This window comes from Halonotius roseus, from assembly GCF_006861655.1.
GTDB lineage: Archaea > Halobacteriota > Halobacteria > Halobacteriales > Haloferacaceae > Halonotius > Halonotius roseus.
The window spans coordinates 632155-688417 of sequence record NZ_SESI01000002.1 but is presented as its reverse complement, the minus strand read 5'-3'; the positions used below and the strand labels follow the sequence as shown (position 1 = coordinate 688417).

Here is a 56263-nt window from a genome sequence, read left to right as displayed (position 1 = left end):
CGAGACAGCCGATCTGAATCCGCCGGCCGGCGAGGTGCTCCCGCAGCCAGCCCATATGCTGCTATACAATATCAACATCCACCCTGACGGCACGGTCGGCCACCAACACATCGACCACATCTACTTTGCGGCTGTCGAGAGCCGCGAGATCGACCCCACTGAGGGTGAAGCCCCGGCCGATCGCTGGGCGTGGTACACACCCGCGGAACTCCGCGACAGCGATCTTGACGCTGACACCGTCGCCATCGGCTGTGAGGCCATTGAGACCGTCGGCGACCACGCCGAGTAGCGATGACCGATCTCGTCTTCGTTTACGGCACACTCACCGATGACGCGCAGGTCGCCGCGCTGCTCGACAGTTACCGCTTCGTCGGCGACGCTGTCTGTGTCGGATTCAAGCGTGTCGACGGCCGGTATCCGACACTTGTTCCGGGTGAATCAGTCACGGGCCGGCTGCTCGAAACCGACGAGATCGACCGGCTTGACCGGTATGAGGGCGTCGACCGCGGGCTCTACCACCGGGTGTCGGTATCGCTTACATCGTCGCTTACATCGTCGCTTGCATCGTCGTCGGCGTCGTTGTCGGCGACAACAGCCGAGGTCTATCTCGCCGCGCCGACCGCCATCGGGCTCGGATCGCTTGACGAGTATTGGCCCGGCGAGGGTTCGTTTCTCGATCGGGTCGACCGCCAGCTCCCAGCGACCCACATCGAACGTGTCAGTTGAAAATAATAGGCTGGAACGACGACCGACAGCCGTCTGACGGGCGTCGTCGGTCGCCGCAGTCTTGCGGTTTTCACTTTCACTGCGCATGCCCGATGTTTATATACCTCCGGGTCAAACGCTCAACTGCGCGTCACACGCGTGCATTCCCCATTTCCGTTTTCAGTTCGCTGAGTGACGACCACAGCCACCCCGGTGAGACACCGAAACCGATTACCGGCCGCTCCCGCGAAGGGAACCCATGCTTTCGCTTTCGGCGATCCAGGACGCCCGCGAGCGGATCGCCGACGCCGTGCGCCTGACGCCGATGGAGTACTCCTACACCTTTTCGGAACGGACGGGTGCGGCCGTCCACCTCAAGCTCGAAAACTTCCAGCGGACGGGCGCGTTCAAGCTCCGCGGCGCGCTCAACCGGATCACGACCCTTTCGGCTGCCGAACAGGACGCCGGCGTCGTCACCGCCAGCGCGGGCAACCATGCACAGGGCGTCGCGCTCGCGGCGACGCGAGCCGGCGTCGACGCAACCATCGTCATGCCGGAACACGCGCCGATCTCGAAGGTCAAAGCGACCCGGCGGTACGGCGGTCGGGTCGTCCTCGATGGCGTCGACTACGAGGAGGCCCAAGCCCGCGCTCACGAGATTGAGGAGAAAGAAGACCGCACCTACGTCCACGCCTTCGACGACGAGATGGTGATGGCCGGCCAGGGGACGATCGGCCTCGAAATCTTAGAGCAACAGCCCGACGTGGAAACCGTCATCGTCCCGATCGGCGGCGGCGGGCTCATCTCGGGGATTGCGACGGCGATCAAAGCCCAGCAGCCGGACGTGCGGATCATCGGCGTTCAAGCCGAGGGAGCCTCCAGCGTCATCGACTCGCTGGCGGCCGGCGAGATCAGATCGCGGGACAGCGTCGACACCGTTGCCGACGGGATCGCCACCCGCTCAGTTGGCGAGCAGCCCTTCGAGATCATTCAGGAGCGCGTCGACGAGGTGGTGACGGTCTCCGACGAGGAGATCGCACTCGCGCTGACGTTGCTGCTCGAACGCAGCAAAACCCTCGTCGAGGGCGCGGGTGCGGTCGCGCTGTCGGCCCTGCTGGAAGATCGATTCGAATACGATGACGACGAGGTGATCGTCCCCGTGCTCTGCGGCGGCAACATCGACATGAACGTGTTGACGACCGTCATTCTGCGCGGGATGATCCAACTGGGCCGCTATCTCAAGATCCGCACCGTGCTCCCGGATCAGCCCGGCGCGCTGGAGGGGCTGATCGAGATCATCGCCGACAAGGGCGCGAATATCTACGAGATCCACCACGAACGCGCCTCCCGGGAGATCGGGATGAGCGACACTTCCGTCGAACTCGAACTCGAAACCCACGGCCCCGAACACGCCGCCGACCTGCTGGCGACGTTGCGGGATGCCGGCTACACGGTTGACGTCCTGGAGTGAGGGGTCGGATTTATTCGGCTCGCCCGCCCACGCCGAGTCATGAAACGCACCATCAGCACCGACGACGCGCCCGAAGCCGTGGGCGCCTACAGCCAAGCGACGACCGACGGCTCGACGCTGTACACGGCGGGGCAGATCCCGCTCACGCCCGGGGGCGACCTCCACGCCGACGCCGACATCGCCACCCAAACCGAACTCGCACTCGACAACGTGATGGCGATCCTCGCCGCCGAAGACCTCGCGGCCGAAGACATCCTCAAAACGACGGTCTTTCTCGCCGACATCGACGATTTCGGGGCGATGAACGCGACGTATGAGACCTACTTCGCCGCCCAGCCGCCGGCCCGCAGCGCGGTCGAGGCGGGCGCGCTGCCGAAGGGTGTCGGCGTCGAAATCGAGGCCGTGGCGACGTACCCCGAGGCGTGAGGCCGCGCCGCAAATCGAGCCTGCTGTGGGGGCTCACCGGCGCGCTGCTGTTTCTCGTCCTCGCGCTGGGGTATCGCCTCGCTGGCGGCTCGCTGCCGGTCGGCGTCGGCGGCCTTGCCGGGATCGCTCTCGTCGTCGGTGTCGTCGTCACCGCGACTGCGCCCGCGATCGAGGCGCGATTGCCGCGTTAGTCGAGGGTCTCAACGACGCGGGACAGACAGCCCTCCTCAGGTTCGAAATACGAGTAGTGGTCGGCGACGAGCTCGGTCACATCGATATCTTGGTAGCCGTCAGGGGCGGCTGCCGGGTCGTCGATACCGCCGCTGCCGACCGCAGTGGTGCGATCCGAGAACCGGTAGACCCAGCCGAGCACGCGATCGCGGCGGCTGTAGAAGTTGGTCACAGGTGCGTCGAGTGCAGCGATAGCATCCCCATACTCCCCGTCGCGTTCGACGCTGTCGCTTGGGATCGCGCCGCCAAGTAGCGACACCGACGCGAGCGGATCGGCGCGCTCGCTCGTCTCCAGTTCAGCCAGCGCGGCACAAACGACACGAGCCCCCAGCGAGTAGCCGATCAGGTGGATGGGGCGGCCGTCCTCGGCGGCCCACTGCCCGAGCCAGCCGGCGAGCGGCTCGGCGTTCGCGTCGGCGACAGCCTTGGCGTCGGCCCACTCGCCATCGGACACCCAACTGTAGCCGGCGACCGGCAACGAGCGGTATTCGTTGAGGCCGACATCAAGCGTATAGGTCTGATCGCGGGCGGCCTGCGGGCCCGTATCGAAGCCGTGGACGAACAGGACGAGTTCGTCGGCGTCGGCGAACGACCACTCGCCCTCGGTGGCGACTGTCGGTGTGTTGCTGTCGTCGTTGCTACCGTCGTCACCGCCGTTCGCAGCATCGCCCCCGAGTCGGCCGCGGGTGGTGAGCATCGGTTGGGTTTCCGGCGCGGTGTAGTCGGCGTGTTCGCCGTCCAGTTCGCTGAGGACGTAGGCTGCACCACCGGCCAGCGCGGCGACTGTACCGCCGGCACCGAGCAGGAGGTTTCGTTTCGTGAGGTGCGATCGGATCGAGGAAGTCGAGTCGCTGATGGCGATGTTATGGGCTCAGGGCGAAAGTAAGTGCTGGCAGGCAGCGGGTGGCTCGGAACAGCCGACCAACACGTTTAAAATCGGCAGCGGGGTAGAAGGAGACGAGCCAGGATGGCCGAGTGGTAAGGCGCACGCCTGGAAAGCGTGTTCCCTTTGGGATCCGGGGTTCAAATCCCTGTCCTGGCGTTTTGCGACGAACAATACTTCCGAGCACCGCGTAGCGTGTGCGAGGCTCCTCGTGAGTCGTCAACGGCACACGACAGGATTTGAGCAGGGAGTGAAGCGAACGAAGTGAGCGAAACGACTGAGTTCAAATCCCTGTCCTGGCGTTTTGCGACGAACAACACCGCCGAGCACTGCGAGCGTGGCACGACGCACCACGGTAAGCGAACGGCGTCGCCGTGGGCGTAGCGTGTGCGAGCCACCTCGTGAGTCGCAAAAAGAATCCGCTCAGACCGCCTCAGGATCGCCTCCTAAAACGGTAGTCGAGCACCGCGGTCAGTCATCGCTTGGCGTCGCCGACGGCCCCTCTTGGGCGTCGCCAACGAAGCCGGCCGTGTTGGCGACCTTCGAGATCTCCGGCTGGAACACCCACGCAGCCAGCAGGACGATGGGGATCATCGACGCGGCGGTCACCGAGTAGCCGATGTGGAAGTTCGCCAGCCACGGCGCGGAGTAGACCAGCGGGTAGACGATCCCGCCGACCGTGCCGACGCCGCCGACGATCCCGGCAACCGACCCGGAGCTGTTGGGGAACATCGCCGGCACCTGCGCGAAGATCGCCCCCTCGGCCCACGCACAGCCGGTGCCGACGAGGAAGCCGACGATAACGGCGTTCATCACAACCCCTGAGAGGCCAGCCAGCGTCATGCCGAACATCGACACCACGATGAAGCATAGCCCGAGGAACGTCCACTGTTCGCGGTACTGGCCCTTGAAGAACGGCAGGATGTTCATCTCCTTGCGGGCCAACAGATCGCTGCCGTAGCCGCCGAAGGGACGCAACAGGCCGGCGGCAACCGAGAACGTCGCCGCGAACGTACTCGCCAACACGAGGTTGTTCGTATCGAACGCCTCACGGTAGTAGGTGGCGAGCCAGCCGTTCATCGACAGCTCAAGGCCGAACGACATGATGTAGGCTGCCGCGAGCACGACCGTCCCGTAGCGGGTGGCGGTGTAGAACCAGCCCTTCGCGGTCGCGTTCTCCTTGGTCGCCTGGCGTTTTTCCTCGCTTTTGGCGGCCTCGCCGAAGACGAAGTAGACGACCGCAAGCACGATCGAGACACAGCCGGTGTAGAAGAAGGCTGCCCGCCAGTTGGTCGCAAACAGCGGTCCGCTCCAGCCGGTGCCGAAGACTCGCGGGAGGATGAGCGCGCCGCCGGCTGCACCCGCGTTCCCGATCCCGGCGTAGATCCCCTCGGCCAGCCCGAGGTTCTCCTCTTCCCACCACTCGGCGACGTGCTGGATGCCGATCACGAACGTGATACCCGCCGTCGCCACGATCAGCCGGGCGACGAAGAACACCGAGTAATCCTGGGCGAACGCGCTGCCGATCGAGAAGACGCCAACGTACGCAAGCACGATGGCGAAGATGACCGGCGCGCCGAACTTATCAGAGAGCCAGCCGGTGAGGATGCGACCGAACGGAGCCATCCAGATGGCTGAACTCGCCAGAATCCCGATCTCGGCCGTCGAGAGGCCGAACTCCTCGGCCATCCCGCCGGTGAACGGCGCGAAGGAAAACCAGATCAGAAACGAGAAATTGAAGCCGATCGTCGCCAACAGTAGCGTCCGGTATTTCGTCATCCTGATCGGACTCTTCATACGTCGACACCTCCGGTGGTCGCGCTATCGAAGGGGTCGTCATCGAACGGGGTGTCGGATTCGGCGCGAGCGGCCGCGCCGACGGCAACCGCAGTCAGGTAGTGGCGATCCGCGTCCCCACTGCGGTGGTTCGGTGGGCGTTTCTCCGTTTTCGCTTCGTCGAATCGTTCAAACATGTGTTCTAACGCAGTTAGACATCACATACGGGTGCTTAATAATATCTACGGTGAACAAAGCTGAAAATAAGGATGGCTGAGGTTGATGTTCGCCTGTTTGTGGATTTGATGTAATACGTTTCACACTGTGTACTGTGAAATTAAAACCCTGATGCGAAACCGTGTGAAAGCTACTGATTTGAACTGCGTTTCGAGAAAAAAGATAGTGATCGTTATATACAAATCCGCCTCACGGCCTGTACCGATGGATACCCCGCTGTTCGCGTTCTTTACAAACGAAACCTCGAAGTTTTGTATTTCACACTGTATTCGATAGAAGAACATTTGTTACATCCTTATACTGATTAAAGTGCTTCATCATCAACCTATGTCGAAAAATACGGTAAAGTCAAAAATGAAATTGCCACCGCTGCTTGGGGAGAACAACCCTTTGCCCTGGCCGTGAGGGCGGTGAGGATAGTTATGAAACCGCTGGCGTGCCAGGCTGCTGGTCGACGGTTCGGTAGAGCCGACTCGCCAGAATCATCCCACCGACGCCGAGGACGAGATAGGTGACGAACCCTGTTGCGTAGCCGTCGATCCCGTAGATGTCGACGAACAAGCCCAGCAGCGGCGGGACAGCGAACCCGCCGAACGCGCCGAGGCCACCGACCAGTCCCGAGGCACCACCGACCGCTTCGGGGACGTATTTCGGGACGAGCTGGAAGACTGCGGCGTTGGCAACACCCATCCCCACCGCCAGCAGGAACGTTGCGGCCATCGCGGTTCCCAGATCACGCGTCCAGACGAGCAGGATCGAGCCACAGCCAATCGCGCCGAAGCTGACGATAGCGGTCGGCTCGCCGCCGACAGTGTCGCTGATCCAGCCGCCTGGCACCCGGATCAGTGCGGCGGCGAGTACGAACGTAATCGCGGTGACCACGCCCGCCGACCGGATGTTGAGGCCGTGGAGTTCGATCCAGTAGGACGGCAGCCAGACCGACAGCGCGAGAAAGCCGCCGAAGGAGACGAAAAACATCGCCACCAGTGCCCAGACACGTCGAATCCGGGCCGCGTTGCGGATCGATTCCATTGCGTTCCCGGAGGGGAACAGTTCCTGACCTTCCGTTTCGGCGCGCTGTTTGGCTGTCTCCGCGTCGACTCCCTGCTTGCGAAGTTGGAAGTAGTAGGGGTCGACGGCGTAGTAGGCGAAGACGAGCGTGCCGACGACAAGCAGGCCGAGCCACAGCAGATAGGTTTGGGTAATTCCGAGTGCCGTGATGACGACCGGAACGATCAGTGTCGCAACGCCAGGCGAACTGTTCCCGAGACCGGCGTAGATGGCGAGTGCGGTACCCTGTCTGTCGGTCGGATACCAGTAGGATGTCTGGGCACTGCCGATAGAGAAGACAGCGATGCCGCAGCCGCTCAGACAGCCGAAGAGAAAGACGAGCGGGAACTGCTGGTACGTCAGCCCGTCGGGATACAGCCACAGTAAAATCACTGCTAACCCGCTCATCCCGATAATCGAGAGGACAAGCAGAATCAGGAACGGGAGCTTCGCCCCCACATCGTCGGTCCACGCGCCGAACGGAATCCGGAGGAGCGAGCCACTCAACTGCGGTGCGGCGACGAGTAGCCCCAACAGCACCCCCGACAGGCCCATCGCGTCGCCGAACTGCGGAGCAATTGGTCCGTACAACACGACACCGGCAAACCCGATAAAGAAGCCGAAGGTCGCCGTCACGAGTCCCTGCTGTGGCGATCCCCGAAGATCGACATCATCCATACAACGTGTGAACACAATACTGATTCAATTAATAAGATGTGTGATTAACAAACAGTAGAATTTTATAGTTGTAAATTTGGGTCTTTTGGTTGCTTGAGCGATGAAGTATGTTTCAACTATATTTAGTTGAAAATAAAAACACAAGCAGTTATTCGGGCAAAATCACGCATATCGACGCTGGTTTCACCCTCTCCTCGATGAGCAGTCACCATACTCAGGCCTTGCGGGCTCTATCGCAGTGTCTCGCCTGGATTCGTTGTTGACAAACGAAACCATCGTCGTGGTGCTGTCCCGACGACAGCACGGGCGACCACTTCAACAGCGGCGTCACGCTGTGGGCAGCAGATCCAAATATCCGGTCAGTCGCTGTCAACAGGCACCGACGGCCCGTCGGCGGTCGTTCTGTCGGGGCGGCTCGGTGCCGTGAGACACACCGCACACTGTTTGAGGTTTGGCTCGTCGGATTCCGGATCAACCTCCGGCAGCGTCAGCTTGTTTGCCGCGGGGTTGTGGATCGGCACCCAGACCATCCCCGGCGGGATGCTCTCGTCGGCCTCCACGGTGACGGTGACGCTATCCCGCCGAGATTCGATCACGGTCTGGCCGCGGTCGAAGGCACCAAGACACTTCCCGATGGTCTCGGGGTGAACCCGTGCGTTTGCCACCTCGACATCGGGAGCGCGGCTTCTGATCCCCGTGTTGTAGACGCCGGTACAGCGACCGGTGGTCAACACCAACGGGTAGTCTGCATCGAGCGGCTCCGGAACACCGCTGTGTGTGGCTGTCGAAAACTGTGCTCGCCCTGACTCCGTTTCGAACGACCACGACCCTTCGTTGTGGTACCGGTAGCCGCCCTCGGTCTCGCCGTCGGGAGCCGGCCACCGAACAGCCAGCTCCTCGTCCAGCCGGTCGTAGGAGATCCCTGCCAGATCGGCTTTTGTGCCGGCGGTGAGCTCGCTCAGTTCCGCAAAGACCGCCGCCGGCTCCAACGGCGGCTCCGGAAACAGCCCCGTTTCGATCCGGTTGCCGATGGCGGCGATGATATCAAGATCCTGTCGTGCCGAGCCGGGCGGCTCAACCCCCGCTCTGACCCGCGAGACCCGGCGTTCCATGTTGGTCGTGGTGCCCTCAGTTTCACCCCAGGTCGCCGCCGGCAACACCACATCCGCACACTCCACGGTGTCGGAGTAAAACGCATCCTGTGCCACAAGGAACGACTCTCTGAGCACGTTTTTGACCTGCCCGGCATCCGGCATCCCGGCGGCCGGGTTTGTGGCGACTGTCCAACATACCTCGATGTCGCCGCGGGCTAACGCGTCGACGATGCCGACGAACCCTGGCCCCGGCGTCTCGGGCAGCCGGGAGAGCGGCACATCCCAGGCGGCCGAAACGGCCTTGCGGGCTGTCGTCTCGGTAAACGGACGGTGGCCCGGCCAGGTATTTTTCGAGGAGCACACCCGGTTGCCCATCGAGTTGGCCTGGCCGGTCAGCGAAAACGGGCCGCTCCCGGGGCCCATATTCCCGGTTGCCAAACAGAGATCGATGAGTGCCCGCGCCGTCCCTGTCCCTTGGACGCTCTGATTGACTCCCATCCCCCAGTAGAGCAGGGTTCGATCGGTCAGGGCGTCGGCGATCCGTTGTACCGTCGCCAGCGACACGCCTGCGGTTTCGGCCGCCGTCTCCAGTTCCGGCAGCGAGTTCACCAGCTCCTCGTAGCCGGTTGTGTGATTTTCGATAAACTCGGTCGCCACATCACCCGCGTCGATGACCGCCGCCAGGACGGCCCGTGCCAGCGCGAGGTCGGTGCCGGCGGTGGGTTGGATGTGCGTGTCGGCGTCGGCTGCCGTCTTTGTCTCCACCGGGTCGACGACGAGCAGCTGTCCGTCTCCGTCGGCGATGCTCTCGGTGATCCAGCGGTAGACAACCGGGTGGGCTGTCGCCGGATTCGCCCCCCAGATGAGATGGGTCTCGGCGTCGGGGATATCCGCATACGTCGGCGGCGGCGCGTCGCTGCCGAACGCCTTGAAGTACGCCGAGACCGCCGAGGCCATACACAGCGTCGTGTTGGAATCGTAGTATGGGGTGCCGAACCCGCCGCGGGCGAGCTTTCCTAAGGCGTAGGCGGCCTCATTGGTCTGTTGGCCGCTGCCGAGCACCGCGATATCGCCGTCGTTGTTGCCGAGTGCCTCGATAAACCGCGAGGTAACAAGGCCCAAGGCGGTATCCCAGGTTGCCGGCTGTAGCTCGCCGCCGCGACGGATGAGCGGCTCTGTGATCCGTTCACCCTTCGGATCGACCGTCTCGTCGATCCCGCGCTTGCATTTGCTGCCGTCGGTTGTCGGATGGCCGGCGTGGCCTTTCACCGCCGCCAGCTTCCCGTCGGCGGCCGGCTTCTGGAGGTGACCGCAGCCGACCGCACACCGCATGCAGGTTGTTGGTTGCCAGTCGCTCATCGGCTGATCACCGGCGATCGACCCGCCCGAGCGATCTGTTTCGTCCGAGCAACTGACCTCGCCCGAGCGATTTGTCTCGCCCGAACGACTGATCTGTGTGATCGATCATCTGTTCCGGATACTGATACGATCGCTCATTTGTGGTGGGTTCTGATACACGAATGTTCTCACATAGATAAAAGAACTTCGCCTCTGTCCATGTTGTAGCGTATTTTTCAACCATGTATATCTTCACGTTCGTGTTCTCATCAGTTAGTCGCCTTCCCCGGCGACCGTTTCGTCAACGGTCAACCCCTGTGTCGTCAGCGGGTTCGACGGCGATGGGGGACGCATATCGATCGCACACTGCTTGAAGTTCGGCTCGTCGGATTCCGGATCAACCTCCGGCAGCGTCAACGCGTTGACCGCCGGATGGTGGATCGGCAGCCAGACCACCCCCTCCGGAACCCCGTTGTCGGGCTGTACCTCGACTGTTACCGACGCCCGCCGGGAGACGATAACCGTTTGTCCGCGATCCAGTGCTGCCATCTGATCCAACGTTGTCTGTGGATGCACCCGAGCAACCGGACAGCCGGCTGTCTCCTCGCGTGTCCGCACCCCGGTGTTGTAGGCATCGGCTCTGCGGCCGGTTGTCAGCGTGAGCGGGTAGCTCTCGTCGGTCGGTTCGGCCAGCCCGCCGTGGGTCGCTGTGGAAAATCGGGCCCGGTTTTCGGGTGTCGGGAACGTCCACTCCTCGCCGTCGGTGTACCGGTAGCCGGCTTGGCTGTCGGGATCGGCTGTTGGCCACCGCACGGCGAGTTCGGCATCCAGTCGGTCGTAGGAGATCCCCGAGCAGTCGGCCGGCGTTCCGGCGGTCAGCTCGCGGAACGCATCGAAAACCCCCTCGGGCTCGACCGGCGGGCGATCGATAACCCCCGGGAAGAGTCGATGGCCGATCGCGGCGATGATATCGATATCCTGCCTGACCTTCGAGGGCAGCTCGGTTGTCGCTCGAACCCGTGAGATCGTCCGCTCCATGTTGGTGGCTGTCCCCTCGGTTTCACCCCACGTCGCCGCCGGGAGGACGACATCGGCCAGCTCGACCGTCTCGGTTCTGAACGCATCCTGAACGACGAGGAACGTCTCGTCCAGGGTCTCCCGGACAGCCTCGGCGTCCGGCATCCCGGCGGCCGGATTCGTGGCGACCGCCCAACAGGCCTCGGGTGGCCCGTCGGCCAGCGCGTCGACGATCCCGACCGGCCCCGGCCCCGGATCGGCCGGGAGCCCCTCGGCGTCGACCCCCCACGCATCCGCCACGGTCTCGCGGTGGTCGGGGTCACCGAAGGCTCGGTGGCCTGGCCAGGTTCCCTTCGAGGAGCAGATCCGGGTGCCCATCGAGTTGGCTTGGCCGGTCAGCGAAAACGGGCCGCTTCCCGGCCCGAGATTTCCGGTCGCCAAACAGAGATCGATGAGTGCTCGGGCTGTTGCTGTCCCCTGGACGCTCTGGTTGACGCCCATACCCCAGTAGATGAGGGTATCGTCGCTGAGTGACTCGGCGACGGCGTCGACGGTTTCGACGGATACCTTCGCGGTCGCCGCAGCCTCTTCCACGTCCGGCAGTTCCTCGACGAGGGCCTCGAAGCCGACGGTCGTCTCCTCGATAAAGTCGGGATCGATCGCGTCGGTTTCGATGAGCCGCGCCAACACCGCCCGGGCAAACGCGAGATCGGTGCCCGGCGCAAGCTGGACGTGGTGGTCGGCGTCCTCGGCCGTCCCGCTTTCGACCGGGTCGACAACGATGAGTTGACTGTCATCCTCGTCGGCACTCTGGGAGATCCAGCGGTACAACACCGGGTGGGCGGCCGTCGGGTTTGCCCCCCAGACGAGATGTGTTTGCGCCTCCGGCACATCGTCGTAGGTTGGCGGCGGCGCGTCGCTGCCGAACGCCTGGTAGTAGGCGGTGACCGCCGAGGCCATACACAGCGTCGTGTTGGCGTCGTAGTATCGGGTACCAAACCCGCCGCGGGCGAGCTTTCCCAGGAGGTAGGCGGACTCGTTGGTCTGCTGGCCGCTGCCGAGCACCGCAACCCCGTCGGGGTTGTTCTCCAGTGCGTCCTCGAATCGGTTGGTGACGACGCCGAGGGCTGTATCCCAGCTTGTCGCCACCAGCCGTCCGCCCTTCCGGATGAGTGGTCGGGTCAGCCACTCGCCGTCGGGATCGGCTGATTCGCTGATCCCGCGCTGACAGGCTAATCCTCGGCTGACCGGATGGTTTGCGTCACCGCGGACGGTGTCGACCCCATAGCCGCTGTCGACGCCTTTCTGCAGGTGGCCGCAGCCGACGGCACACCGCATACATGTCGTCGGCGTCCATTCAGTCATCGATCACTCCGGACGCCAGTCGGTTGTTCGATCGCTGCGACCTGAACACGCCGTGGAGATAACAAATACATGTGAGGGCGATTCATTATGGATGGTTCAATCACTATTTCGGATGAAAGTCACATAATCATTTCGATTTCGGGAAAAATATTGGATATTCGTTCTACATTCATCGTGCGTACAGGCATACGCGTGGCTTCTGGCCGTCCCTAGTCAACGGGATCTGCGGGCGTCGATGTATCACGACTGGCTGGTCGGCCCGATCGCCCCTCCGAGTATCGTCGATTGATCACCTCTCTGCGAATAATATTTCATATTTTCTCTTATCGAACGCAAAACGTGAGCTATTTTAATTCTGTTTCGAGATGCCGAAAAATACCCTCGACTGACACCGGATTGTGAGTTCGACCTCTTTCGAACAAAATTTTCGTATTTATTAAACAGACAACATTTTATGCTGGGATCTAAATCTATACCTATGCTCACTGAGCACCCGACCAATGAAATAGTTGAAGACACGCACTTTGCGGATATACTCACTGAATCGGCGCAGGAACCGACGATCACCGCTCCGGAGGCCAACTGATGGCACACAAAAAAGAGGAGTACAAGGACGGCTTGTACGGCGACGAAGTCCGCGAGAAGCTGGTGGAGTTCGCCGAGAAAGGCTACGATTCGATCCCCGACGACGAGGTCGACAAATGGTTCTGCCGGTTCAAGTTCTGGGGCGTCTTCAGCCACCGCTCAGGGCAGGAAGGCTACTGCATGATGCGGTTGACCAACTGTAACGGCCGGCTCGAACCCGGCCAACTCCGCGCGATCGGCAAGGCCGCCGAGGAGTACGCCAAAGGCCCCGAGGACAACCCGGAGTACGGCAACGGCTGGATCGACTTCACGACGCGACAGTCTGTCCAACTCCACTGGGTAAAATTCGAAGATGTTCCAAAAGTCTGGGATATCATCGAACCGGCTGGCGTCACTACCCGGTCGGCCGGCGGCGACACGATGCGCAACATCGTCGGCTGTCCGGTCGCCGGCAAAACCGACGACGAGATCATTGACACGCTCCCGATTCTCGATCGGTTCCAGGAGGAGATCCGCGATGACGACGATCTCTGCAACATGCCGCGGAAGTTCAATATCTCGATCACTGGGACGCCGGAGGGCGGCGCGCAGGATTCGATCAACGATATCGGCCTCGAACCCGCAACGAAGGAGATCGACGGCGAGGAAGAGCTCGGGTTCAACGTCCGCGTCGGCGGCGGCCTCGGCGGCCACGAACCCCGCGTTGCTCGCGCGCTCAACGTCTGGGTCGAACCCGACCGCGCCGTCGACATCGTCCGCAACTTCGTCGAACTCTACCACGAGAAGGGCAACCGCCAGAACCGCAACAAGAACCGCGCGCGGTTCTTCGTCGACGAACACGGCACCGAGTGGATTCGAGACAAGCTCCAAGAGGAGTACGTCGACTGGGAGCTCAAAACCGGCGGCACAGACATGCGGGAGGAGTACACCTACAACGCCGGTCGACCCGCCGAGGACGGCGACTTCGACTACCTCGGTGTTCACGATCAGAAGGACGACAAGAAATGGGTCGGCCTCAGCGTCGCCTCCGGCCGGCTCGAATCCCAAGAGGTGCTCCGGCTTGCGGATCTTGCCGACGAGTACGGCTCCGGCGAGATCCGGCTGACCCGCCGGCAGAACCCGCTGATCATGGATGTCGACCCCGACCGGGTCGACGAACTGCTTCGCAAGCCGCTGCTCCACAAACACAAACCCGAGCCGAACCCCTTCGTTCGCGGGGCGACCGCCTGTACCGGCACCGAGTTCTGCGGGCTCGCGCTCACCGAGACGAAAACCCGGATGGCCCGGATGCTGCGCTGGCTCCGCGATAACGTCGATCTGCCGGACGATATCAACCAGATCAAGATCCACTACTCCGGCTGTACGGCCGACTGTGGGCAGGCAAACACGGCCGACATCGGCCTGATCGGCATGCGCGCCCGGAAGGACGGCGAGATGGTCGAGGCGATGGATATCGGCGTCGGCGGCGGCATCGGCGAGGAACCCTCGTTCGTCAACTGGATCCGCCAGCGCGTTCCGGCCGATGAGGTGCCGGGCGCGATCAAAAACATCCTCGAAGCCTATGCCGCCCACCGCTTCGAGGGCCAGACGTTCCGCGAGTGGGTCGACGCAACCGGCGAGGAGCCGCTGATCGAGCTGTGTGATCCTGAGGAGACGAGCTACGACGATCCGTGTCTCTACGACGCCAAGCAGTCGTGGTACCCCTTCGCCGAGAGCGAGATCGAGGAACCACAGGGCGTTCCTGCCGCGGCCGACGACTGAACTACCCGTCGAGGGCTGCCTCTACCTCGGCCCGCGTCTCACAAGCCAGTACCTCCTCGGCCAGCTCGCGGGCGGCGTCGGTCGCGGTCTGCTGCACCTGTTGTTTTACTGCCGGCACTGTCACCGCACTCATGCTGAGTTCGTCGAGCCCGAGGCCGACAAGCAGCTCCGTGAGGTCGGGATCGCCGGCCATCTCGCCGCACATCCCCACCCACGCGTCGCGGCCCTCGGCGGCCGAGACCGTCCGATCGATCGCTCGGAGCACCGCCGGATGTAGCGGGTCGTGGTAGTCGGCGACAGCGTCGTTCTCGCGGTCGACCGCCATCACGTACTGCGTGAGATCGTTGGTGCCGATGCTGAGAAAGTCCAGTCGCTCCGCCAGGGCGTCGGCGAGAAACGCGGCCGCCGGCGTTTCGATCATCACGCCGAGTTCCGGTACCGTGTAGTCGATCCCCTCGCTGTCGAGATCGGCGGCGACCGAGTCGACCCGCTCGATGGCGGCCTCGACCTCCTCGATCTGTGTCGCCATCGGGAACATCACCGCGAGGTCGTCGCCGTGATCGCTCGCGCACGCGCGTAAGAGCGCGCGCAACTGTGTCTCGAAGAGGTCGCTGTGGGCCCCCAGCGAGAGCCGAATCCCGCGCTGGCCGAGGAAGGGGTTTGTTTCGCTCGGTAGATCCAGATACGGCACGGCCTTGTCGCCGCCGATATCCAGTGTTCGCACCACGACCCGATCGTCGGGAAACGCTTCCAGCGCGGTCGTGATCGCCTCGTACTGCTCGGCCTCATCCGGCGGGGATTGCCGATCCAAAAACAGGAACTCGCTGCGAAAGAGCCCGATCCCGTCGGCACCGCGGGCGACCGCCGGATCGAGCTCCGCCGCGCCGCCGATGTTGGCCGCGACCTCGATCCGCTTCCCGTCGGCCGTCGAAACCGCCTCGTCGACGACGGGTGCATCGACGCCGCCGGCGGCCGCCCGTTCGTCCTCGTCGGGGTCGACGACCACGGTTCCGGCCTCGCCGTCGACGAGCACCTCGTCGCCCTCCTCGATCTCGGTCAGCTCCTCGCCGACGCCGACGACCGCGGGGATCGCCAGCGAGCGGGCGATGATCGCGGCATGGGAGGTACGCCCCCCGGTGATGGTGGCGATACCCGCCACGGCGTCGGGATCGAGTGCCGCGGTATCACTCGGGGTGAGTCGCTCGGCCAGCAGGATGGTGTCCGCTGGCAACGCCGAGAGGTCGACAGTCTCGACATCGAGTAGTACGCGGAGGAGTCGATCCCGGATATCCCGCAGATCGTCGGCGCGTTCGGCCATCCGGCCGTCCATCCCCTCGAACTGGTCGATCGCTTCCCCAAACCGGTCGTCGACGGCGTGTTCGGCCGGCGTTCCCTCGCCGATCGCGCGCTCGATGTCGTCGACGAGCTGGGGATCATCGAGGAACTGGAGGTGGGCCTCGAAGACCGCGGCTTCGTCCTCGCCGACGCGCTCGGCGGCCTGCCGGCGGGCGGTCTCGATCTGCTCGCGGGCGGTCGATTGGGCGTCCTCGAATCGAGCCTGCTCTGCGTCGCTGTCGACGTCGCTCGGGTCGGGTTTCTCGGGGAGCGTCAGATCGCCGGGGCGGTACCAGCGGGCGGTGCCGACACCGGACAGCGGCGTGCTCCCAACCCCGCTGAGCTTCATTCGCTTGCTTCCTCCTTGCTCTTATCGCCGTCGCCATCCTCGTCTTCGACCGGCGTCGTCAACAGGGCTTCAAGCTCGTCGAGTGCGGCCTCGGCGTCGTCGCCCTCGGCGGTGATCCGGACGTCCTCGCCGTGTTCGATATTCAGCCCGGTCACCGCGAGCATGCTGTTTGCGCTCACGGCGTCGCCGTCGGCGCGGCCGACCGTGATCTCGCTGTCGAACCGATTGGCCGCCTGGACGAACTTCGATGCCGGCCGTGCGTGCAACCCTGCCTCCGGAACCACCGTGACGATTCGTTCCATGGCTCCCTGTTTTGGTGTGCAGGCTCTTACCATGTTTGACGCCCCGGTGACAGTTTCGGCTGTGATGCCGTCGGCAGTCGGTGCCGTCAGGCCACGGCCGCCCGCACCACATCGGCCAACGCTTCGGCCAGTTCATCGGCGCGGTCGGCGGTCGTCGCCTCGGCGACGATCCGGATCTTCGGCTCGGTGCCGCTCGGCCGCACCAACACCCACGAGTCGCCGTAATCGAGGCGGTAGCCGTCGAGCGTTGAGATCTCTGCGTCGGCGTCTGTGACATACTCCTCGGCGGCTGACAGCATCGTCCGGCGTTCGGCCTCGCTGCCGTAGGCGAGATTAACCCGTGTGCTGTGGTAGTCCTGATACGGCGCGACGACCTCGCTGGCCGGCGTGTCGGCGATCAACTCAAGGAACTTCGCGCCGATATACGCCCCATCGCGGACGAGGCGATGGTTCGGGAAGAAGACGCCGCCGTTGCCCTCGCCGGCGATCGGGACGGTTTCGCCGGCTGTCCACAGCTCCTTGATCCGGGTGATGATGTGACTTGCGCCGATCGGCGTCAGTGCCAACTCAGCGTCGACGCGGTCGCAGACATCGACCAACCGCTGGGAGACGTTGACCGCGGCGACCGTGTGATCGCCAGCCGATAGCTCGCGTTCGGCGAGGGCGGCCAGCGAGGCGTTGCCGTCGATGTAGTTCCCCTGTTCATCAAAGAAGACCGACCGATCCGCGTCGCCGTCGTGAGCGATCCCAACGTCGGCGTCGGCGGCGGTGACAAGCCGGCCGAGGTCATCGAGATTTTGGGGCACGGGCTCCGGCATCCGTCCCGGAAACCGGCCGTCAAGCTGGGCGTTGACGGTGACGACCTCACAGCCCAACTCGCGGTAGAACTTCGGGCTGACGAGCCCACCCGCGCCGTGGCCGGGATCGAGCGCGACCGTGAGATCGCTGTCGGCGATGCGGTCGGTGTCGACGGCGTCGATGAGCGATTGGCGGTAGGTTGCGTTTGCGGTGTCGACCTCGCGGCTCTCGCCGACAAGCTCCCACGGGACGAGATCAAACTCCTCGCTCAGCGCGTGGGCTTCGATCCGCTCTAAGCGGTCGATCGAGAGCTCGATCCCGTCGGCACCGATCAGCTTGACGCCGTTGTACTCCGGCGGGTTGTGGGAGGCCGTCAGCATGACCCCCGGGATCGCCTCCTGTTCACAGTAGCGGCCGATCGCCGGGGTTGGCGTCACCCCAAGTCGGTCGACATCGAGCCCGACGCCGGCCAGCCCCGAGGCGGTGGCGTCGGCGAACATCCCGCCTGTCAGGCGGGTGTCGGTGGCGATGGCGGCGCGATCGGCCTCCCAGACCGTGCCGGCGGCTTGGGCGACCTTGAGAACGAACTCCGGGGTGAGCTCGGTGCCGGCGATCCCGCGAGCCCCACTGGAGCCGAACACTTCCATACGTACGCCTCAAGCGGGTGGGTAAAATCGGTTGCGGCCTGTCGCTGTCGATTATTCGCTTTGGATCCGCGGGGCGAGCATGTAGGTGACCTGCCCCAGCCCCTCAGCGAACTCGTAGTGAAGCTTGACGGGGAACTCCTCGCCGAGTTCCGCGGTGACCTCCGTCGCGTTCGGGATCGCCTTGTTCATATCCTTGAGATAGTCCAGCGAGAACAGCGAGTCGGCCGCGCCGGGCGTCAGATCGATCAGATCGTCGCTGTCGAGTTTGAGATCCACGTCGTCGGTGTCGCCCTCGGCTTCGATATAGAACGCCTCTTCGTCGGGGTCGACACGGAGGGCGATGTGGTCGCTGACCATGTCGGCGGCGGTGATCCCGCGGCCGAGCTGGCTGCCTTCGAGGACGATCTCGGCGGGGAGATCGAGATCCGGGATGTCGGGCTCCTGGCGGATCGAGTCGGGGTCGATCAGCGCGAGGGTGTAGGAGAGGCCGTCGATCTGGATGTGGAGCTTGCGGGTCTCCTCGTCGAGTTCGAGATGGATGAGATCGCCGCTGTTTGCCATCCCGGCGATATCCTCAAGCCGGCCGAGGTTGACGCCGATGACGCCGCCGTCAGCCTCGTAGGACTCGAAGGCCGCCGCCGCAAGCGAGAGGTCGACCATCCCGACGTTTGCGGGGTCGACGGCGCGGATGGCGAACTCCTCTTCGTTCAGCCGGATCTTACACTCGTCGACCAGCACGCTCACCGAGTCGAGTGCGTCCTTCAGCGTCTCCGCACTCACGATGGCCTTGAACATGCTCCGGGGTACGAAAGCCCGGATAAAAAGACACCCGGTTTACACCCTGTTTCGCCGCGGCTGCGGCCGCAGCCGACGCGCCAACGGCGTTCAGACCAGCGGTTCAACGAGGGCGACGCCCTCATCCAGCAGGGTCTGGAGTCGCTCGTCGCTGCTGGCCTCGCCGTAGACCCGCAGTTTCGGCTCGGTGCCGCTCGGGCGAATCAGCAGCCACGAGCCGTCCTCAAGCAGCAGCTTGAACCCGTCGAGGGTGACGGTGTTGGCGACCGCGCTGCCGGCGACCGATTCCGGGATGTGGTCTTCAAGATCGTCAAGGACGCGCTCCTTCTCGCTGTCGGGGCAGTCGACGCTGCGTTTGCTAGCGTGAATCTCGCCGAACTCCTCCAGTAGGGCGTCGACGCGGTCGTCCAGCGGTTTTGCGGCGGTGACCGCGCCAGCGAGGAGAGCCATCAAGACACCATCCTTCTCGCGGATGTGGCCGCGGATCGAGAACCCGCCCGACTCCTCGCCGCCGATCAACGCGTCGGAGTCGCCCATCGCTTTGCCGACCCACTTGAAGCCGACCGGCACCTCGATGACCTCCTCGCCGTTGGCCTCGGCGATGCGGTCGATGAGGAACGTCGTCGACACCGAGCGGACGGCGGGGCCGGAATCCGATTCGAGCAGGTAGTCGTAGACGGCGGCGAAAAACAGGTTCTCGTCGAGGTAGCCGCGGTCGGGCGTCGTGATCGCAATGCGGTCGGCGTCGCCGTCGTTGGCGATGCCGAGATCCGCATCGTGTTCTTCTACTGCGTCCGCGAGCGGCTGGAGATTGCTCGGGCTCGGTTCGGGTTCGCCGCCGCCGAAGTCGGGATCCTGCGTACAGCGGCGGGTGATGACCTCCGCGCCCGCCGACTCCAGCAGAGCGTCGGTGACGCCGCGGCCGCTGCCGTGGAGGGCGTCGTAGACGATGGTGAGATCCGAGAGATCCGCGCCGACGAGGTCGGTTGCGTGCTCGGCGTGATCCGGAATGGGGTCGATCTCCGTGATCTCGCCCCACTCGTCTTCGGGGAGGAGGTCAGGTTCAGCAAGGTTCGATTCGATCTTCTCGGTTCGTTCGGGCAGCGCGGGCGCGCCGTCCTCGGGAATGAACTTGACGCCGTTGTACTCCGGCGGGTTGTGCGAGGCGGTGACCATCAGCGCACACGAGAGCCCGCGGTTGACGATCGCGTAGGCGATGACGGGCGTCGGGCAGTCCCGCTTCGGCAGGAGCACGTCGAAGCCGTGGCCCGCCAGTATTTCGGCGAGGCTCTCCGCAAATCCGGGGGAGGTCTCGCGGGCGTCATAGCCGACGATGACGGGGTCGGTGTACCCCTCGTCTTCGAGATACGTTGCGACCGCTTCGCCAACGATTCGAACGCGTTCGTCGGTGAAGATATCGAGGGTGGCGCGCCATCCGTCAGTGCCGAAGGCAATCTTGTCCATACCCTACCTGCTGTGTGGATCGTCAAAAAGATAGGAGGTCATGGTGTTGACTGCCACAGGTTTCGATCGTAGTTGAGTGCCTCACCTGCCGTCGCCTCCACTACGATCGTCCTCGGTATCGCCACGATCATCGTCGTCGCCGCGATCATCCCTGTTGTCGCCGCTGATCTCAATCTGAGTGATGAGACGACGCTGACACACCTGCGTTTGGCGAATGCGACCGGCTACGGCTGATCGATCCGTGAACCACCGAACCGTATCTTCACGCCGCGGAAAATACCAATTATGACTACGACCACCCCGGATCTCGAACGGGAAGCGTTGGGTAACTTCCCCTACCTGTTCCGGGTAGTAGTCACACAGTCGCCCTCAGTCACTAAGGCGACTACCAGTTGGTTGTAGGGAGAGGGTAAAATAACTATCGGCTAGTTATCAATATAAATAATTGGGGTGGGTAAGAAAAATATCAATGAAATAATCATACGAAGAGAGTCGAATTAACTCATCGTATCGATCTGATACTATTATCTAATTTGAAATTCGGGAGAGTAGGTTTATGTGTATCTCCCGCGGTCGTTCTGACATCGCCTAACCTGTTCCGGGTTGGGCGGAGTCACACATGTTCGAGACAGAGAACCGAGGTCAGGTGGGGATCGGTACGCTCATCGTTTTCATTGCGATGGTACTGGTCGCGGCGATCGCGGCCGGCGTGTTGATCAACACTGCAGGCCTCCTGCAATCACAAGCACAGGCAACCGGTGAGGAAACAACCGCCGAGGTCAGCAACGTCTTCCAGATCGGCAAGGTCGTTGGCAGCGAGACCACCGGTAACGGCGAGATCGACGAACTCAACGCGTCTGTTCGCCTTTCGTCGGGTTCGGATGCAATCAACGTGAGCAAAGCCTCCTACACCATCCAGACCGGCGGCAACGCGACCGTCGTCAACGGCAACGAGGCCGAAACAAGCGGTGTGTCGTTGATCTCCATTCAGGGCTTGGAGGACAACAGCACCAAGGTGCTCTCCGATCAGAACGATCTGATGGTCGTCCGGTTCCAGCTGGACAGTCTCAGTGAGGTCTCCCAGCTTGAGGAATCTGAGTCGATCACGATCGTTGCCCAAGCACCCGCCGGCGGGAGCACATACAAACAACTCCAGGCACCGCGCCAGATCAAAGACAACAAATCCTACATCCTGTAGGCTGACGCCCGCTGGGTTTGTTTTTGTCGTGCAGTACTGTCAGTAAGACGCTACTATCACAGCTCCGTTTCTCGCCAAATACGGGAGCCGGTCGATCTGGATGCTCCGCGGCTGTCAGCCGTGAACCGCGCTATTTGCCCCAGAACGGATCGCGTTTCCGTCGCTTGTTCAGATAGCCCGACAACGCTTCCAACTCGTCGGCCGGGATCTCCTCGTTGAGCTCCTGTTCGAGGATCTTGGCGTGTTTTTCGGGTAGCTCGATCCACAGCTCGTCGCCCTCCTCGATCTGGCGGCCGACCGTCGGCCCGTCGATGGCGACGCTGACGCGCTCGCCCGCGCGGGCCTCCTCGACGTCGTCACCCTGGGCCTGAATCCCCGAGAGTTCGCCGACCCGATCCGGCTCGTTGTTCTCGAATTTGGCGACGTTCGTGTTGTTCTTGATCGTGCCCGACATGATCTCGACGCCGACGACGGCGGGATCGGACTGCCGGAATGTGTGGTCGTCGAGGATCTGGAATCGGGCGGGGCGGACGATCTTATCGAGGATCGTCTCCTGTTGGGCTCGCTGCATCTCCGCGACGTGTTCCTCGTAGTCCTCGACAAGCTGGTAGATCACGTCGTCGTTGAACAGCGTCACCTCGCTTTGTTCGAGTTCGCGCTCGGCATCCGGCAGCACGTCGACGTTGAACCCGAGGATGACGGTGTGTTCGGGTTCGCGGGCTGTGCCGGCGACCGCGATATCCCGGGGTGCCACGTCGCCGACCTCCGCCCGGAGGATCGGCACCTCCGCCTCCCGGAGGGCGTTGGCCATCGCCTCCAGACTGCCGAGCGTGTCGGCTTTGACGACGACGCCTTCCTCCTCGGTGTCGACCTCGATCTCAGCGAGTTCGGCTTTGACCTCTTCGATCACGTCGTCGACCGCGCGGTCGCGGACGACCCGCACCGGCGCGCCGGCCATCGCCTCATCGAGGTCGGGTGCGGCGATCTTGACACCCGCGGCGGCGGCGACCGACTCGACGCGCTCGAAGCGGTTTTCGACCCGGATCTCGGCGTTCGGCTGCGGTTGGAGCAGCGCGCGAATCTCGGTGACGATGGGGTCGTTGACCCCGCCGACGACGATCTGATCGCCCTCCTTGATCGTCCCGTCGTAGACGACGACATCCAAGGTCGCGCCGAACCCTTGTTCGTCCTTTACTTCGAGGACGGTGCCCTCGCCGGGGCCCTCCACGTCGATCTCCATCTCGGCTTTCATGAACCGCTGGGAGAGGCCCATCAACACCGCGAGCACGTCGGGGACGCCCTCGCCGGTGAGTGCCGAGCAGGGGACGACGCCGATGTTTTTCTGGAAGTTTTGGACGCGCCAGTAGAGATCCGCCGAGAAGCCGTCGTCGGATAGTTGGCCGATGATCTCGTAGAGATTCTCGTCGAGTCGCTGGCGGGCGACATCGCTTTGACCGTCGTAGCTGGGTTTGATCGGCGAGTTCTCGACGGGATTCCAGCCCGGCGTCGTGTCGGCCTTGTTGGCGGCGACAACGAAGGGCGTCCCGGTGCGCTGGAGGATATCGAGTGCCTCCTCAGTTTGGGGCTGGAAGCCGTCGTTGACATCGACGACGAGGATAGCGATATCGGCGAGCGCGCCGCCGCGGGAGCGCAGCGTGGAAAACGAGTGGTGGCCGGGTGTGTCGATAAAGAGAAGTCCAGGAAGATCGAAATCCTCGACCTCGACGAGATCGCCGGCCATATCGGCGATCGTTTCCAGCGGGACGGCCGTCGCGCCGATGTGTTGGGTGATCGCGCCGGCCTCGCCGTCGCTGACCGCCGAGCCACGGATCTTATCCAGCAGACTGGTCTTGCCGTGGTCGACGTGACCGAGGACAGCAACGATCGGGGTTCGCAGTGAGGTATCGTGATCTGACATACAGAGAACTCCGGAAACCGCGTTACCGGTCGAAGCGGGCCATCGGAGTTAAGCCTTTCAACTTCCGGGCTGTCTGCCGGCCGTCGGACGCGCCCGTGGCGTTTATATGAGTTCGCACGTCTACCTCAGGCATGGTTGACATACTCGCGGAAAACCTCTCGGGCAAAGCCGTGATGGGTGCCGACGGGACGGAACTCGGCGACCTCTACAATATCACGATGGATCTCAAAACCGGTCGTCTTCACGACCTGCTTGTCACCCCCAACGAGGGGATCTCGGCGGCCGGCTCTGATTTCGAGGCCGACGACGAGGGTCGCCTCCGCATCCCGGCTGGTGCCGTTGACGCGGTCAAAGACTACATTGTCATCTCCCGGTAACCATATGCAGATTCTCGATACGTCGGCGTTTATCAACGAGTATCACACCGATGAGGACACCGCCTCGGTTCCGCAGGTACACGAGGAGCTGGAGGGCGAACACGCCTTCCGGTTTGACGCCGAGGAGGGCGCGGGGATGCACATCCATATCCCCTCCGAGGAGACCGTCGAAAAGATCAATCGGGCGGCAACCGAAACCGGCGACGCCGACGAGCTCAGCGAGACGGATATGGTGCTTATCGCTGCCGCCTTCGAGCTTGACGGCACCCTTGTTACCGACGATTACGCGATGCAGAACGTCGCTGACCGGCTCAACGTTGCTGTCGAGGTGATCGCCCAGGAGGGGATCACCGAACAGCGCGAGTGGCAGTTCCAGTGTCAGGGCTGTGGCCGCACCTACGACGAGAAACTCGATCGCTGTCGGATCTGTGGCAGCGACCTCGCCCGAAAGAATCCGAGCTAGCCCCGATCGCCTGTTTTCAGACAACGCCGATCTCGCCCAGATAGAGCCACGCGAAGATGACCGCGTTGTTGACGCCGTGGATAACCGCCGGGACGACGATGTTCTCGGTACGCTCGTAGAGATACCCCAACAGCACGCCGAGCAGTGTCGCCGTCAGAATGTAGGCGATGACCCCGGCGATGCCGCCGGAGACGGAGGCGTGGCTTAAGCCGAACAGCACTGTCGCCACGAGGATCGCCGGCCAGACACCCCAGCTCTCCCGGAGTCGCCCCTGGACGACACCGCGAAACAGCAACTCCTCGGCCGGGCCGACAACAAGCAACGAGAAGCCAACCATCGTCAACAGATAGCCCGGATCGCCGGCCCCGACGGTCACGGCGGCGTTGTCGCCGATCGCCACGTCGGCGGCAGCAAACAGCCGGGTGATCCCGTTGTTCGCGCCGACGAGGACGACGATCCCGGCGACGATGAGTCCGATCTCCCGCAGTCCAGGACGGGCCCATGGGATCAGCGGCTCGTCTCTGACAGCGAGGGCGTACCAGCCGGTCACCAGCAGAAATCCGCCATACTGGAGGGTGAACTGCGCGAGGGATTCGTCGGTACCGCCGGGGGTGACGATCCCGGCGTCGACCAACGGTGGATTCACCGCCGCAAGCACGACGCTCGCAAACAGATAGGCCCCGAAGACGACCGCGAGGACTTCACCGAGGACTTTCGCCCGCGGCTCCCAGCCTGTGGTCTCGCCGCTCATTCGCTGTCGGCTACGCCGCTGCCCCTGTTAGGAACACCGGTTTTGGCTGGTCACGCTTACTCGATGGTGAACGTTCGCTTGTCGGCGACCGCCTCGGCCTCCGCGAAGTCGCCACCGCCGAGCAGCCCGCGGGCGGCCTTTTTGCCCCACTCGACAGCGGGCTGCGTAAAGGTCGACAGCCCGGCGAGTTCGCCGTACATGACGGTCGCAGCCTCCATCGCGTACAGTAGCTCGCCGATCCCTTCGGCGTCGACGGCGTCGATCTCGATGCGGACATTGGGCCGCCCCTCGGCGGCGAGGCTGGCCTCGGTCGCCTCGAACTCCGCGTCAAGCAGGTCGCCGAGACCGGAGCCGCCAAGATAGGATAATCCTTCGAGATCGGTCTCCGGAATGTCGATATCCTCGCGCTCGCGCGGGCGGACGAGTGTCACGAGCTTATCGCGGGGCCCGGCCCGGTAGAGTTGGAGCTGGGAGTGTTGGTCGGTCGCGCCCAGCGCGCGGGCCGGCGTCTGGCCGACCTGTTCCTTACCGAGGCTTTCGGCCCACAGTTGGGCGAACCACTCGGCGAAGTATTCCAGCGACTCCGCATAGGGCATCATCGCGTTGGTGAGCGCGCCGCGCTCGGCGAGGCCGTAACAGACCGCGCCGTAGGCGTAGGCCGGCGAGTCGTACAGCGAGCCCGAAAGATCGTCCATCGCCGTCTGTGCGCCGGCGACGACACCCTCGATGTCGAGGCCCTGGAGCGCGGCGCAGGCCAGTCCGACCGTCGAGATCGCCGAGAAGCGGCCCGGCACGCCCTCGGGCACCTTCAGCGACGGCAGGTCGTGTGTGTCGGCGAGATTCCGGAGGTTTCCGTCGTCGCCCGTGGTGACAAAGGTTTGCTCGGTCCAGTCGACGCCGGCGTCGTCCATCGCTTCGCGGACGACGAGAAAGTTCGAGAGCGTTTCTGCGGTGGTGCCCGATCGGGAGACGACGTTGACGACGGTGTCGTCCAGCGGCAGCGAATCGAGCAGTTCGGCGGTGTCCTCGGGATCAACGTTATCGAGGAAGTGTGCCTCAACGTCAGTCTGATCCGCGAGGGCGGCCGAAATCGTTGCCGCGCCGAGCGCGCTGCCGCCGATACCGACCGTCAGCACGGCCGCTGGCGTGCCGAACGGCTCGACCGCCGCCCGGATCGCGTCGGTGTCGACCGTCTCCGGGAGGTTGAGCGCGGCGTAGCCGTGTTCGTCGTCAGCGCGGCCCTGCTCGATGCGCTCGTGGGCGATCCCGACCCGCTCGTCGAGGTGCTCAAGGGTGTCTTCGGTGAGGCCGGGACTGCCGCCGAGTGCATTGCCGATATCGAGTTCCATGCCTCATCCCGCGTCCGGTGGCGGTAAAGTCGTTGTTGTCGTCACAGCCTCTTTGTCCGGTCGTAGTGAGGCTCAACTATGCCCGACCACGTCGACCTCACCCACCCCATTGAGGATGGGATGCAGACCTATCCCGGCGATCCACCGGTCAGCCTGAGCGACCATGCGACCCATGCCGACGATGGCTACCACGTCGAATCCCTCTCGTGCGGCAGTCACACTGGCACCCACATCGACGCGCCGCTGCACACCGAACCCGACGGCGACCCGCTCTCTGCGTTTTCACTCGACCGCTTCGTTTTCGACGCTGTCCGCGTCGACTGCCGGGACTGCGACGCCCGCGAGCCGATCACGCCGGATCGACTCCCCGCAGGCGACGTACTGGCCGACGCCGACATGGTCGTCTGCTGGACTGGCTGGGACGACCACTGGAACACCGACCGCTATCTCGACCACCCCTACGTTGCACCTGAAACGGCGGCCCGCTGTGCCGAACACGGGCTGGCCGTCAGCGTTGACGCGCTGAGCCCCGATCCGACGCCAAGCCCGCGTGCCGGCGACGACGAGCCAACCGATTTTGCGGCCCACCACGCGCTCCTCGGCGAGGACTGCCTCATCGTCGAGAACCTAACCAATCTCGGCGGTGTCGACGACCGCTTCGAGCTCCGGGCGTACCCGCTCGCGCTCGGCGGTGACGGCGCGCCGGTGCGGGCGGTCGGCGTTACCGCCGATTGATTTCAAGCTTTATTACCGCCGGCCGCAAACCGACGCGTATGTCGAAGGCCACCAAGGTCGTGCTCGCTACCGTGCTCCTGTCGGCCGTCTTCTCGGTCGGGATCATCCTCTCGTACGTTTTCGCCTGATGTTCTCCGAGCGATCGCTGTCGCCACCCCTGTCAACTGTCCGTCAGCGACATGCTCCCGAGGCGACCGTGCTGGATGTCCAAACTGATTTTGACACGTTGCCGCCGGCGGTCGCCGAGGATCTCGGCCTGCTGGCCGACCGGCTTGATCCGGCCAGCTACCCCGCCGACTGGCTGCCCGAGAACGCGCCAACCGTCCTGCAGGAGTACGCTGGCGAGGCCTTCACCATCGGCACCCCCGACGATGGCACCGTCGTCTGGACGACCCAGACCGAGCCGCCGACTGTCTTGGTCAAACAGCGCGCCGAGAACACCCCCGACGACTTTCTCAACTTCCTGATCGCCGAAGCGTTCGTCCAGCTCGACTGTGGTGTCCCCGAACATTTTCTCCCGTTTTTCGGCGAGCAGTATCCCGATCTCGACGCGGCGGTCGGGCTCGACGGCACTGATCTCTACCAGATCGCGGCCGCCCTCTTTGAGGGGTGGGTCGGGCTCCAGACCCGCGAGGTCTTTGCGTCGTGGGCTGACGATGACGAACTTGAACCCCTCCATGACGCCTGGGTCGATGCCGGCCAGCGACTCGAACCCCGGCTCGATGATCTCTCTCGCGCGGTCGCCCACAACGAGATGACGTTTCCCGAGGCTACCGAGTACGCCTGCTCGGCGATCAAACACGATCTTGGGCTTCCGACGCCGTTCAGCGCGCTCGATACGACGGCCTACCGCGAACACGGCGCGGCCTACGCGGTCGAGTGGGCCGAAAAGACGTTCGCCGAGCTACGCGAGTAACCGCCACAGACGACTCAAACCGCCATTTTAGCAGTAGGAAGCTATTCATCTGTTGGCCGCCTCATAGTCGCCATGCAGCGACGTGACTTCCTCATCGGCACGGCGACAGCCGGCGCGGCCGGCCTCTCCGGCTGTCTCGGCACCGCACAGCAAGCAACCGACGCCGGCAGCACCGCCGACAGCGATGGCGGCCGCACCATCACCGTCACCGGATCAGCCGAGATGCAGGCTCCCCCCGACCGTGCGGTCATTGAGGTCAGCGTCGAGGCCACCGGCGACAGCGCGCCCGCCGTCCGCGATGAGCTGTCAACACGCTCCGACAGCCTCCGACAGGCCCTCCGCGATGCTGGCTTATCCGATGACCAACTCACGACCGGCCGGTTTGCGATCCGGCCGCAGTATGCCCGCCGCGAACCGGGGACGGAGCCCGAACAGACCGGCTACGAGGGGACACACACCATCACCATCGATGTCGAGGATATCGATGCGACCGGCGACGTGATCGACACCGCAATCGACGGTGGGGCCGACTCGATCGGTCGGATCGAGTACACGCTTGCTGAGTCGACCCGCGAATCCTTGCGTGAGGATGCCCTCAAAGCGGCTGTTGATACCGCCCGTGACGAGGCGGATGTCCTCGCCGCCCGCGTCGACTCACGGGTGGTGTCGGTACAGCAGCTCAACGCTGCCGGTGGCGGCGTTTCGCCGACCTACGAACGCTACGACGTCGCCGAAGCGGCTTCTGGGGGATCGACAGAGCTCCAGCCTGATGATGTCACTGTCAGTGCATCCGTCGAGGCAACCTACCGGATCGACTGATCGCGCCTAAAACTCGGTTTCGACGCTGCCGTCGTCGTTGAGATCGATGACGCCATCAAACTGCTCGCGGAACCGATCCAGCGTCGCCTCGTCGTGAACCTCCTTCGAGAGATGGAAGAGGCCAACCGCGTCGTGTTCGGCCAGCAGCGCAAGCAGTTCGGCGGTTGCGTCGACGACGCCGTCCTCGTCGGCGTAGTAGATCATCTCGGTGAGCGAATCGACGCTGAGCCGCACCTTCCCGTCGTGGCTGGTGAGGAACTCCTCGACCTTGGCGACGATCCCATCGAGGTCGTCGGGGGCGGAGACGTAGTGGACGTCGTCGGTGCCGCGCCGGGAGTAGCCGCGTTCGACCGACAGCGTATCGAGGATGACCGCGCTGTCCTCGTCGACATCGTAGTGTTCGAGCTTCTGTTCGACCTCGCGGGCGGTCGTCCGCGTTGAGACAACGAGGAAGTGATCGGTGTCGGTTTTGAAGAAATCGGTGTCGATGCGGTCGGTTTCGCCGATCGACGGATGTAGCAGGAGGACGCCCGTCCCACCTTTGATCGTCTCCGGCGCGTTCTCAACTGCGAGCGTGTAGTCCATACCAGCCCCATCGCCTCAGCGACCTTAATGATGTATGGATTCGGAATCGATCCCCCTCACAGGCGGTCGGCGATCCTGCTGGCTGTTTTCTCGCCGATTCCGTCGACAGCCTGCAGATCCGCTTGTGAGGCATCCCGCACGTTGTCGACGCTGCCGAACCGCCGAAGCAGCCGTTTTCGGGTCTCGGGGCCAACACCTGGAATCCCATCCAGCGCGGTCGACACGTCATCCCGGAGCTGTTGGTGGTACTGGACGGCAAACCGGTGGGCCTCATCGCGGACGCGCTGACAGACGTGGAGGTGGTCGGCGTCGCTCGGCCAGTCGAAGACGCGGTCGGGCGTGATCACCAACTCCTCATCCTTCGCCAGCGCGACGACCGGCACGTCCCACCCCGTCTTGTCGAGGGCGTCCATCGCCGCGCCGAGTTGGCCCTCGCCGCCGTCGACGAGGAGGAGATCCGGGTCGGGGCGGTCGTCACGGCCTTCTAGGGCGCGTTCGGTTCGCCACTCGATTAACTCCCGCATGTTGGCGTAATCGTCGTTGCGGTCGGTGAGCTTTTTCCGGCGGTAGTCGGCTGTCTCGGCCGCCCCGTCGACGAAGCAGACGTTGCTGCCGACGACCGCTTTGCCCTGGCTGTGGCTCACGTCGAACCCCTCGATCCGGCGCGGGCGGTCGATCCCGAGGGACTCGCCGAGCACAGCCAGCGGGTCGCCATCGACCGGCCCCTGGCGGGCGTTTTTCAGCGCGAGCTCGACGAGCGTCGCCTCCCGGCCGGCTCCCGGGACGCGAACCGCGACCCCTTCGCTCTCCAGCCAGTCGAGCACGTCGTCGTCGGCTGGTCGCTCCGAGAGGAGGATCGCATCCGGAAGCTGGCGTTCGGCGTAATACTGCGGGAGAAACGCCGACAGCAACGCGGCCACGCGGTCGCCGCCGTCGGCTTCGTCGGGGGCGTCGAGACTGTGCCGTGAGCGATCGACGAGCTGTCCGCGCTCGCTGCGAAGCCGGGCGACCGTCGCCTCGTCGCCGTCGACGGCGACGCCCAGCACGTCCGCGACCGCCTCGCTGCCGCCCCCACCCGCCGCATCGCCGCCGGCGACCGCTCGCTCGCTGTCGTCGTGGATCGTCTCGACGGTGTCGAGCTGGTCGCGGAGGTTCGCCGCGCGCTCGAAGGCCTGCTCCTGGGCGGCGGCCTCCATCTCTTGGCGGAGCGGATCGGCCAGCACACCGGTTTCGCCCTCGAAAAACCGGATCGCTGCCTCGACATCCTCGCGGTAGTGTTCGGTGTCGATCTCGCCGGTACAGGGGGCCGAACACAGCCCCATCTCGTAGTCGAGACAGGGTCGCTCCCGGCCCTGATACTTGTGTTCCGAACAGCCGCGCAGGCCGTAGACCTCTCGGATCGCCTTGACGACCGTCTCCAGTCGGCCCTTGTCGGTGAACGGGCCGAAGACGGTCGCGGCGTCATCGGGGTCGCGGGTGATCTCGATTCGGGGGGCTTCGTGGTCGGTGAGCTGCACCAGCGGGTAGGATTTGTCGTCTTTCAGGCGGACGTTGTACCGTGGCTGGTGGCGTTTGATCAGATTCGCTTCCAGCAGGAGGGCCTGGGTTTCGGTGTCGGTGACCGCGACCTCAAGCGATTCGGCGCGGGCGACCATCCGGGCGATGCGGTCGCTGCGTGGGTCGGCGTACGATCGCACCCGCGAGCGCAGGTCGACGGCCTTGCCGACGTACAACACCCGGTCGCCGGCCTGAAACTGGTAGACGCCGGGCTCGGTCGGCAGCTCGGCGACCCGCGCTCGCAGCGTGTCGACCTCCATCACCAGCGATACGGTCGCCGGCCAATTGAACGTGACGTGATCGCCGGCCGAGTGAACGTGGAATGATCACGGCTGATTAAACAGGAGGTGATCGCCGGCCGAGTGAACGGTTTCAGCGTCGAAAGCGGCGGGAGAAAGATTGATTTGTGTAACAGAATATAATGATGTTATGACGCTCCCCTTTCGACGCGTTTGTCGGTCGGTTTGGGCCGCGTTAATCGCGCGACTCCCCGGCGATAGCCCACGCTCAGACGATTCCAACACCGATGTCTCACCGCGATCGGTTCCTGACGGCGGGGTAACGATCGCCGATGACCCTGATGCGGCGGGAACCCAACAGGCCGACACCGCCGGCTCGGCGGCCGACGAGGTCGACACCGCCGAGACTGACGGCCCGACGATCGATCCCGTCGATGACGACGAAGGGTCGGCTGCTGTCGATGAACAGTCGGCTGCCGATGACGACCAGTCAACCGCCGATACGTCGCCAGCCGCCATCGACTTCGATCACACCACCCTTCTCAACAGCCTCGATCGACCGGCGTTCATGCTCGACGCCGGCGGCGAGCTGTCGGCGTGGAACGACCCGCTGACCGAGCAGCTCGATGCGGACGATCTCGACGCCGAGACGGTCGCCGACGAGCTGACGATCGATACCGCCGAGGTGACACTCGCCGAGATGGTGGCGGCCGAACCGACCAACGCCGACAGCGAGTTCGGGGTCGACCTCGACGACCGCGACCGGTTCCTGTACCGGGACAGCGGGACGATCACCGGCGACGACACCGCTCACATCGAGACGACCGCCCGGCCGCTGTTCGGTGCCGACGACGAGGTCGCCGGTGTCATCCAGATCATCACGGATCGAACCGCCGAGCAGCACCGCCAGCAGGCAACCGAGGAGCTCGTCACCGAACTCCGGTCGACGCTGTCGGGGCTTGCCACCGGCAACCTCGGTGTGCGCGCCGACCCGCCGGCCGACACCGACGCGCTTGCCGACGGGCTGGGCGACGTTGCGAGCGAGCTGAACGCGGCGATCGAGCAGCTCGAATCGATGGCCGGCGGGATCGAACGCCAGACCCGCCAGCTTGACGACTATATCGAAGCCGCCGACACGGCGGCCGACGACATCGCAACCAACGTCGCCGAACAGAGTGAGCTGCTCGATGAGAGCGTCGACGAGATGCAGTCGTTCTCGGCGAGCATGGAGGAGGTCGCCTCGACGGCCGAGGAGGTCGACACCGCCGCCGAGGAAGCCCGCGACGCCGCCGAAAACGGGCTGGAAGCAAGTGAGGGCGCGAAGGACGCGACCGACGAGGTCGTCGAGATCGGCGACGAACTCGTCGAGCAGGTCACCGCCCTCGGCGAACAGATGGACGACATCGAGGCGGTCGTCGAGGTCATCGACGACATCGCCGAACAGACCAACATCCTCGCGCTCAACGCCAACATCGAGGCCGCCCGCGCCGGCGAGGAGGGCGACGGGTTCGCGGTCGTCGCCGAGGAGGTCAAAAATCTCGCCGACAAAACCCAGACCCACACCGAGGAGATCGCCGACAGCATCAACCGACTCCACGAACAGACCGACGAGACGGTCGCTTCGGCGACCGAATCCCACGAGCAGATCGGCCATGCCGGCGAGCAGATCGCCGACGTGCTCGATGCCTTCGAGGAGATCGCCGACTCGATCGACCAGGCGGCCAACGGGATCGCGGAGGTCTCACGGGCGACCGACGAACAGGCCGCAACCGTCGAGGAGCTGACCGCGACCCTGGAGACAGTGCGGGATCGCTCGGCCGACACCGAGGACGCCACCGAGGAGATCGTTGACGCCACCGACGAACAGCGCGCTGCCGTCGAGGATCTGAGCCGCAAGCTGCGCCAGCTCCAGCGGTAGTCCCCTTTCTCTGAGCCGATAGTTCCATTTGGCCGGCTATCCACCACCGAGTATGCCACGGCTCTGGCTGGTCGAACGCGAGTACGACGACCGTAATCTGATCTCCTTTGTGTATGCGACGACCGACGGCACCAAGCAGCTCCGCAAGGAGCTGTCGGCGACGCTGCTCCAACAGCGGAGCGAGCCGATCACCGCCGCGATCGAGGTCGACGAGGACGAGCTTGCCCCGGTCGATCCCGACCAACAGGAGCGGTATGCGACGGAAGCCCAGTCGGTCGCTGAGAGCAACGAGCCGGATGAGCCGATTTAGTCGTCGTTGAGGCCAATTTGACCTTGCCTCTTACCGAAGATAGTGAAACAGTAGTACCTATCTCAAAGCTGAGGGATCGAGCTGTGCAAGATATAGAAGATGTATGCAGCAGGCCGACCCTATTTGTTTTCGATGATATTTATCGCTGAATGGCAGTTAGGGTAACAGGGAGCGTGTCTGTGAGGTCGTTGAAGTACATCCAACAGTCCATGTTGAGGAGCATAAATTTAAAATTAGAGCTATAGCTCAACAAAACTATGCCCGACGAGAATACGGAGTTGGCACAGAAGTCACATTGGGAACGTTGGACAGGCGAAGACGGTCCATTTTATCGAGCCTGTGCCGTCTTGCCATTTGATTCAGTCAAAGAGCCTACGGACGAAACGGCAACTGAGCAGCCTGCCATACAGTTTACCACCGGGATCACACGATTGCTGCTAAGGCATCTCCCAACATACCTGGGGGTCACGATGGTGTTGTATTTTGGTATCAATTTCACTCGAGCTATAGTAACTGGTGAGCTCAACTTTGCGCTTCCAGAGGCAACTCTCCGGGGTGGGGTGGTTCTCATTGGCGGAATTGGCGTTGGGTTCGTATGGGCATATCTCGTGTATCGACTGTTAGCGTCTGTAATACGCGGGTCTGGGATGCATCGTAGCATGATGTTTTTTGCAACAGCAGGGCCCTTGATCGCGGGCACTGCCTACGCGGTTTACCACGCCTTGACAACAACTGGAAGCAATGGCGATCCAGCGATGACTGTTCAGGCGGGATATTTTCTGTTTATTCTAATTGCTGGCCATCTCATCTACGATGGTTTGGCTCTGAAGACCGAGAATCTATTTATGCGGTTGAAAGACACCAGTATTGTCTCACGACCTGCCTACGATGATTTCTACAGCGAACTCACGTCTACATTGGGTGATACACTCACTGTTGGCACCATATCTATCCCGCGGTCGGTGGCCTTTGCATTGGCTGTCGCATTAGGCCCGCTGCTGTTGCCGGTTATTGTGAGTCCATGGGCTGGCTGGGGTGAGATTGCCTATCTGGTCTATGCGATCATGACGCTGTTTGTGATCGCTATGCTATATGACGTATTTTTGTTAGTATACAAGTTCACGGAGTTGCTGCAGCGAGATATCCTCACTTATCAGCCATTCCATCCCGACGACCACGGCGGATTTCGGGATTTCGGACGGTTCGCAACCCGGATCAATGTGATCTTAGCTGTTGCTGGCAGCTACGTTGCCTATCGGTTTTATGCTGAAGGGCTGCTTAATCTCCCGGAAGGCGGAATCGAGCCAACGCTTCTTGGGCTCACATGGGTGGTGTTGTATATTGCCCCGATCGCTGCCTACGCCGCCTTGGCAGTGTTTTGGTTGTACCATTCGTTTTGGCGACTCCATGAAAAGATGGAAGAAGGCCGACAGCGGCGGATTGAAGAGCTGCAACGGCAGTCGGAGAGTGACGATCAACAGCCACAACGGGACTTCTCAGACTTGGAGGTCGCAGCCCCAGCGTGGGAATCGCTTCGGGATGCACCGACGTGGCCGATCAAACGACAAGGCCTGTTTGGGATTTTAATGATGGATGCCGTACCGGTTGTAATTACATTCGTTTGAATAGAATCTGTGATTTCTGGAATCGTGATTTTTTGAGGTTCGCGTTTCGCACCGAACTTTTTCGATGAGTTCGTTATGATCGCCTTAATCTCTCTATGAGATCTGCGCTGTCCATCTTGCACGCCAAGCAGTAACAATATCAATAATTTGATTGTTGTTTCACTCAGTTAGGCAAGAGCCTCAAACTTATGATAGACAAATCGGCATCTGTTGTGCTACTATATCGCTTCTCCCGAGAACTTTTTGCGGATGACCGGCAACACTTCTCTCAATGCGACTCGATCAGGTTCGTGCGACGTATCTCGACAACGGCCTCGCGGATATCGGCCGGATCGTCGCGGCGACCCCGGCGATGATCTTCTTTCTGTTGTCGCCACGGGCCGGCTTCGAGGATGAGCCGCTGGGGAAGCTCTACGCGCTCGGCGGGCTGGTGTACCTGCTTTTGCTGGTCGGTGGTTTCCTGCTGCTTGGCGCGCTTTTCTGACCCCAATTGACGCCGCGCCGGCGGTCGGCCGAACCCTTAATCTCGTTCATCCCCAACAGAATCTATGAGTATTCGGCCCCCGGGTCCGCAGGGTGTTCCGCTGTTCGGTAACGGTCAGCAGTTTGCCGACGACCCCTTCCAGTTTATGACGGCGTGTGCCGACGCCTACGGTGATGTCGTCGCCTTCGATCTCGGCCCGATCCCGCTGTATATGCTGACAAACCCACAGGACATCAAGCGTGTCCTCGTCACCGAACCCGACCGGTTCCCGAAGCTGGATCTCGGCGACGACGCGATCTACGAGCTCTTGGGTGATGGCCTGCTGTTGAGCGAGGGCGAGACGTGGCAACAACAACGCCAGCTGGCGAACCCGGCTTTCCACGGCCGCCGCATCCGGACGCTCGGCGATATGATGGTCGATCATACTGAGTCAGCGATCGGCGACTGGAGCGACGGCGATCGTCTCGACATCCAGATCGAGATGGCCCGGCTCACGGTGCGGATCATCGTCACTGCCATGCTGGGAACCGATATCAGCGAGGAGCGGGTTCAGCGAGTTCAGGAAAATCTCGAACCGCTGGGTGCGCGCTTTGAGCCCGATCCGTTCCGCCGGCTGATCCCCGACTGGGCCCCGACCGCCGAGAACCGCGAGTTCCGGGCGGCGATCGCCGACCTCGAATCTGTGATCGACGACATCGTCGCCGACCGCCGGGCAGGTGGCTACGAAGCGGGTGCGGAGACCCCCGTCGACGCCGACACCGACGAGCCGATGGATCTACTCTCGCTGTTGCTCCGCGCGAAGGATCGCGGCGAGCAGACCGACCAGCAGATCCGCGATGAGATGATGACGATGCTGTTGGCCGGCCACGACACGACCGCGCTGATGCTGACCTACACCTGGTATCTGCTCTCCCAACATCCCGAGGTCGAGCGTCGTCTCCACGCCGAACTCGATTCGGTACTCGACGGTGCGACGCCGACAGCGGCCGACGCCCGACAGCTGGAGTACACCGAGCAGGTGCTCAACGAGGCGATGCGGCTCTACCCGCCGGTGTACACCCTGTTCCGTGAGGCGACAGCCGATGTGAAGATCGGCGGCTACCGCATTCCGGCCGGCAGCGGCCTGATGTTGCCGCAGTGGGTCGTCCACCGGTCGTCGCGGTGGTATGACAACCCCAAACAGTTCGATCCTGATCGCTGGACGCCGGAGCGGGCGGCCGACCGGCCGCGCTTTTCATTCTTCCCGTTCGGTGGCGGCCCCCGACACTGCATCGGCAAGCAGTTCTCGATGCTCGAAGCGAAGTTGATCCTGGCGACTGTGGCCCAGGAGTACCGCCTCGATTACCTCGGCGACGCTCTCGATCTCCGTGGGTCGTTGACAATGCACCCGAAGGAGCCGGTGGCGATGCGGCTGGAATCCAGATAAGGAGGTTCCGCTCCCGATCAGGCTGGCAGCCCGAACCGCGCCGCCGGCTCGCGGTGGCGAGCGTCCCAGATCACGAGCTCGGAGACCGTCCAGGTGACCGGGTCGATCTCCCGCTCTCGCAGCTGTGCTGCGGCCGCCGCGGCCGCGGTCGACCCACCGCGTGCGAGGGTGACGTGTGGCGTGTAGTCGTCGCCTTCGAGCCCGTCGACCACCCCAAAGGCGTCGGTCAGCGTCCGATGAATCCGACGGAGCCCGGGGCTGTCAACCCGGAGATAGACCACTGGGCCGTCGCCACGAACCGGCTGCTCGAAGACGCCGATCTCGTCGACCTTGGCTTCGACTGCGGGCAGCCCACCGATCACCGGTCGCAGCCGTTCTTGGAGTGTCGCCAGCTGGTGCTCCGGATGGCCGTTTGCCAACTCCTCCTCGGGAAACCGTTTGACGACGAGTGTGTGGTCGTCCCGAACCTGCTCGAAATCGAGCAGCCGCGGCTGGAGGTCGCTTGCGAGCCGCTTGACGGCTCCCGGAACGGGGGCGTTGAGGCTGAACACACACCCTATCGGCTCCGCGGCCGCAAAAACACTCCTTTCGTGCCGCACCATGTCGCTCACGGGCCACCCTTTCGCGTTGACACCGCTGCTGTGGGGATAGGCGTAAGTGTCGCCATCGCCTTGATCCGGTATGTCCTCCCGCTCGGAGTTCGAAGAACTCACCGCCCTCACCGACGACATCCCCGATGGTGTCTGGCGAACGGTGGCCGCCGTCGGGGCTGCCCTCGTCGGGCTGTTGGTCTTCGCCAGCCTCGATCCGATCGTCGCGGTCGGTGTTCTCGCGCTGTTCGTCCTTGCGGTGACGCTCGTCAGCGCGGTCGAGATCGTCGACGCCTACGAGAAGCGCGCGCTGACGGTGTTCGGCGAGTACCGCAGCCTGCTTGAACCCGGTCTCAATCTGGTTCCGCCGTTCGTCTCCCGCACCTACGCCTTCGACGTTCGGACGCGCGTCATCGACGTGGCACCACAGGAAGCGATCACCCGCGATAACTCGCCGGTCACGGCTGACGCCGTCGTCTACTACCGGATCGTCGACGCGAAGAAGGCCTTCCTGGAGGTCGACGACTACGAGACCGCGATCTCGAACCTCGCCCAGACGACGCTGCGGGCCGTGTTGGGTGATATGGAGCTCGACGACACGCTCTCCCGGCGCGAGATGATCAACAGCCGCATCCGCCGCGATCTCGACGAGCCGACCGACGAGTGGGGGATCAGTGTCGAAGCTGTCGAAGTCCGGGAGGTCAGCCCCGCTGCTGGCGTCAAAAGCGCGATGGAAGAACAGAGCTCCGCCGAGCGTCGCCGCCGGGCGATGATCCTCGAAGCCCAGGGTGAACGCCGCTCGGCTGTCGAAACTGCCGAGGGTGACAAACAGGCCGACATCATCCGGTCGCAGGGTGACAAACAGAGCCAGATCCTCGAAGCCCAGGGTGATGCGATCTCGACTGTCCTGCGCGCCAAATCCGCCGAGGCGATGGGCGAACGCGCGATCATCGAACGCGGGATGGAGAGCCTCGAACGCATCGGCGAGGGCGACTCCTCGACGTTCATCATCCCGCAGGAACTCACCTCGCTGGTCGGTCGCTACGGCGGCCACCTCAGCGGCAGCGACATACAATCGGCGGGCTCAGCCCTCGAAAGCAGGGATTTCGATGAGGAAACGCGGTCGATTCTGGGTCTCGACAACATCGACGAGCTGCTGACGAATCTCACGGAGGCCGACCACTCGAATGTCGGTGTCGAGGTCGACGACGAGGAAGAACTCGAACCCGAAGTTGAGACCGAGTAGCTACTCGGCGTTTTGCCAGTATTCGCGCCACTCACGGAGCGGGACGCGCACCTCGCCGAGGCTGACGGTTACGTCACCGTCGAACTTCCAGCGGGCGGTTTCGGCGTCGGGGCTCATCCGCATCGGGACATCGAGGGTTACGTCGTCGAGTTCGCATTCGAGTGATTCCTCGTTGTCGGCGAGTTCGCCGGTGAGATAGTCGATCAGATCGAGCCAGTTGTCGACCGCCGGCGGCGGGTCGATCTCCTCGAACTGCGGGCTGGCGTCGGCCGACGATGAGTCCATATCTACCCTCTCACGGTGCACAGTCAAAGGCGTTTCCGCGGTTCCCAGCGTTTGATCATCGGCTGTCGCTCAGAACTCGGGCTCCGTTTCGGGTGCAACACCCTCGTCGCCGCCGTCAAGATCGAACTCCTGTCGCAACTCCCGAATCCGATCACGGATGTTGGCGGCCAACTCGAATTCGAGGTTGTTGGCGGCCTCCTGCATGCGATCTTCGAGCTGTTCGATCTGCCGGTCGGCCTCGTCGTCGGTCGTCGGCGAATCGCCTGCGACGCCGCCGGTGTCGGTTTTCGAGCCCGGCAGGTTCGTTTCGCCGATGGCTTTGTCAATCGTTGTCGGCTCGTGGCCGTGCTCCTCGTTGAACTCGCGTTGAATCCGGCGGCGGCGTTGGGTCTCCTCGATGGCGGCCTCCATCGCGTCGGTCGTCTCGTCGGCGTAGAGGACGACCTCGCCGTTGACGTTGCGGGCGGCCCGGCCCATCGTCTGGACGAGCGTCGTCTCCGAGCGGAGGAACCCCTCTTGGTCGGCATCGAGAATCGCCACCAGCGAGACCTCGGGGATATCGAGACCTTCGCGCAGCAGGTTGATCCCGACCAACACGTCGATCTCGCCGAGCCGGAGGCTTCGGATCAGCTCATGGCGTTCCAGCGTGTCAGTTTCGTCGTGCATGTAGGCGACATCGACGCCGCTCTCTTCGAGATACTCGGTCAGGTCTTCGGCCATCCGCTTGGTGAGCGTTGTGACCAGTGTTCGCTCGTCGCGTGCGATCCGCTCGTCAATGCGGTCGGTGAGATCGTCGATCTGGCCCGTGGCGGGTGCGGTTTCGATGGCGGGATCGACGAGGTAGGTGGGTCGGACGATCTGTTCGACGACTTGTTCGGAGTGCTCCATCTCGTAGTCACCGGGCGTCGCACTCACGTAGAGCATTCGCTCGGTTTTGTCCTCGAACTCCTCGAAGGTCAGCGGGCGGTTGTCGTAGGCCGTCGGCAGCCGGAACCCGTTTTCGACCAGTGAATCCTTGCGGGATTTGTCGCCCTCGTATTGGCCCTTGATTTGCGGGAGGGTGACGTGAGATTCGTCAACGACACAGAGGAAGTCGTCGGGGAAGTAATCGAGCAGGGTGTAGGGGGCTTCGCCGGATTCCCGATCCGACATGTGGACAGAGTAGTTTTCAATACCTGAGCAGTAGCCCGTCTCCTGCAGCATCTCGATATCGAAGGTCGTCCGCTCCTCGATCCGCTGGGCGGCGACGAGGTCGCCCTCGCGCTCGAAGTACCGGATGCGGTCTTCCATCAGCTCCTCGATTTCCCCGATGGCTTGCTCAAGCGTGCCCTCGGGAATCGAGTAGTGCTCGGCGGGGTGGATGAGGGCCGCTGGCTCGGTGGATTGCACCTCGCCGTTGAGTGTATCGATCTTCAGCAGACGGTCGATCTCGTCGCCCCAGAACTCGACGCGGACGGCGTAGCGGCCGTACATCGGAAAGATCTCGACGGTGTCGCCCCGAACCCGGAAAGAGCCCTGCTGGAAGTCAACGTCGTTGCGCTCGTAGTTGAGATCGACCAACCGAGCAAGGAGCTCGTCGCGGTCGATCTGCTGGCCGGTCGTCAGTTCGAGGGCCATCTCCCGGTAGTTGCTCGGATCGCCCAGCCCGTAGATCGCCGAGACGCTGGCGACGACGATCACGTCGTCTCGCGTCAACAGCGACCGGGTCGCGGAGTGTCGCAGCCGCTCGATCTCCTCGTTGATCGACATATCCTTGTCGATGTAGGTGTCGGTCTGCTCGACGTACGCTTCGGGTTGGTAGTAGTCATAATAGGAGACGAAATACTCGACGGCGTTGTCGGGGAACAGCTCCCGAAACTCCTCGTAGAGCTGGGCGGCCAGCGTCTTGTTGTGCGCCAAGACGAGCGTCGGTGTATCGAGTTCCTCGACAACCCACGAGACCGTGTTTGTCTTCCCAGAGCCGGTAACGCCGAGTAAGGTTTGTTCGTCCATTCCCGACTCGTAGCCCGCGACCAACTGCTCGATGGCGTCGGGTTGGTCGCCCGCGGGCTCGAACGGCGCGTCGACAGTGAAGGGGTGATCCTCGCCCGGACGGTCGGGCTGAAGCGGCCCGGACTCCGCGTCACTCATTGGCGATTGTTGGTAGCGAACGTACTTGACGACCGCGGTGAGCGAGTCGTCGGCATGATCGACTTGGCCTCGACCTGCTCGACCGTCGTCGACATGCTGATTCGGCATCGACGTGGCTCCCCGTGGTGTGTGACGCCATTCCAACCCCCTCGGTTTCGACTGGAAAACGCCGTCTCCGGCGTGCTCGCCGCTCGGTTGCACGCTGAGTCGGAGCCATTAGGAGCCCTCACGATATACATCGGCGTGTGACCGTTGGATCTGCCCTCCAAACCGGCCTTCGGCTCCTGGTCGACCGCCCAGCGGACGTGCTCCCGGTCTATCTGGTCGGGATCGGGCTGACCGCGACCGTTCGCGTCCCGCTGGTGGTGGCGATCGGTGCTGCCCTCGCGCTCCTCGTGAGTGACGGCCGTCTCGAAACGCTGGTGACCGAACTCGAAGCGTTCCTCCAATCGACCGATCTCGACCCGGCGGCGTTTGAAACGACACCGCCACCGATCCCGGCAGAGCTTGAAGCCGCCGTCGGCAACGTGTTCTCGCCGGGTATTGTCGCACTGCTTGGCGGCGGGGTCGTCGTCGCGCTTCTCGTCGGTGTTGTCGCCGGCGGTCTCTCGAATGCCGCTGTCCTTCACGGCATCTACGGGGCGCTCGTCGGCGACGACGGGGTTCGGGCGGCCCTCGGCGGGCTCGCCGACGATTGGCCCTCGTTTGTCGGGTTGTCGATCCTCCAGACGGTGTTTACCCTTCTCGGGCTTGTTCCCATCGTGATCGGCGTGGGGCTGTTTGCCCTCTCGCCGGCTGCGGGTTTCGCCGCCACCGCGGTCGGGGTGATACTCGGCGTCGGGCTGATCGTCGTCAGCTCGCTGTTGTTGGCGTTTACCGGCCAGTCGATCGTTGCCGACGATGTCGGGCTCGCCGGCGGTATTCGTCGCAGCGCGCGCCTGCCGGTTGCCCGCCCGTGGATGATCGTCGGCTACGTCCTCGTTGCCCTCACGGTCTTTGCGGTGCTCTCGATCCTTGGATCGCTGTTCTCGATGCTCGGTGTCTCACAGCTATCCGGCATCGTCGGGCCGCTGCTGTTGTTACCGTTTCTTGATATCTTCAAGTTCGGGCTCTACGCTGACCGATCGTTTCCGATCACGGCTGACAGCGACACAGTCGCAGACGAACACGCGACGAACCGACCCCACCGCACTCGGTTTGTCGCCGCGTTCCGCGATGGGCTGGTCGCCCTCGGTGGCTTTCTCCGCCGCGCGCCGCTGTCGGTGCTGTTTGCGACGGCTGTCTTCACCGCCGCGGCGATCGTCGGCTACCAGGTGACCGCCGGCTTCGGCGCGGAGATCCCGACCCCTGCTGAGCCGGGACTGGTGTTCGGCTCCTTCCCCGTCGATACGTTCGTCATGTTGGCGGCCAACAACTGGCTCGTGTCGGCGACAGCGGCCTTCGGCGGGCTGGCACTCGGCGTCCCCACCGGTGTCGACATGCTGCTCAACGGCGGGCTGATCGGCGCGCTGTATGGGGTGACTGACTCGACGGCGTTTCTCGCGTTGGTGGCACCCCACGGCGTCATCGAACTGCCGGCCATCTTCGTTGCCGGCGGGCTCGGGTTCCATATCGCGGCTGTCGTCCTCGGCGTCCTCACCGGCGGTGCGACCGTTACCACCCTTGTCGACACGCTTCGGCTGGCCTACCGGGTGTTGCTCGGGCTGGCGGTCGTCCTTGTCGTCGCCGCGTTCATCGAGGCGTTTCTGACGCCGGCGATCGCGGCGGCCGTGTTGTGACGGTGATCGCGGCGATCGTGTTGTGAGCTGCCACGAGCGACGCGGCGTCAGCTCTCTTCGGCCTCGATATCGAACTCGTCGGCGACGAGGCCGGCGGTCTCCGCCAGCAGCGCGACGACCAATGGTCCGACGATGACCCCGATCGCCCCGAGGCTCAACAGCCCGCCGACAAAGCCGATAAAGTAGAGGCTGCCGTCGAGATCGGCTGTCCGCCGCGCCAACCGCGGTCGGATCGCCAGATCCGGCAGCCACGCGATCAGCCCGCCGCCGACCACGCCGATCCCCACCGCCCCGACCACGTCGCCGGCGAGGAACTCCCCGATCACGAGGGCGGCGATCAACACACTCGGGCCGACGACCGGGATGAACTGGAGGATCGCGGCGACCGTTGCCAGCGCAAACGGTGAGCTGTACCCCCAGACGAAAAACACCGGCAGGGCGATCAGAAACGTCCCCAGTGCGGTGGCGGCCTGGAGCACGTACAGCGCGTACAGCGTTTCGCGGGTGCGTTCGTGGAGCGCGTGGGCGATATCCCGTTCGCTCGGCGGGATGACCGCGAGGACGCTGCTTCTGATGTCGCGTTCGTTGTAGAGCAGCGAGAACACCAACAGCACGAACAGCGTGAGCTTGATGAGCAACACGGGGAGGGCGGCGACGAGCCGGGTTGCCGCGGTTCGGAACCATGATTCGACAACGACCAACGCGTCAGCGATGACGATCTCGTCGCTGAACCCTGCGATCTCGATCGGGATCGTTGTCGGCAGCGAGCTCAGCAGCGCGACCACCTCGCTGAACCGCGCACCGACCAGATACCCGATCGGCGCGAACAGCGCGATCACACCGACGAACGCGGCGGTCGTCACCGCGACCGTCGCCGTGAGCCGTGAGCGACCCCGCTGTCGTAGCCACTGCCGCAACGGGGCCAGGAAAAACGCGACCGTCAGCGCGAAAAAGACCGTCCCGAGCACATCGATAAGGATGACCGCCGCCAGCCCGGCGATCCCGGCCAGTGTCCCCCCAAGCACGGCGAGTCGACGATCCATACCGGCATGCGTTCGGCCAGTCACAAAACCGTTCGTGCCGACCGTTGACTACGCCGTTCGTGTCGGTTGTCGACTATGCCGTTCGTGCCGATCGCCGACTACGGCGCGACGCCGACGGTCAGCAGCGTCCCCCACGTCCGGTAGCGGTCGACCATCGCCGCGCGTGTCTCCCAGTCGTCGGTCGGGAACGCCTCGGCCGGCGGAATCTCGATCTCGCGGTCGGCGATGGTGTCCTGTTCGGCGACATGGAGGCCGGCGTCCCGAAACGCCTCGCGGTACTCCGCCCTGTCCCAGCGTGTCATCTCGATGGTGATGTTGTCCTGCCAGGCGTGGCTCGCCTCGTTTTCCTCGTAGTAGTTGACCGCACAGTAGAATGTCCCGCCTGGTCGAAGGATGCGCCGGATCTCCGCAAGGGTGTGGCCCGGATCGCGGGCGTAGTAGAACGCCTCCATCGAGAAGACGTGGTCGACGCTGTTGTCGGCAAACGGCAGGGCGTCGAAGTCGCCGACGAGGAAGCCGACCGCGTCGTCAGCGGTGTAGTCGGCGGCGTTACGTGCCATCTCCGGCGCGCCGTCGAGGCCGTATCCGCGGCCGATATCGGCGGTCTCCCGCAGGGCGCGCAGCGCGTAGCCGCTGCCCGTACCGAGGTCGACGACGATGTCGCCCGGCTCGATCGGCATCCGGGCGAGGACGTGTTTGGCGGTATGCCAGTGGCGATCCTCCATCCCTTTGTCGCGGCCCTCGGCGGCCCAGCTATCGAACTCCTTGCGTGCGCTCATAGCTGGCTCTTTGCGGCGAGGGCCTAAACACATCGGCATTGCCGCCACGGCGGCCCGCCGATTTATCACGACGACGCTCTTCTGGCCTGTATGCGACCGCGCCCGATCCTTCCGTCCGGCAGCCGGCTTCGGCGTCGGTTTCGATTCGCCGACTCCGCCCAACAGCTTGTTGGCGGCTTCCTGCTGGCCGGTCCGTTTGTCGTCACCGAGGAGGTCTGGGTGTTGGCGGCGAGTATGGGCCAGCTTCAGGCGGCACTCACCATCGTTCTTGTCGCGTTGATCGGGTACGGCGCGCTCTACCGGGCGGACACAAAACGCGATCCCGAGGACGAACAGCAGGTCGCCGGCGTGCCGATCCGATTCATCTCGCTGATGGTCGTCGCCTTCGGCTCGGTGGCGATCCTCGCGGCCGTTTTCGACGCGCCGGCGACGTTTGTCGGCTCGCCGCCGGCCGTCCCGATATACGAGGTCGCCACGGTGACGTTCCGGGCGATCAGCGTCGGCGCGGTCTTCAGCGTCGTCGGCGCGGCGACCGCTGACAGCGTGTTCTAACGCTCGGCCGTGTCGGTTTTTACCGTGTTGTCAGGCGATCCGGTCGTACTGATCGGCCAGCTTCTCGGCGGCGTCGGCCATCAGCTTCGTCTCGTAGTCGTCGAGATCCCATTCGACAATCTCCTCGACGCCGTCGTCCCCGAGTTTCGCGGGGACACCGAAGGCGGTGTCGTCGTGGCCGAACTCGCCGTCGAGAACGACCGAGCAGGGCAGCACCTCGCCCGTGTCGTTGAGGATCGCTTCGACCGTGTGGGCGACGCCGGTCGCCGGCCCCCACTGGGTCGCGCCCTTCCGCTCGATCACGTCCATCGCCGACTGTTGGAGATCCGCGAGTATCTCGTCTTTCTCGTCGCCGTCGAACTCGGGGTCGCGGCCGTCGACGCGCACCTTCGAGAACACCGGCACCTGCGAATCGCCGTGCTCGCCGAGGATCGTTGCTTCGACGTTTTTGACCGGCGCGTCGAATCGTTGGCTCAGGACGTAGCGGAACCGCGCCGAATCCAGCCGGCCGCCGAAACCGATGACGTGCTCGCGGGGGCGGTCGCCCGTCTCGTAGAGGTGTCGGTTCAGCAGGTCGACCGGGTTCGAGGTTGTGACAGTGACGAACTCGTCGTTGTGCTCGGCCAGCGACGCGCTGATGTCTTCCATGATCGGCGCGTTGTCCTCGGCGAGATCGAGCCGCGTGTCACCCGGCGACCGCGGGATTCCGGCGGTGATGACGACCACGTCCGAGCCGGCGGTATCGGCGTACTCGCCCTGCCGGACGACCGTATTCGAGTCGTAGGCGATGCCGTGGTTGGTGTCGGCGGCTTGGCCGACCGTCTCGTCTTCCATATCCGGGATGTCGACGAAGACGAGTTCGTCGACGACATCCCGCAGTGCGAGGTTGTAGCCGGTCGCCGCGCCGACGGTGCCCGCCGCACCGACGATTGACACTTTTGCCATGTGTTGACATCCGTCCGGATTTCGAGTAAGCGTTTCGGTGATTTCACCTCCGTTGTTCAGCGACGACCAGCCAAGTAGCTGGGTCAGCCGGCCGATCAGCCGCACTCCTGGCGGACTGAAAGGGCGAGGCTCTCCCGGCGAACCCGGACGACGCAAGCACCGCAGTGAGCGAAGCGAACGAGGAGCGCAGCGAGTCCCGGGAGCCGAGAGAGCCGAGGGCTTTCTATATGTAATCACTCACTCAACCGCTTATCTGAATATGACCGTTCCATCGAGCCGCTGTGTTTTTCCGGTGTCCGCCCGTCTCCTCGCGTATGAGCGACTTCGATAAGGAAGCCGAACGCGAGAAGCTCCGGAAGAAGTACGCCGACGACGAGGCGAAACGGGCCAACACCAAGCGCATGAGCGAGCTGTTGCTGAAGGGGGCGACGATGACGAACCAGCACTGCGATGAGTGTGGTGACCCGCTGTTCAGTCACGACGGCCAGACGTTCTGTCCGACCTGTCAGGCCGGCACCCAGCAGCCAGCCGATGCGCAGCAGCAGGCTGACACGCAGCAACCGATGGACACCCAGCAGGCAAACGGGGCACAACAGCCAGCCAACGCTGCGCAGTCGCCCGCGACAGAACCCGAGTCGTCGGCGACGCAGCCGCAATCGACGCCGACCGATACGCCCGCGACCAACGGCCATCCTGGCGCGAGCGATGGCCGACCTCCGGAGCCGACCCAGCAGTCGACGCAGCAATCGACCTCGCAGTCGTCGCCCCCGACCGAGGGACTCACCACGGCTCGCCAGTCACTCATCGGTACGATCACGCGCTTCTCCCAGCAGGCCGCCAAAACCGACGATCCGCGCCGTGCGAAGGAACTACTGGCTGCCGCCCGTGAGGCCGCCGAAACGCTGCGCGCGCTCGAATTCGAGTAGCGACACGCTGCTCTTCTCGCGGTGGTGGCTCTCTTACAGAATCAATCTCTTCTACTGCCCGTAATCGAATCGCCGTGCAGGCGTAGCGGAGCTATGCAGCAGTTCTGTACTCCGATTCTCCGTAATCGACAGTGATCTCGGCGGCATCGCGCTGCCGGGTACTGCCGCACTCTGAGCACTTCTCGAAGGCGACGAACTCCGACGTATCAACCGACCGGAGTTCGTACTCGTGGGAACACACTGTTTTCCTGATTTTTCGAATCATATGCGTTGCGTAGGTGTTGTTGCTAATAAATTTAAGGACTAAGCGATACACTATCCGGTTAATAGTTTATACGACCTAATATTGGTCGAGTATGGATATTTGAACTATAGAATTGAATTACTCAGATCTCTCACCTTGGTCAACTGACCCAGCCGTGCTGCCTCAGCGTGTGTAACGCTCACATACTGCTCTACAGCGAGAGAAACGTACTCATAGGCACTCACAACGGGAGTTCTTCCACTGGAGATATCTCCTCGCTCGCTCCAAAATACGCGCCCTGCAATCCCGAACAAGAGGGGGAACCGAGCGACGGAGTAACTGCCACACTCAGCTCAGCACGAACTCTCACCGTCGACTACTCGCCGTCGTACTCGCTGCCGACGACATCCCGAATCTTCTCAGCGGTCACCGCGCCGACGCCGTCGGCTTCCAGCAGGTCGTCCTCCCGTGCGGTCATCACGGCTTCGACCGTCCCGAACTCCTCCAGTAGCGACCGTGCCGTCACAGGGCCGATGTCGGCAATCGAGGCGACGACGTACTCCTGCTGTTCGGCCAGCGTCTTCGTGCTCTTTTCGCCGTGCACCGACACCTCGCGGTCGCGGGTCTCCTGCTCGCGGCGGGCGATGGTCGCCAGCAACTCGGCGGTCTCGCTCTCGTCCTCAGTCCGGAGGATGCTCGCGTTGAAATCGACCGCGAGACTCGACAGCGCGCCGCGGATCGCGTTCGGGTGGACGTTGCGCTCGCTGTAGAGGTCGTCGCCCTCGACGATGACGACCGGCCGGCTGTAGTTGCGGACGAGGTCGCCGACCTGCTCGAACATCGACCGGTCGCCGCCGGTCAGCGTATCGAGGAAGTCCGCGACCGATTTCCGCTCGACGGCGACTCGGTCGGAGAGGACGTAGTCGCCGACCGCCAGCGTTTCGAGGCGGGTCGTGATTCCCTCACGTTTCGAGAGGTCGCGGGCGACCGTCGATTCCAACTCGCGTTGGTCGGCGACGATCTCGACCTCGTCGGTGTCGGTACCGGCGTTGGCGACGATTTCTTCGTCGGTGTCGCTCTCTACGTCGCTGCCGTTCGCTGTGTCGCTGTCGTCGTCGCTCGTCTCATCTACGCTTTCGTCGTTGCCGTCGGTTTCGCCGAAATCCGCCAAGCCGGGCTGGCTCTCGGTGGCCTCGCTCCCACCGTTCGTCGCTGCCGATGTAGCGACTCCATCGCTCGCGTCGCTGGCCTCGCCGTCGAACTGATCGAGCGCGGACTGATCGTCGTCCAACTCTTCCTCGACCTCGTCGGCGACGCCCTTCAGTTGGCGGAGCTCGGACTCCATCTGTTTCTCCTTGCGGCGGGCGATCCAGAAGTACGCCTCGTCGCGCGTGTCGTTGGCCAGCAGGACGACGACGCGGCCGGTCGTCTGCCGCCCGGTGCGACCCTTTCGCTGGATCGACCGGATCGCTGTTGGCACCGGCTCGTAGAACAAGACGAGATCGACTTCGGGCACGTCCAGTCCCTCCTCGGCGACCGACGTGGAGACCAACACGTCGAACTCGTTGTTGCGAAACCGATCCAGCGTCTCTTGCTGTTCGGTCTGGGTCATCCCATCCGATCCTTCCTTGTCGCCTTGCCCGACGAACCGTTCGGTGGCGAAGCTCTCACTCAGGAACTCGGTCAGGGCTTCGGCGGTGTCGCGGGATTCGGTGAAGACGATCACGCGCTCGCCGTCGTTGATCCCCAGCGTTTCGGCCAGCAGGATTCGCGTCTGTGAGAATTTCGGGTGGCGGTCGTCGAAGCTCTCGATTTTGCGCATTGCCTCCCGGACTTTCGGCTCGGATACGAGTCGCTGGCTGGCTTTCGAGGCTCCCGAACTCTCGGCGGCGTTGCGCTGGCGTTCGAAATACCGCCGGACGGATTCGACGCTCTGGGTTTCGACGAGCGTCACCGCGCGCCGGAGCTTCATGATCTCAGCGTGCGTTGACATGCCCTGATAGCCCTCCGACTGGTCGTTGTCCATCAGTTTTCGCAACTCCGCGCTGATCTTGTTGAGCTGTTTCTGGGAGATGTCGGGGCTCGTCGCCTTCGTCACGCCGAGTTCGCGCAGTTGTTCGAGCCGATCCGAGATCACCTCGTTGAGGCCGTCCCGAATATCGAGCAGTTCCTGCGGGAGGTCGATCCGTTTCCATTCCACGTCGGTGTCGTGCGTGAACTCGTCAACGTCGGCGTCGTCTTCGGTCATTACTTCGACGCCGTCGAGACCGAGGTTTTCGCAGATGGTCTCGATGTCCTCTTTGGTGCCGCCGGGCGACGCGCTCATCGCGGTCACGAGCGGCTGGTCGGCGTCGGCGTGGTACCGCTCGGCGATGTAGACGTAAGCGTAGTCGCCGGTGCCGCGGTGGCACTCGTCGAAGGTGAGATGCGTCACGTCGGCCAGCGAGATCCGGTTACCGACGAGGTCGTTTTCGACCACTTGCGGCGTGGCGATGACGATTTTGGCTGACTCGAACAGCTCGGCGCGATCCTCGGGACGCACTTCGCCGGTGAAGACGACGATCTCGTCGTCGGGAATCTGCAGAGCTTCCCGGTAGAACTCGGCGTGCTGCTGGACAAGGGGTTTCGTCGGTGCGAGCAGGAGCGCGGTGCCGCCGACCTCCTGCAGGCGTTCGGCTGTCACCAGCAGGCTAACCGTCGTTTTGCCGAGGCCGGTCGGCAGACAGACGAGCGTGTGGCCCTGTTTCGCGGCGTCGGCCAACTGGAGTTGGTAGAGCCGCCGCTCGATGAACGCCTCGGCGAGCAGCGGGTGGGAGATGTAGCCAACGTCTTCGGTGGCCGCCATTGGGCGCGGTTCGGCCGCGTCGCGGTTAAGCGTTCGCCGAGCAGGGTGGAAGTGAAGTAGTAGTTTTCAGATTTAGCAGTAGTTGAGAGGTGTAGAAAGCCCTCGGCACTCTCGACTCCCGCGGCTCGCTGCGCGCTTCGTCGCTCACTACGTTCGCTCCTGCAGTGCTTACGTCGCCGGGGTTCGCCGAGAGTGCCTCGCCCTTTCAGTCTACCAGAAGCGGGGCTTCTGGTCGCCCGAAAATCGAAGATTTTCGCAGGCCGCCAGGAAGCCAGTTTCCCAGCCGGCTGACCTACCTGCTTGCCTGATCGTATTCCCGACCAAACAGCTATTTTCATTCCGTCCGTTGATTCGGATATGCCAACGGTCGATTCCGAGGGTCGGATTCGAATCCCCGAGGAGATCCGTGATTCTCTCGACCTCACCCCCGGAACCGAGGTGACGATTCGCCATGTTGACGACACCGTCGTCATCGAACCAGGGCCACCACCGGAGCGGATTCTCGACCGAATGGAGACGTTGATCGATGAGATTTCTGCCGATCCAGAGCCGAAACCACGAGGCGAACTCGATGCACAGTCACGGTCGCATCTCGACGCGATTCAGAGCGGTGCTGCCTCGGGCGAAACCGTTACTGACGATCAGTAATCCTCGATTTCTCGTACTGCACCTGATCCATCCACGTCACCACGGCCACGTGCGGCAGCGTCAACACGGCGATGCCGACGAGATAGATCGCCAGCAACGCGTTCAGCGAGCCATCGGTTGGCACCCAGACGTAGAGCCCGGCGAACAGCGCGAGCGACGCGACCGTCAGCGGTGCGGCATCCCGGTAGAATCGTCCCAGTGCGGTCGGCCACTCTCCGCTGTCGAGGGCCTGTCGAGCAGCCGGATCGACAATCGCCAGCCGGCCGATGTGCCGCACCGAGTGCCAGACTGCGAAGTAGAGCCCGACCGCGAATACCGGCGGGACGAGCCAGAAGAACAGCCACAACAGCCCGATTTCCACTGCGTCCCACGCGAGCCCTCCCGCGGACGTGTCAGCCTTCCATACATGGCGAGCCGTCCACAGCAGGCTGCTCAGGGTGAATACCCCGAATCCAATCCCAAGCGCGAGACGCGTGTCCACTCGAAACAGGGGGGATAGCGCGGTTGTTGATGCCGGATCGAATAGTTCGATAATTCCGTTGACGACTCGCTGGTAGCCTTCGGGCTGGCCGAGCAGCGGCACCAACATGGGCAGCCCGCCGCGGACGACGAGCGACGCCCAGCGGTCGCTTCGCGTGCGGATGTGATCGCCCCCGCCGAACGCTCGTAGCGCGAAGGCATCCCCCTGTCCCCAGTGAAACCATGTCATGCCGAGAAACGCCAGCAGTGCGACCGCCGGCGAGAGTGCCCAGACTGCGAGATACAGCCCGCCAAGAATCGCATACACGACGCCAACGACCGCCAGTGACCGCTTCAGCGGGACATTGCCGAGTCGGAGCGGCATCAGGTGATCGACCGCGCCGTGCGGCAGGCCGAACAGCCCGACGCTCACGACGAACGGCGCGAACCGAACCGCCTGCGGAAGATCGTCGATGACGACCCCGAACGGGATCGCCAGCGCGATGACGACGAGCGGCAGCGTCATCGTGAGTCGGCCGACGGTCGTCTCGCGGCTCCACGTATCCATGGTTGGGTGGCTAGCAGCCTCTCAGTTGCTATCGACGGCCGCCGAGAGCACGCCGCTGGCTTCCAGCAGGTCGCCCAACTCGGCCATCGTCGTCACCACGTCGTCGCAGGAGGGTTCGACGGCCGGTTTCGGCTCGAAGCCGACCGCGAGCCCGGCGACCTCCAACATCGGGAGGTCGTTCGCGCCGTCGCCGACGGCGACTGTTTCGTCCATGTCGACGCCGAGATCGGCTGCCAGTGCTTCGAGTTGGTCGTCTTTCGTCCCCTCGATGAGCGGGCCGGTGACCTCGCCGGTGAGTTCGCCGTCTTCGATGGGCAGGGCGTTGGCGACGATGTGATCGACCTCGGTGCCCGCGTCGTCGAGGGCGTGTGCGACGCCGCGCTCGAAGCCGCCGGTGAAGATGGCGACCGTGTGGCCGGCTTCGCGCAGGCGGTCGATCAGGGCCGCCGTATCGGGTCGGAGGACGACCTCGCTGTAGGCGTCGTTGGCGTCGACCTCGCTCAGCCCGGCCAGCAGCCCCGCGCGGCTGCGCAGACTCTCGGCGTAGCTGAGTTCGTTGTTCATCGCCCGCTCGGTGATGTCGGCCATCTCGTCGGCGACACCGAGCTTTTCGCCCAGCAGCACGGTCATCTCCGAGTTCGACAGCGTGCCGTCGAAATCGAACGCAATGAGGCTCATTGCCGGCTGTTGGCGGGCAGGGCATGAAAAACACCCGTCTTTGCTCGATCTTCGCGGCGGTCGATCCCGCGGCGTTTAATTCGCCGGCGACACTACCGTCGTCAATGGCTGAGGCCTACCGCGGCGTCATCGGCGCGTTCCCCTACGCCTTCCGGCAGGGTGACTCGCTGTTTTTCCGGCTCTACGTCATCGTCGGCACGCTCGCCGCGCTGTTTATCGGCGGCCTGTTCACCCTCGCGTTGATCGTCTGGATCGGCCAGACGGCATCGACACCGGGCGGATCGCTGACGCTGTCGCGGACGTTTATCGCCGTTCTCGGGCTGTTTACCGCCGGGCCGCTGCTCGCGCCGACGCTGCTTGTCGCCCGCAAACACCGCAAGGGGCTGTCGTACCACCCTCGCTACGATACGATCATGGCAGCCCTCGGCTACGCCTTCCTGATTTCGCTGTACGTCGCGGCGATTATCTCGATGCCCGAATCGTTCACGCTTGACGGCGAGACGGTGACCCGCCCGCAGCCGAGCGGGCTCTTCGCCCCGATAATCGCCATCCTGTATGCGATCCCGCAGATCGGTGCGATCACCCCGCCAACCGGGATGCTCGGCCTGCTGGCCGCTGCTCATTACGTGCTCTCCCGATAGATGCCGCCACGATAGCGGGTCGAAACCGACAACACGGTGTCGTCGCTACGCATGTGTATGAACGACGAGTCGACAGCCGACCCAAAGGAGAGCACGTTCCTCGTCACCCACGCCGACGACGAGTCGGCCGTGCTGAAGGATGTCCACGACGGACAGGTACACACCCTCGCCTCGAACCCCGGCGTCGAGGTCGACGACGCGATCGAGGGAACGGTCGCCCCTGATCCGCCGATGGAGGTCTCGTGGCAGCTCACCGAGATCGACGAGCGACGGTCGCTGTCGATAGCGGAAAGCGAGGAGCCGCCGACCGCCCGCGAACAGGAGCTGGCCGCCGATCAGCCGGTCGGCGAGCTGACGACCGAACCACGGGCAGGCACCGGCGAACTGCACGTTCTTACGGTTCCAGAAGACGACACCGCGACCGCCGTCGACGACGTGCTTGAGGATCGGGAGGCGACGCTGTCGCGGGCCGCCCGCCTGGGCGTCAATCGCGTCGAGATCCGGTCGGCACCCGGCGTCGTCAGCGTTCGATACCTGCCGTAGTTCGTCCCAGACGGTCGCTTCCCCCGTGTTCGCTTCCGGAATATGAGAAGGCTTATTCAACCCTGTATTCCACCGACAATATGGCTCAGCTTTCGGTACCGACCGTCGACTACACCCAGTATTCGAACCGCCAGCTGGTGGCGGTTCCGCTGGCGTTGCTCGCGGTCGCGCTGCTCGTGATCGGTGGCTGGTATCTCTTCACCGGCGCGCCGGCGAACCTCGGCTTGGAGTTCGTCGGCGGCTCGGAGCTTCGGATCGAGGATCCCGGCGGCAACGCCGCCCAACAGATCGATGCGGCCTTTACTGCCGAACCGGATTCGGTGCGGCAGATCGCGGCCGATGACACCTACATTCTCACGTTCTCCGAGGGGGTTGTCGACACGCCTGACGGCGGCAATCAGCTCAGCATCTTAGAACAGCAGGCCGAGGCGGCCGGCTTTTCGATCCAGGCCAGCTCTTCGGTGTCGCCAAGCTTTGGCGCAAACACACAGACGATCGCCCTCGGCGGCGTGCTCGTCGCCTTCCTCGGGATGAGCGTGTTGGTGTTCGTGATGTTCCGGAGCATCGCGCCATCGATCGCGGTCATCGCCTCGGCGTTTTCGGACGTAATGCTCCCGCTGGCGATCATGAACCTGCTTGGGATCAATCTCTCACTCGGGACGGTCGCCGCGTTGCTCATGTTGATCGGGTATAGCGTCGACTCGGATATCCTGCTTAACAACAGCGTGCTTCGGGAGTCCGGCGACTTCTATGAGTCGACCAGCCGGGCGATGCGTACCGGGGTGACGATGACGCTGACTTCGATCGCGGCGATGGCCGTAATGACGATCGCGGCGTATCTCTTCGGCATCCAGATCATGACCGCCATCGGGATCGTCCTCGTTGTCGGCCTGCTCGCCGATCTGATGAACACCTATCTGTTGAACGTGAGCCTGCTTCGCTGGTATGTCAACCGCGGGGTGAAAGCATGATCGAGAAGCTCAAATCCAACTGGCGGCTGACGCTGCTTGCGGTCATCCTGCTGGTCTCGCTGTTTGTGGTGTTTTCGCCGACGATGGCCCCACAGACGAACGTCGGCGGCGAGAACGCGACCACCGGCGATCGACTCACAAACCTCCAGTACGGCCTTGATCTCGCCGGCGGCACCCGTATCCGCGCGCCGCTGATCGGGATGACCGCCGAAAACGTTGACATCGGCAACGAATCCACCACCAACGTCGCGGCCGCCGTCGCCAACGAACTCCCAGACAGCGACACGACCGATGTGTCGGTCAGACGCGGGACGCTCAACGGGCCGACCGTTGAGGTCGTCGATCCTGATGTGTCGGAATCACAGTTCGGCGACGCCCTTGATGCGGCGGGCTACAGCTACGAGTCGATCCGTGATGGCCTGACCCAGGAGACCCGCGATGAGGCGATCAACGTCATCGAAGGAAAGGTCAATCAGGCCGGCCTGTCGGGAGCCAGCGTCCAGCAGGTCACCGATGGCACCGGCTTTTTCATGCTCATCGAGGTGCCGGGCCAGGATCGGAGCAACGTGATCGATCTGATCGAGCAGCGCGGAAACGTTCGGATTGACATCTACCACCAGAACGACGCCGGCGAGTATGTCACCGAGCGTGCCGTGTTGACACAGAACGATTTCGCCTCGATCAGCAACGCCCGCCAACCTAGCAGCCAGAATCCGAACCCGCGTGTGCCGGTCTCGATCCGCCAGGACGAGGGGATTGCTGAGGAGTTCCAGTCGGCGGTCGTTGAGACCGGCGTCGCCCAACAGGGCGGGGCGACCTGTCGCTACGAGGAGAACCCACAGAACACCGATCCGTGTCTCCAGCTCGTCGTCGACGGTGAGGTCATCAACTCCTTCGGGATGAACAGCGATCTCGCAAACAGCATGCGAAGCGGCGAGTGGGCCCAGAGCCCGAGCTTTGTGCTGACGACGACCTCCTTCGAGGAGGCCCAGGAGATCGCTATCAACCTCCGGGCTGGCGCGCTGCCGGCCCCGCTGGCGATCGATCAGGGGACGACCTCGTTTGTCTCGCCGACCCAGGGTGAGAACTTCCGCACCGACTCGCTGATCATCGGGCTGCTGGCGATTCTCACCGTCTCCGGCGTCGTCTTCGCCCGCTACCGCGAACCCCAGGTCGCACTACCGATGATCCTGACGGCGTTCTCCGAGGTGTTGATCCTGCTTGGCTTCGCCGCCTATCTCGGCTATCCGCTGGATCTCTCAGTGATCGCCAGCTTCATCGCGGTGCTCGGTACCGGGGTCGACGACCTCGTGATCATCGCTGACGGGGTGATGGCCGAGGGCGATGTCTCCAGCCGGCGGGTGTTCAGCTCGCGGTTCAAGAAGGCGTTCTGGGTGATCGGCGTTGCCGCCGCA

General features: G+C 63.5%; 54 protein-coding genes and 1 tRNA gene (2 of these 55 running past the window's edge). 29 read left to right on the top strand and 26 right to left on the bottom strand.

Annotated elements, in window-relative coordinates; all coding sequences use genetic code 11:
• From EWF95_RS09535 to EWF95_RS09515, 5 genes are all read left to right on the top strand, one after another.
• Positions 1 to 289, top strand: partial view of an NUDIX hydrolase gene (locus tag EWF95_RS09535; protein ID WP_142443823.1) — the 3' portion only. It extends 188 nt beyond the left edge of the window; the window shows 289 of its 477 coding nt (coding positions 189-477); the start codon falls outside the window, past its left edge; the stop codon is at positions 287 to 289.
• A gap of 2 nt (positions 290 to 291) precedes the next feature.
• Positions 292 to 726 (top strand): gamma-glutamylcyclotransferase family protein, encoded by a 435-nt coding sequence (locus EWF95_RS09530; protein WP_142443822.1) that lies wholly within the window; start codon positions 292 to 294, stop codon positions 724 to 726.
• Positions 727 to 964: 238 nt separating this feature from the next.
• Complete coding sequence (gene ilvA / locus EWF95_RS09525) at positions 965 to 2176, top strand: threonine ammonia-lyase (protein WP_142443821.1); 1212 nt, start codon at positions 965 to 967, stop codon at positions 2174 to 2176.
• A 39-nt stretch (positions 2177 to 2215) separates the two neighbouring features.
• Entirely contained in the window at positions 2216 to 2602 is a 387-nt protein-coding gene (locus EWF95_RS09520) for a Rid family detoxifying hydrolase (protein ID WP_142443820.1), read from the top strand.
• On the top strand, positions 2599 to 2793 hold the full coding sequence (locus EWF95_RS09515) for a hypothetical protein (protein WP_142443819.1): 195 nt from the start codon (positions 2599 to 2601) through the stop codon (positions 2791 to 2793). Before EWF95_RS09520 ends, EWF95_RS09515 begins: the two co-directional genes overlap by 4 nt.
• Here the strand turns inward: EWF95_RS09515 and EWF95_RS09510 are convergent.
• Positions 2790 to 3530, bottom strand: a complete 741-nt coding sequence (locus EWF95_RS09510) for an alpha/beta fold hydrolase (RefSeq protein WP_221886636.1) — start codon at positions 3528 to 3530, stop codon at positions 2790 to 2792. The two genes, EWF95_RS09515 and EWF95_RS09510, sit on opposite strands and share 4 nt — an antisense overlap.
• Before the next feature lie 264 nt (positions 3531 to 3794).
• Here EWF95_RS09510 and EWF95_RS09505 point away from each other — a divergent pair.
• A tRNA-Ser gene (locus EWF95_RS09505) sits at positions 3795 to 3875 on the top strand.
• A gap of 312 nt (positions 3876 to 4187) precedes the next feature.
• On the opposite strand, the gene EWF95_RS09500 is transcribed toward EWF95_RS09505, so the two are convergent.
• The 5 genes from EWF95_RS09500 to nasA (EWF95_RS09480) form a co-directional block, all read right to left on the bottom strand.
• Positions 4188 to 5495: an MFS transporter gene (locus tag EWF95_RS09500; RefSeq protein WP_185911765.1), complete on the bottom strand. Its 1308-nt coding sequence runs from the start codon at positions 5493 to 5495 to the stop codon at positions 4188 to 4190.
• A 14-nt stretch (positions 5496 to 5509) separates the two neighbouring features.
• Positions 5510 to 5689: a hypothetical protein gene (locus EWF95_RS09495; RefSeq protein ID WP_142443816.1), complete on the bottom strand. Its 180-nt coding sequence runs from the start codon at positions 5687 to 5689 to the stop codon at positions 5510 to 5512.
• Positions 5690 to 6149: 460 nt separating this feature from the next.
• Positions 6150 to 7457 (bottom strand): MFS transporter, encoded by a 1308-nt coding sequence (locus tag EWF95_RS09490; RefSeq protein ID WP_142443815.1) that lies wholly within the window; start codon positions 7455 to 7457, stop codon positions 6150 to 6152.
• A 359-nt stretch (positions 7458 to 7816) separates the two neighbouring features.
• A complete protein-coding gene (gene nasA, locus EWF95_RS09485) occupies positions 7817 to 9910 on the bottom strand; it encodes an assimilatory nitrate reductase NasA (RefSeq protein WP_142443814.1) in 2094 nt (697 codons plus the stop codon).
• 252 nt (positions 9911 to 10162) lie between these two features.
• On the bottom strand, positions 10163 to 12271 hold the full coding sequence (nasA, locus tag EWF95_RS09480) for an assimilatory nitrate reductase NasA (protein ID WP_142443813.1): 2109 nt from the start codon (positions 12269 to 12271) through the stop codon (positions 10163 to 10165).
• Positions 12272 to 12856: 585 nt separating this feature from the next.
• On the opposite strand from nasA (EWF95_RS09480), the gene EWF95_RS09475 reads away from it, so the two are divergent.
• Entirely contained in the window at positions 12857 to 14617 is a 1761-nt protein-coding gene (locus EWF95_RS09475) for a nitrite/sulfite reductase (protein WP_142443812.1), read from the top strand.
• Position 14618: 1 nt separating this feature from the next.
• On the opposite strand, the gene ptsP is transcribed toward EWF95_RS09475, so the two are convergent.
• From ptsP to EWF95_RS09450, 5 genes are all read right to left on the bottom strand, one after another.
• Positions 14619 to 16301, bottom strand: a complete 1683-nt coding sequence (gene ptsP, locus EWF95_RS09470) for a phosphoenolpyruvate--protein phosphotransferase (protein ID WP_142443811.1) — start codon at positions 16299 to 16301, stop codon at positions 14619 to 14621.
• Entirely contained in the window at positions 16298 to 16603 is a 306-nt protein-coding gene (gene ptsH1, locus EWF95_RS09465; protein ID WP_142443810.1) for a phosphocarrier protein HPr, read from the bottom strand. The genes ptsP and ptsH1 overlap by 4 nt, the downstream gene beginning before the upstream one ends.
• An 86-nt stretch (positions 16604 to 16689) precedes the next feature.
• Entirely contained in the window at positions 16690 to 18048 is a 1359-nt protein-coding gene (gene glmM / locus EWF95_RS09460; protein ID WP_142443809.1) for a phosphoglucosamine mutase, read from the bottom strand.
• A gap of 51 nt (positions 18049 to 18099) precedes the next feature.
• Positions 18100 to 18843, bottom strand: coding sequence for a DNA polymerase sliding clamp (locus EWF95_RS09455; protein WP_142443808.1), 744 nt, complete (start codon positions 18841 to 18843; stop codon positions 18100 to 18102).
• A gap of 90 nt (positions 18844 to 18933) precedes the next feature.
• Positions 18934 to 20307 carry a phosphoglucomutase/phosphomannomutase family protein gene (locus EWF95_RS09450; RefSeq protein WP_142443807.1) on the bottom strand — a complete coding sequence of 458 codons (1374 nt, stop codon included), beginning with the start codon at positions 20305 to 20307 and terminating at the stop codon, positions 18934 to 18936.
• 72 nt (positions 20308 to 20379) lie between these two features.
• Here EWF95_RS09450 and EWF95_RS13590 point away from each other — a divergent pair, with 72 nt between their 5' ends.
• On the top strand, positions 20380 to 20541 hold the full coding sequence (locus EWF95_RS13590; RefSeq protein WP_185911756.1) for a hypothetical protein: 162 nt from the start codon (positions 20380 to 20382) through the stop codon (positions 20539 to 20541).
• A 385-nt stretch (positions 20542 to 20926) separates the two neighbouring features.
• Positions 20927 to 21505 carry an archaellin/type IV pilin N-terminal domain-containing protein gene (locus EWF95_RS09445; protein ID WP_142443806.1) on the top strand — a complete coding sequence of 193 codons (579 nt, stop codon included), beginning with the start codon at positions 20927 to 20929 and terminating at the stop codon, positions 21503 to 21505.
• 130 nt (positions 21506 to 21635) lie between these two features.
• On the opposite strand, the gene infB is transcribed toward EWF95_RS09445, so the two are convergent.
• On the bottom strand, positions 21636 to 23423 hold the full coding sequence (infB, locus tag EWF95_RS09440) for a translation initiation factor IF-2 (RefSeq protein ID WP_142443805.1): 1788 nt from the start codon (positions 23421 to 23423) through the stop codon (positions 21636 to 21638).
• Positions 23424 to 23554: 131 nt separating this feature from the next.
• On the opposite strand from infB, the gene EWF95_RS09435 reads away from it, so the two are divergent.
• Both EWF95_RS09435 and EWF95_RS09430 read left to right on the top strand, forming a co-directional pair.
• Positions 23555 to 23800: a PRC-barrel domain-containing protein gene (locus tag EWF95_RS09435; RefSeq protein WP_142443804.1), complete on the top strand. Its 246-nt coding sequence runs from the start codon at positions 23555 to 23557 to the stop codon at positions 23798 to 23800.
• Between the two features lie 4 nt (positions 23801 to 23804).
• Complete coding sequence (locus EWF95_RS09430) at positions 23805 to 24263, top strand: NOB1 family endonuclease (protein WP_142443803.1); 459 nt, start codon at positions 23805 to 23807, stop codon at positions 24261 to 24263.
• Positions 24264 to 24279: 16 nt separating this feature from the next.
• Here EWF95_RS09430 and EWF95_RS09425 read toward each other — a convergent pair whose 3' ends face one another.
• Both EWF95_RS09425 and EWF95_RS09420 read right to left on the bottom strand, forming a co-directional pair.
• Complete coding sequence (locus tag EWF95_RS09425) at positions 24280 to 25014, bottom strand: CPBP family intramembrane glutamic endopeptidase (protein WP_142443802.1); 735 nt, start codon at positions 25012 to 25014, stop codon at positions 24280 to 24282.
• Positions 25015 to 25070: 56 nt separating this feature from the next.
• On the bottom strand, positions 25071 to 26363 hold the full coding sequence (locus EWF95_RS09420) for a glucose-6-phosphate isomerase (RefSeq protein WP_142443801.1): 1293 nt from the start codon (positions 26361 to 26363) through the stop codon (positions 25071 to 25073).
• Between the two features lie 78 nt (positions 26364 to 26441).
• Between EWF95_RS09420 and EWF95_RS09415 the strand changes: the two genes are divergently transcribed.
• From EWF95_RS09415 to EWF95_RS09405, 4 genes are all read left to right on the top strand, one after another.
• Complete coding sequence (locus tag EWF95_RS09415; protein ID WP_142443800.1) at positions 26442 to 27098, top strand: cyclase family protein; 657 nt, start codon at positions 26442 to 26444, stop codon at positions 27096 to 27098.
• A gap of 38 nt (positions 27099 to 27136) precedes the next feature.
• Positions 27137 to 27226, top strand: coding sequence for a hypothetical protein (locus EWF95_RS13915; protein WP_449271740.1), 90 nt, complete (start codon positions 27137 to 27139; stop codon positions 27224 to 27226).
• Positions 27226 to 28014 (top strand): DUF7089 family protein, encoded by a 789-nt coding sequence (locus EWF95_RS09410; protein ID WP_142443799.1) that lies wholly within the window; start codon positions 27226 to 27228, stop codon positions 28012 to 28014. Before EWF95_RS13915 ends, EWF95_RS09410 begins: the two co-directional genes overlap by 1 nt.
• Positions 28015 to 28086: 72 nt before the next feature.
• Positions 28087 to 28833 carry an SIMPL domain-containing protein gene (locus EWF95_RS09405; RefSeq protein WP_142443798.1) on the top strand — a complete coding sequence of 249 codons (747 nt, stop codon included), beginning with the start codon at positions 28087 to 28089 and terminating at the stop codon, positions 28831 to 28833.
• Positions 28834 to 28839: 6 nt separating this feature from the next.
• On the opposite strand, the gene EWF95_RS09400 is transcribed toward EWF95_RS09405, so the two are convergent.
• Both EWF95_RS09400 and EWF95_RS09395 read right to left on the bottom strand, forming a co-directional pair.
• A complete protein-coding gene (locus EWF95_RS09400) occupies positions 28840 to 29418 on the bottom strand; it encodes a DUF7090 family protein (protein WP_142443797.1) in 579 nt (192 codons plus the stop codon).
• A gap of 56 nt (positions 29419 to 29474) precedes the next feature.
• Positions 29475 to 31235 carry an excinuclease ABC subunit C gene (locus tag EWF95_RS09395; RefSeq protein ID WP_142443796.1) on the bottom strand — a complete coding sequence of 587 codons (1761 nt, stop codon included), beginning with the start codon at positions 31233 to 31235 and terminating at the stop codon, positions 29475 to 29477.
• Between the two features lie 169 nt (positions 31236 to 31404).
• Here EWF95_RS09395 and EWF95_RS09390 point away from each other — a divergent pair, with 169 nt between their 5' ends.
• The 5 genes from EWF95_RS09390 to EWF95_RS09370 all read left to right on the top strand — a co-directional run bounded on the left by EWF95_RS09390 (position 31405) and on the right by EWF95_RS09370 (position 36977).
• Complete coding sequence (locus tag EWF95_RS09390; RefSeq protein ID WP_185911755.1) at positions 31405 to 33132, top strand: methyl-accepting chemotaxis protein; 1728 nt, start codon at positions 31405 to 31407, stop codon at positions 33130 to 33132.
• A 52-nt stretch (positions 33133 to 33184) separates the two neighbouring features.
• Positions 33185 to 33442 (top strand): hypothetical protein, encoded by a 258-nt coding sequence (locus tag EWF95_RS09385; RefSeq protein ID WP_142443795.1) that lies wholly within the window; start codon positions 33185 to 33187, stop codon positions 33440 to 33442.
• 257 nt (positions 33443 to 33699) lie between these two features.
• On the top strand, positions 33700 to 35067 hold the full coding sequence (locus tag EWF95_RS09380; protein ID WP_142443794.1) for a hypothetical protein: 1368 nt from the start codon (positions 33700 to 33702) through the stop codon (positions 35065 to 35067).
• 271 nt (positions 35068 to 35338) lie between these two features.
• On the top strand, positions 35339 to 35551 hold the full coding sequence (locus EWF95_RS09375; RefSeq protein ID WP_142443793.1) for a hypothetical protein: 213 nt from the start codon (positions 35339 to 35341) through the stop codon (positions 35549 to 35551).
• 64 nt (positions 35552 to 35615) lie between these two features.
• The gene (locus EWF95_RS09370; protein WP_142443792.1) at positions 35616 to 36977 is read left to right on the top strand and encodes a cytochrome P450; all 1362 of its coding nucleotides are present in this window, start codon (positions 35616 to 35618) and stop codon (positions 36975 to 36977) included.
• Positions 36978 to 36994: 17 nt separating this feature from the next.
• Here EWF95_RS09370 and EWF95_RS09365 read toward each other — a convergent pair whose 3' ends face one another.
• The gene (locus EWF95_RS09365; protein WP_142443791.1) at positions 36995 to 37528 is read right to left on the bottom strand and encodes a 2'-5' RNA ligase family protein; all 534 of its coding nucleotides are present in this window, start codon (positions 37526 to 37528) and stop codon (positions 36995 to 36997) included.
• A 130-nt stretch (positions 37529 to 37658) separates the two neighbouring features.
• On the opposite strand from EWF95_RS09365, the gene EWF95_RS09360 reads away from it, so the two are divergent.
• Complete coding sequence (locus EWF95_RS09360; protein WP_142443790.1) at positions 37659 to 38813, top strand: SPFH domain-containing protein; 1155 nt, start codon at positions 37659 to 37661, stop codon at positions 38811 to 38813.
• Here EWF95_RS09360 and EWF95_RS09355 read toward each other — a convergent pair whose 3' ends face one another.
• Both EWF95_RS09355 and uvrB read right to left on the bottom strand, forming a co-directional pair.
• Positions 38814 to 39098, bottom strand: a complete 285-nt coding sequence (locus EWF95_RS09355) for a hypothetical protein (RefSeq protein ID WP_142443789.1) — start codon at positions 39096 to 39098, stop codon at positions 38814 to 38816.
• Positions 39099 to 39167: 69 nt separating this feature from the next.
• Complete coding sequence (gene uvrB / locus EWF95_RS09350; RefSeq protein ID WP_142443788.1) at positions 39168 to 41228, bottom strand: excinuclease ABC subunit UvrB; 2061 nt, start codon at positions 41226 to 41228, stop codon at positions 39168 to 39170.
• Positions 41229 to 41473: 245 nt separating this feature from the next.
• Between uvrB and EWF95_RS09345 the strand changes: the two genes are divergently transcribed.
• Entirely contained in the window at positions 41474 to 43006 is a 1533-nt protein-coding gene (locus EWF95_RS09345; protein WP_142443787.1) for a stage II sporulation protein M, read from the top strand.
• A gap of 47 nt (positions 43007 to 43053) precedes the next feature.
• Here the strand turns inward: EWF95_RS09345 and EWF95_RS09340 are convergent, their stop codons facing one another.
• Both EWF95_RS09340 and EWF95_RS09335 read right to left on the bottom strand, forming a co-directional pair.
• Complete coding sequence (locus tag EWF95_RS09340; protein ID WP_142443786.1) at positions 43054 to 44049, bottom strand: AI-2E family transporter; 996 nt, start codon at positions 44047 to 44049, stop codon at positions 43054 to 43056.
• 98 nt (positions 44050 to 44147) lie between these two features.
• Positions 44148 to 44828 carry a class I SAM-dependent methyltransferase gene (locus EWF95_RS09335; RefSeq protein ID WP_142443785.1) on the bottom strand — a complete coding sequence of 227 codons (681 nt, stop codon included), beginning with the start codon at positions 44826 to 44828 and terminating at the stop codon, positions 44148 to 44150.
• A 90-nt stretch (positions 44829 to 44918) separates the two neighbouring features.
• Between EWF95_RS09335 and EWF95_RS09330 the strand changes: the two genes are divergently transcribed.
• On the top strand, positions 44919 to 45380 hold the full coding sequence (locus EWF95_RS09330; RefSeq protein ID WP_142443784.1) for a DUF2391 family protein: 462 nt from the start codon (positions 44919 to 44921) through the stop codon (positions 45378 to 45380).
• Positions 45381 to 45410: 30 nt separating this feature from the next.
• Here EWF95_RS09330 and mdh read toward each other — a convergent pair whose 3' ends face one another.
• A complete protein-coding gene (gene mdh, locus EWF95_RS09325; RefSeq protein WP_142443783.1) occupies positions 45411 to 46325 on the bottom strand; it encodes a malate dehydrogenase in 915 nt (304 codons plus the stop codon).
• A 314-nt stretch (positions 46326 to 46639) separates the two neighbouring features.
• On the opposite strand from mdh, the gene EWF95_RS09320 reads away from it, so the two are divergent.
• Positions 46640 to 47251, top strand: a complete 612-nt coding sequence (locus EWF95_RS09320) for an Sjogren's syndrome/scleroderma autoantigen 1 family protein (protein ID WP_142443782.1) — start codon at positions 46640 to 46642, stop codon at positions 47249 to 47251.
• 91 nt (positions 47252 to 47342) lie between these two features.
• Here EWF95_RS09320 and EWF95_RS13585 read toward each other — a convergent pair whose 3' ends face one another.
• Positions 47343 to 47516: a hypothetical protein gene (locus EWF95_RS13585; protein ID WP_185911754.1), complete on the bottom strand. Its 174-nt coding sequence runs from the start codon at positions 47514 to 47516 to the stop codon at positions 47343 to 47345.
• Positions 47517 to 47871: 355 nt separating this feature from the next.
• Positions 47872 to 50340: a DEAD/DEAH box helicase gene (locus EWF95_RS09315; RefSeq protein ID WP_142443781.1), complete on the bottom strand. Its 2469-nt coding sequence runs from the start codon at positions 50338 to 50340 to the stop codon at positions 47872 to 47874.
• 357 nt (positions 50341 to 50697) lie between these two features.
• On the opposite strand from EWF95_RS09315, the gene EWF95_RS09310 reads away from it, so the two are divergent.
• Positions 50698 to 50988 carry an AbrB/MazE/SpoVT family DNA-binding domain-containing protein gene (locus tag EWF95_RS09310; protein ID WP_142443780.1) on the top strand — a complete coding sequence of 97 codons (291 nt, stop codon included), beginning with the start codon at positions 50698 to 50700 and terminating at the stop codon, positions 50986 to 50988.
• On the opposite strand, the gene EWF95_RS09305 is transcribed toward EWF95_RS09310, so the two are convergent.
• Together EWF95_RS09305 and serB are read right to left on the bottom strand one after the other, a co-directional pair.
• Entirely contained in the window at positions 50972 to 52015 is a 1044-nt protein-coding gene (locus EWF95_RS09305) for a Brp/Blh family beta-carotene 15,15'-dioxygenase (RefSeq protein ID WP_142443779.1), read from the bottom strand. The two genes, EWF95_RS09310 and EWF95_RS09305, sit on opposite strands and share 17 nt — an antisense overlap.
• Positions 52016 to 52036: 21 nt before the next feature.
• Positions 52037 to 52693 (bottom strand): phosphoserine phosphatase SerB, encoded by a 657-nt coding sequence (serB, locus tag EWF95_RS09300; RefSeq protein ID WP_142443778.1) that lies wholly within the window; start codon positions 52691 to 52693, stop codon positions 52037 to 52039.
• A gap of 104 nt (positions 52694 to 52797) precedes the next feature.
• Between serB and EWF95_RS09295 the strand changes: the two genes are divergently transcribed.
• From EWF95_RS09295 to EWF95_RS09280, 4 genes are all read left to right on the top strand, one after another.
• On the top strand, positions 52798 to 53334 hold the full coding sequence (locus EWF95_RS09295; protein ID WP_142443777.1) for a hypothetical protein: 537 nt from the start codon (positions 52798 to 52800) through the stop codon (positions 53332 to 53334).
• 57 nt (positions 53335 to 53391) lie between these two features.
• Positions 53392 to 53877, top strand: a complete 486-nt coding sequence (locus tag EWF95_RS09290) for a DUF5812 family protein (RefSeq protein WP_142443776.1) — start codon at positions 53392 to 53394, stop codon at positions 53875 to 53877.
• A gap of 80 nt (positions 53878 to 53957) precedes the next feature.
• Positions 53958 to 54848 carry a protein translocase subunit SecF gene (secF, locus tag EWF95_RS09285; RefSeq protein ID WP_142443775.1) on the top strand — a complete coding sequence of 297 codons (891 nt, stop codon included), beginning with the start codon at positions 53958 to 53960 and terminating at the stop codon, positions 54846 to 54848.
• On the top strand, positions 54845 to 56263 hold the 5' portion of the coding sequence (locus tag EWF95_RS09280; RefSeq protein ID WP_281285201.1) for a preprotein translocase subunit SecD. The gene runs 153 nt beyond the window's last position; 1419 of the gene's 1572 nt are visible here — the first part of the coding sequence; its start codon is at positions 54845 to 54847; its stop codon lies beyond the right edge, outside the window. Before secF ends, EWF95_RS09280 begins: the two co-directional genes overlap by 4 nt.

Bases quoted from the DNA above. Each gene is read 5' to 3' on its own strand.
- EWF95_RS09530 (WP_142443822.1), top strand. From the start codon at position 292: ATGACCGATCTCGTCTTCGTTTACGGCACACTCACCGATGACGCGCAG.
- ilvA (WP_142443821.1), top strand. From the start codon at position 965: ATGCTTTCGCTTTCGGCGATCCAGGACGCCCGCGAGCGGATCGCCGAC.
- EWF95_RS09520 (WP_142443820.1), top strand. From the start codon at position 2,216: ATGAAACGCACCATCAGCACCGACGACGCGCCCGAAGCCGTGGGCGCC.
- EWF95_RS09510 (WP_221886636.1), bottom strand. From the start codon at position 3,530: ATGCTCACCACCCGCGGCCGACTCGGGGGCGATGCTGCGAACGGCGGT.
- EWF95_RS09500 (WP_185911765.1), bottom strand. From the start codon at position 5,495: ATGACGAAATACCGGACGCTACTGTTGGCGACGATCGGCTTCAATTTC.
- EWF95_RS09495 (WP_142443816.1), bottom strand. From the start codon at position 5,689: ATGTTTGAACGATTCGACGAAGCGAAAACGGAGAAACGCCCACCGAAC.
- EWF95_RS09490 (WP_142443815.1), bottom strand. From the start codon at position 7,457: ATGGATGATGTCGATCTTCGGGGATCGCCACAGCAGGGACTCGTGACG.
- nasA (WP_142443814.1), bottom strand. From the start codon at position 9,910: ATGAGCGACTGGCAACCAACAACCTGCATGCGGTGTGCGGTCGGCTGC.
- nasA (WP_142443813.1), bottom strand. From the start codon at position 12,271: ATGACTGAATGGACGCCGACGACATGTATGCGGTGTGCCGTCGGCTGC.
- EWF95_RS09475 (WP_142443812.1), top strand. From the start codon at position 12,857: ATGGCACACAAAAAAGAGGAGTACAAGGACGGCTTGTACGGCGACGAA.
- ptsP (WP_142443811.1), bottom strand. From the start codon at position 16,301: ATGAAGCTCAGCGGGGTTGGGAGCACGCCGCTGTCCGGTGTCGGCACC.
- ptsH1 (WP_142443810.1), bottom strand. From the start codon at position 16,603: ATGGAACGAATCGTCACGGTGGTTCCGGAGGCAGGGTTGCACGCACGG.
- glmM (WP_142443809.1), bottom strand. From the start codon at position 18,048: ATGGAAGTGTTCGGCTCCAGTGGGGCTCGCGGGATCGCCGGCACCGAG.
- EWF95_RS09455 (WP_142443808.1), bottom strand. From the start codon at position 18,843: ATGTTCAAGGCCATCGTGAGTGCGGAGACGCTGAAGGACGCACTCGAC.
- EWF95_RS09450 (WP_142443807.1), bottom strand. From the start codon at position 20,307: ATGGACAAGATTGCCTTCGGCACTGACGGATGGCGCGCCACCCTCGAT.
- EWF95_RS09445 (WP_142443806.1), top strand. From the start codon at position 20,927: ATGTTCGAGACAGAGAACCGAGGTCAGGTGGGGATCGGTACGCTCATC.
- infB (WP_142443805.1), bottom strand. From the start codon at position 23,423: ATGTCAGATCACGATACCTCACTGCGAACCCCGATCGTTGCTGTCCTC.
- EWF95_RS09435 (WP_142443804.1), top strand. From the start codon at position 23,555: ATGGTTGACATACTCGCGGAAAACCTCTCGGGCAAAGCCGTGATGGGT.
- EWF95_RS09430 (WP_142443803.1), top strand. From the start codon at position 23,805: ATGCAGATTCTCGATACGTCGGCGTTTATCAACGAGTATCACACCGAT.
- EWF95_RS09425 (WP_142443802.1), bottom strand. From the start codon at position 25,014: ATGAGCGGCGAGACCACAGGCTGGGAGCCGCGGGCGAAAGTCCTCGGT.
- EWF95_RS09420 (WP_142443801.1), bottom strand. From the start codon at position 26,363: ATGGAACTCGATATCGGCAATGCACTCGGCGGCAGTCCCGGCCTCACC.
- EWF95_RS09415 (WP_142443800.1), top strand. From the start codon at position 26,442: ATGCCCGACCACGTCGACCTCACCCACCCCATTGAGGATGGGATGCAG.
- EWF95_RS13915 (WP_449271740.1), top strand. From the start codon at position 27,137: ATGTCGAAGGCCACCAAGGTCGTGCTCGCTACCGTGCTCCTGTCGGCC.
- EWF95_RS09410 (WP_142443799.1), top strand. From the start codon at position 27,226: ATGTTCTCCGAGCGATCGCTGTCGCCACCCCTGTCAACTGTCCGTCAG.
- EWF95_RS09405 (WP_142443798.1), top strand. From the start codon at position 28,087: ATGCAGCGACGTGACTTCCTCATCGGCACGGCGACAGCCGGCGCGGCC.
- EWF95_RS09400 (WP_142443797.1), bottom strand. From the start codon at position 29,418: ATGGACTACACGCTCGCAGTTGAGAACGCGCCGGAGACGATCAAAGGT.
- EWF95_RS09395 (WP_142443796.1), bottom strand. From the start codon at position 31,235: ATGGAGGTCGACACGCTGCGAGCGCGGGTCGCCGAGCTGCCGACCGAG.
- EWF95_RS09390 (WP_185911755.1), top strand. From the start codon at position 31,405: ATGACGCTCCCCTTTCGACGCGTTTGTCGGTCGGTTTGGGCCGCGTTA.
- EWF95_RS09385 (WP_142443795.1), top strand. From the start codon at position 33,185: ATGCCACGGCTCTGGCTGGTCGAACGCGAGTACGACGACCGTAATCTG.
- EWF95_RS09380 (WP_142443794.1), top strand. From the start codon at position 33,700: ATGCCCGACGAGAATACGGAGTTGGCACAGAAGTCACATTGGGAACGT.
- EWF95_RS09375 (WP_142443793.1), top strand. From the start codon at position 35,339: ATGCGACTCGATCAGGTTCGTGCGACGTATCTCGACAACGGCCTCGCG.
- EWF95_RS09370 (WP_142443792.1), top strand. From the start codon at position 35,616: ATGAGTATTCGGCCCCCGGGTCCGCAGGGTGTTCCGCTGTTCGGTAAC.
- EWF95_RS09360 (WP_142443790.1), top strand. From the start codon at position 37,659: ATGTCCTCCCGCTCGGAGTTCGAAGAACTCACCGCCCTCACCGACGAC.
- EWF95_RS09355 (WP_142443789.1), bottom strand. From the start codon at position 39,098: ATGGACTCATCGTCGGCCGACGCCAGCCCGCAGTTCGAGGAGATCGAC.
- uvrB (WP_142443788.1), bottom strand. From the start codon at position 41,228: ATGAGTGACGCGGAGTCCGGGCCGCTTCAGCCCGACCGTCCGGGCGAG.
- EWF95_RS09340 (WP_142443786.1), bottom strand. From the start codon at position 44,049: ATGGATCGTCGACTCGCCGTGCTTGGGGGGACACTGGCCGGGATCGCC.
- EWF95_RS09335 (WP_142443785.1), bottom strand. From the start codon at position 44,828: ATGAGCGCACGCAAGGAGTTCGATAGCTGGGCCGCCGAGGGCCGCGAC.
- EWF95_RS09330 (WP_142443784.1), top strand. From the start codon at position 44,919: ATGCGACCGCGCCCGATCCTTCCGTCCGGCAGCCGGCTTCGGCGTCGG.
- mdh (WP_142443783.1), bottom strand. From the start codon at position 46,325: ATGGCAAAAGTGTCAATCGTCGGTGCGGCGGGCACCGTCGGCGCGGCG.
- EWF95_RS09320 (WP_142443782.1), top strand. From the start codon at position 46,640: ATGAGCGACTTCGATAAGGAAGCCGAACGCGAGAAGCTCCGGAAGAAG.
- EWF95_RS13585 (WP_185911754.1), bottom strand. From the start codon at position 47,516: ATGATTCGAAAAATCAGGAAAACAGTGTGTTCCCACGAGTACGAACTC.
- EWF95_RS09315 (WP_142443781.1), bottom strand. From the start codon at position 50,340: ATGGCGGCCACCGAAGACGTTGGCTACATCTCCCACCCGCTGCTCGCC.
- EWF95_RS09310 (WP_142443780.1), top strand. From the start codon at position 50,698: ATGCCAACGGTCGATTCCGAGGGTCGGATTCGAATCCCCGAGGAGATC.
- EWF95_RS09305 (WP_142443779.1), bottom strand. From the start codon at position 52,015: ATGGATACGTGGAGCCGCGAGACGACCGTCGGCCGACTCACGATGACG.
- serB (WP_142443778.1), bottom strand. From the start codon at position 52,693: ATGAGCCTCATTGCGTTCGATTTCGACGGCACGCTGTCGAACTCGGAG.
- EWF95_RS09295 (WP_142443777.1), top strand. From the start codon at position 52,798: ATGGCTGAGGCCTACCGCGGCGTCATCGGCGCGTTCCCCTACGCCTTC.
- EWF95_RS09290 (WP_142443776.1), top strand. From the start codon at position 53,392: ATGAACGACGAGTCGACAGCCGACCCAAAGGAGAGCACGTTCCTCGTC.
- secF (WP_142443775.1), top strand. From the start codon at position 53,958: ATGGCTCAGCTTTCGGTACCGACCGTCGACTACACCCAGTATTCGAAC.